The sequence below is a fragment of the Hymenobacter lucidus genome, assembly GCF_020447265.1.
Taxonomy (GTDB): Bacteria; Bacteroidota; Bacteroidia; order Cytophagales; family Hymenobacteraceae; genus Hymenobacter; species Hymenobacter lucidus.
The window spans coordinates 1-57671 of the sequence record NZ_JAJADR010000009.1; the positions used below are offsets into that span (position 1 = coordinate 1).

41 protein-coding genes and 3 tRNA genes (1 of these 44 running past the window's edge) are annotated in these 57671 nt (G+C 59.9%); 31 read left to right on the top strand and 13 right to left on the bottom strand.

Translation table 11 applies throughout. The features are described 5' to 3' along the window. The coding region (locus LGH74_RS21510; RefSeq protein ID WP_226179624.1) for a HAMP domain-containing protein at positions 1 to 1211 on the bottom strand (1211 nt) is incomplete at its 3' end. A gap of 357 nt (positions 1212 to 1568) precedes the next feature. On the opposite strand from LGH74_RS21510, the gene topA reads away from it, so the two are divergent. The 6 genes from topA (at position 1569) to LGH74_RS21540 (ending at position 11332) form a co-directional block, all read left to right on the top strand. Then, positions 1569 to 4052 (top strand): type I DNA topoisomerase, encoded by a 2484-nt coding sequence (topA, locus tag LGH74_RS21515; RefSeq protein ID WP_226179626.1) that lies wholly within the window; start codon positions 1569 to 1571, stop codon positions 4050 to 4052. Positions 4053 to 4169: 117 nt separating this feature from the next. After that, the gene (locus LGH74_RS21520; RefSeq protein ID WP_226179628.1) at positions 4170 to 5018 is read left to right on the top strand and encodes a DUF4846 domain-containing protein; all 849 of its coding nucleotides are present in this window, start codon (positions 4170 to 4172) and stop codon (positions 5016 to 5018) included. 76 nt (positions 5019 to 5094) lie between these two features. Then, positions 5095 to 5793 carry an SIR2 family NAD-dependent protein deacylase gene (locus LGH74_RS21525; protein WP_226179630.1) on the top strand — a complete coding sequence of 233 codons (699 nt, stop codon included), beginning with the start codon at positions 5095 to 5097 and terminating at the stop codon, positions 5791 to 5793. Positions 5794 to 5821: 28 nt separating this feature from the next. Then, on the top strand, positions 5822 to 6373 hold the full coding sequence (locus tag LGH74_RS21530; RefSeq protein ID WP_226179632.1) for a metal-dependent hydrolase: 552 nt from the start codon (positions 5822 to 5824) through the stop codon (positions 6371 to 6373). Positions 6374 to 6437: 64 nt separating this feature from the next. Next, entirely contained in the window at positions 6438 to 10175 is a 3738-nt protein-coding gene (locus LGH74_RS21535; RefSeq protein WP_226179634.1) for a ShlB/FhaC/HecB family protein, read from the top strand. Positions 10176 to 10345: 170 nt separating this feature from the next. Further along, entirely contained in the window at positions 10346 to 11332 is a 987-nt protein-coding gene (locus LGH74_RS21540; RefSeq protein WP_226179636.1) for a Ppx/GppA phosphatase family protein, read from the top strand. Positions 11333 to 11386: 54 nt separating this feature from the next. Here the strand turns inward: LGH74_RS21540 and LGH74_RS21545 are convergent, their stop codons facing one another. From LGH74_RS21545 to LGH74_RS21580, 8 genes are all read right to left on the bottom strand, one after another. Then, positions 11387 to 11776, bottom strand: a complete 390-nt coding sequence (locus LGH74_RS21545) for a hypothetical protein (RefSeq protein WP_226179638.1) — start codon at positions 11774 to 11776, stop codon at positions 11387 to 11389. Positions 11777 to 11803: 27 nt separating this feature from the next. Next, positions 11804 to 14134, bottom strand: a complete 2331-nt coding sequence (ppk1, locus tag LGH74_RS21550; RefSeq protein WP_226179640.1) for a polyphosphate kinase 1 — start codon at positions 14132 to 14134, stop codon at positions 11804 to 11806. 60 nt (positions 14135 to 14194) lie between these two features. Further along, the gene (locus LGH74_RS21555) at positions 14195 to 14572 is read right to left on the bottom strand and encodes a RidA family protein (RefSeq protein WP_226179642.1); all 378 of its coding nucleotides are present in this window, start codon (positions 14570 to 14572) and stop codon (positions 14195 to 14197) included. Between the two features lie 186 nt (positions 14573 to 14758). Continuing rightward, positions 14759 to 16735: a DNA topoisomerase (ATP-hydrolyzing) subunit B gene (gene gyrB, locus LGH74_RS21560; RefSeq protein WP_226179644.1), complete on the bottom strand. Its 1977-nt coding sequence runs from the start codon at positions 16733 to 16735 to the stop codon at positions 14759 to 14761. Positions 16736 to 17003: 268 nt separating this feature from the next. Beyond that, positions 17004 to 18113: a T9SS type A sorting domain-containing protein gene (locus tag LGH74_RS21565; RefSeq protein ID WP_226179646.1), complete on the bottom strand. Its 1110-nt coding sequence runs from the start codon at positions 18111 to 18113 to the stop codon at positions 17004 to 17006. 917 nt (positions 18114 to 19030) lie between these two features. Further along, positions 19031 to 19104, bottom strand: a tRNA-Arg gene (locus LGH74_RS21570). Between the two features lie 114 nt (positions 19105 to 19218). After that, positions 19219 to 19292 (bottom strand) — tRNA-Pro (locus tag LGH74_RS21575). An 87-nt stretch (positions 19293 to 19379) separates the two neighbouring features. Further along, positions 19380 to 19467 (bottom strand) — tRNA-Ser (locus LGH74_RS21580). Positions 19468 to 19726: 259 nt separating this feature from the next. On the opposite strand from LGH74_RS21580, the gene LGH74_RS21585 reads away from it, so the two are divergent. The 14 genes from LGH74_RS21585 (at position 19727) to LGH74_RS25155 (ending at position 38771) form a co-directional block, all read left to right on the top strand. Continuing rightward, positions 19727 to 20638 (top strand): VWA domain-containing protein, encoded by a 912-nt coding sequence (locus LGH74_RS21585; protein ID WP_226179647.1) that lies wholly within the window; start codon positions 19727 to 19729, stop codon positions 20636 to 20638. 20 nt (positions 20639 to 20658) lie between these two features. Next, a complete protein-coding gene (locus tag LGH74_RS21590; protein ID WP_226179649.1) occupies positions 20659 to 21612 on the top strand; it encodes a tetratricopeptide repeat protein in 954 nt (317 codons plus the stop codon). 197 nt (positions 21613 to 21809) lie between these two features. Next, on the top strand, positions 21810 to 22991 hold the full coding sequence (locus tag LGH74_RS21595; protein ID WP_226179651.1) for an acetyl-CoA C-acyltransferase: 1182 nt from the start codon (positions 21810 to 21812) through the stop codon (positions 22989 to 22991). A 174-nt stretch (positions 22992 to 23165) separates the two neighbouring features. Then, on the top strand, positions 23166 to 24593 hold the full coding sequence (locus LGH74_RS21600; RefSeq protein ID WP_226179653.1) for a toxin-antitoxin system YwqK family antitoxin: 1428 nt from the start codon (positions 23166 to 23168) through the stop codon (positions 24591 to 24593). A gap of 578 nt (positions 24594 to 25171) precedes the next feature. Next, positions 25172 to 25567 (top strand): carboxypeptidase regulatory-like domain-containing protein, encoded by a 396-nt coding sequence (locus LGH74_RS21605; RefSeq protein ID WP_226179655.1) that lies wholly within the window; start codon positions 25172 to 25174, stop codon positions 25565 to 25567. A gap of 121 nt (positions 25568 to 25688) precedes the next feature. Beyond that, positions 25689 to 26066: a hypothetical protein gene (locus LGH74_RS21610; RefSeq protein WP_226179657.1), complete on the top strand. Its 378-nt coding sequence runs from the start codon at positions 25689 to 25691 to the stop codon at positions 26064 to 26066. Positions 26067 to 26577: 511 nt separating this feature from the next. Next, on the top strand, positions 26578 to 29037 hold the full coding sequence (locus LGH74_RS21615) for a TonB-dependent receptor (RefSeq protein ID WP_226179659.1): 2460 nt from the start codon (positions 26578 to 26580) through the stop codon (positions 29035 to 29037). Between the two features lie 84 nt (positions 29038 to 29121). Continuing rightward, a complete protein-coding gene (locus tag LGH74_RS21620) occupies positions 29122 to 30603 on the top strand; it encodes a serine hydrolase domain-containing protein (RefSeq protein ID WP_226179661.1) in 1482 nt (493 codons plus the stop codon). Positions 30604 to 30624: 21 nt separating this feature from the next. Next, entirely contained in the window at positions 30625 to 31791 is a 1167-nt protein-coding gene (locus LGH74_RS21625) for an alpha/beta hydrolase family protein (protein WP_226179663.1), read from the top strand. Between the two features lie 132 nt (positions 31792 to 31923). Then, positions 31924 to 32586 (top strand): TIGR02117 family protein, encoded by a 663-nt coding sequence (locus tag LGH74_RS21630; RefSeq protein ID WP_226179665.1) that lies wholly within the window; start codon positions 31924 to 31926, stop codon positions 32584 to 32586. A 143-nt stretch (positions 32587 to 32729) separates the two neighbouring features. Then, positions 32730 to 33098 carry an STAS domain-containing protein gene (locus LGH74_RS21635; protein WP_226179667.1) on the top strand — a complete coding sequence of 123 codons (369 nt, stop codon included), beginning with the start codon at positions 32730 to 32732 and terminating at the stop codon, positions 33096 to 33098. An 88-nt stretch (positions 33099 to 33186) separates the two neighbouring features. Further along, positions 33187 to 34671, top strand: a complete 1485-nt coding sequence (gene hisS / locus LGH74_RS21640) for a histidine--tRNA ligase (protein WP_226179669.1) — start codon at positions 33187 to 33189, stop codon at positions 34669 to 34671. Between the two features lie 301 nt (positions 34672 to 34972). After that, a complete protein-coding gene (hutH, locus tag LGH74_RS21645; RefSeq protein WP_226179671.1) occupies positions 34973 to 36472 on the top strand; it encodes a histidine ammonia-lyase in 1500 nt (499 codons plus the stop codon). A gap of 328 nt (positions 36473 to 36800) precedes the next feature. After that, entirely contained in the window at positions 36801 to 38771 is a 1971-nt protein-coding gene (locus tag LGH74_RS25155; protein WP_226179673.1) for a T9SS type B sorting domain-containing protein, read from the top strand. A 234-nt stretch (positions 38772 to 39005) separates the two neighbouring features. On the opposite strand, the gene LGH74_RS21655 is transcribed toward LGH74_RS25155, so the two are convergent. Further along, a complete protein-coding gene (locus LGH74_RS21655) occupies positions 39006 to 41459 on the bottom strand; it encodes a rhamnogalacturonan lyase family protein (RefSeq protein ID WP_226179675.1) in 2454 nt (817 codons plus the stop codon). A 245-nt stretch (positions 41460 to 41704) separates the two neighbouring features. Here LGH74_RS21655 and LGH74_RS21660 point away from each other — a divergent pair, with 245 nt between their 5' ends. The 4 genes from LGH74_RS21660 to LGH74_RS21675 all read left to right on the top strand — a co-directional run bounded on the left by LGH74_RS21660 (position 41705) and on the right by LGH74_RS21675 (position 46875). Continuing rightward, positions 41705 to 41956 carry a hypothetical protein gene (locus LGH74_RS21660; protein ID WP_226179677.1) on the top strand — a complete coding sequence of 84 codons (252 nt, stop codon included), beginning with the start codon at positions 41705 to 41707 and terminating at the stop codon, positions 41954 to 41956. 395 nt (positions 41957 to 42351) lie between these two features. Continuing rightward, positions 42352 to 42597 carry a hypothetical protein gene (locus LGH74_RS21665; protein WP_226179679.1) on the top strand — a complete coding sequence of 82 codons (246 nt, stop codon included), beginning with the start codon at positions 42352 to 42354 and terminating at the stop codon, positions 42595 to 42597. Between the two features lie 187 nt (positions 42598 to 42784). Next, entirely contained in the window at positions 42785 to 43783 is a 999-nt protein-coding gene (locus LGH74_RS21670; RefSeq protein WP_226179681.1) for a glycoside hydrolase family 43 protein, read from the top strand. Between the two features lie 200 nt (positions 43784 to 43983). Then, entirely contained in the window at positions 43984 to 46875 is a 2892-nt protein-coding gene (locus LGH74_RS21675) for a glycoside hydrolase family 2 protein (protein ID WP_226179683.1), read from the top strand. Positions 46876 to 46970: 95 nt separating this feature from the next. Here LGH74_RS21675 and LGH74_RS21680 read toward each other — a convergent pair whose 3' ends face one another. Next, the gene (locus LGH74_RS21680; protein ID WP_226179685.1) at positions 46971 to 47522 is read right to left on the bottom strand and encodes a hypothetical protein; all 552 of its coding nucleotides are present in this window, start codon (positions 47520 to 47522) and stop codon (positions 46971 to 46973) included. Positions 47523 to 47841: 319 nt separating this feature from the next. Then, positions 47842 to 49032, bottom strand: coding sequence for an L-rhamnose/proton symporter RhaT (gene rhaT, locus LGH74_RS21685; protein WP_226179687.1), 1191 nt, complete (start codon positions 49030 to 49032; stop codon positions 47842 to 47844). A gap of 246 nt (positions 49033 to 49278) precedes the next feature. On the opposite strand from rhaT, the gene LGH74_RS21690 reads away from it, so the two are divergent. From LGH74_RS21690 to LGH74_RS21710, 5 genes are all read left to right on the top strand, one after another. Beyond that, entirely contained in the window at positions 49279 to 51387 is a 2109-nt protein-coding gene (locus LGH74_RS21690) for a bifunctional aldolase/short-chain dehydrogenase (RefSeq protein ID WP_226179689.1), read from the top strand. Between the two features lie 355 nt (positions 51388 to 51742). Further along, complete coding sequence (locus LGH74_RS21695) at positions 51743 to 52753, top strand: GntR family transcriptional regulator (RefSeq protein WP_226179691.1); 1011 nt, start codon at positions 51743 to 51745, stop codon at positions 52751 to 52753. A 135-nt stretch (positions 52754 to 52888) separates the two neighbouring features. Further along, positions 52889 to 53314: an Imm7 family immunity protein gene (locus LGH74_RS21700; RefSeq protein WP_226179693.1), complete on the top strand. Its 426-nt coding sequence runs from the start codon at positions 52889 to 52891 to the stop codon at positions 53312 to 53314. Positions 53315 to 53557: 243 nt separating this feature from the next. After that, complete coding sequence (locus LGH74_RS21705) at positions 53558 to 54838, top strand: sugar isomerase (protein WP_226179695.1); 1281 nt, start codon at positions 53558 to 53560, stop codon at positions 54836 to 54838. Further along, complete coding sequence (locus tag LGH74_RS21710; RefSeq protein ID WP_226179697.1) at positions 54835 to 56175, top strand: FGGY-family carbohydrate kinase; 1341 nt, start codon at positions 54835 to 54837, stop codon at positions 56173 to 56175. The genes LGH74_RS21705 and LGH74_RS21710 overlap by 4 nt, the downstream gene beginning before the upstream one ends. Positions 56176 to 56234: 59 nt before the next feature. On the opposite strand, the gene LGH74_RS21715 is transcribed toward LGH74_RS21710, so the two are convergent. Beyond that, positions 56235 to 56618 (bottom strand): four helix bundle protein, encoded by a 384-nt coding sequence (locus tag LGH74_RS21715; protein ID WP_226179699.1) that lies wholly within the window; start codon positions 56616 to 56618, stop codon positions 56235 to 56237. 63 nt (positions 56619 to 56681) lie between these two features. Here LGH74_RS21715 and LGH74_RS21720 point away from each other — a divergent pair, with 63 nt between their 5' ends. Further along, positions 56682 to 57422 (top strand): (Fe-S)-binding protein, encoded by a 741-nt coding sequence (locus tag LGH74_RS21720; RefSeq protein ID WP_226179701.1) that lies wholly within the window; start codon positions 56682 to 56684, stop codon positions 57420 to 57422. A gap of 93 nt (positions 57423 to 57515) precedes the next feature. Continuing rightward, positions 57516 to 57671: the beginning of a lactate utilization protein B gene (locus LGH74_RS21725; RefSeq protein ID WP_226179703.1), read on the top strand. The gene runs 1212 nt beyond the window's last position; the window shows 156 of its 1368 coding nt (coding positions 1-156); the start codon lies at positions 57516 to 57518; its stop codon lies off the right edge, out of view.

Consider the following 57671-nt stretch of genomic DNA (forward strand, 5'->3'; position numbering starts at 1 on the left):
GCCACGCGGGTTACTTCGCCGGCAAACAGGTTCAGCGAGTCCACCATCTGGTTCAGGTTCTGCTTCAACTGCAGCAGTTCGCCTTTTACGTCTACCGTAATCTTCTGCGACAAGTCGCCTTTTGCTACGGCGGTAGCTACGTTGGCAATGTCCCGTACCTGCAGGGTCAGGTTGGAGGCCATGTAGTTTACGTTGTCGGTCAGGTCTTTCCACACGCCCGAGACGTTTGGAACACTGGCCTGGCCGCCCAGTTTACCTTCGGTGCCTACTTCCTGGGCCACGCGGGTTACCTCGCCGGCAAACAGGTTCAGCGAGTCCACCATCTGGTTCAGGTTCTGCTTGAGCAGCAGCAGCTCGCCTTTCAGGTCAACCGTTACTTTCTGGCTCAGGTCGCCTTTGGCTACGGCGGTAGCTACGTTGGCAATGTCGCGCACCTGAGAGGTCAGGTTGGACGCCATTGTGTTTACGTTGTCGGTCAGCTGCTTCCATACGCCGCCCACGTTGGGTACCGAGGCCTGGCCGCCGAGTTTACCTTCGGTACCTACTTCCTGGGCCACGCGGGTTACTTCGCCGGCAAACAGGTTCAGGTTGTCGATGGTTTTGTTGATGGTTTCGGCCATCACCTTGAAGTCGCCCGACACCGGAATCTGGAAGGTTTCATCCAGGTTTCCTTTCGAAATGTTCTTCAACACTTTGCCTACCTCCAATACCGGCACGGCAATGCTGTCGACGAGGCCGTTGATATTGTTGATCATGTCGCGCCAGAAGCCGGAGGCATTTTCAGCCGAGGCCCGGGCTTTCAGGTTGCCTTCTACCCCGGCTACCTTCGAAATGCGCGACACCTCCCCGCCTACTCCGCCGATCATCTCAACCATCGAGTTGTATGCTTCGGCAATTTCGGCGAAGATGTCATCGTTTTGCTTGGTCAGGCGCACCGACACGTCGCCCTTCTTAAAGGCGTCGAGGGCGTAGAGCACCCGGTTGAGCTGGTCGTTGACGTAGTCGGCTTCCTGACTGTCCTCCGAGCCCCGGCCACTCCCGCGTTTGCGGGTAATGTCGGAGCTGGTCCGGGCACCGGCAGGCCGCAGCATGGGGCTACGGTCATAGGGAGCGGTGGGATTGGGAGAAGAAGTTGCTGAAGACGGCGAATCCTGCTCGGACGCGTTATTTTCCGGCGTATTCGTATTCTTGGTAGTCTTACCTGGAGCCATACAAAGGGTAGGGTTGCGAAGCCTGGAGTAGAGAGGCGATGCTGTAAACCAGAAACCGCTACAAGGCAGTTCCCAGACTCACAAAGGTAGCAAATACGGCTTTTTAAACCACATTCTCGTAGTGGAGGTTAAATCCTTTTGCAAAGTAGCAAGCAGTGAACCAGTTGCCCGGCCGGTTGTGTTGCTCAGGCCCTGCTTTGCGCCCTGCCCGGCCAGTGTCGGTCAGCATAATTGCGGACCACTGCGGTGGCGCATCGGATTATTCCAGCATCTTTGCGGCAAAATTCAACTTTTCCTTTCCTTCGGCCGTTTCCTTAGTCCGAGCCTCTTTTCGTATCCCGCCCTCTCCTAGTTTATATGGTCAAAAATTTAGTCATCGTAGAGTCCCCTGCCAAAGCCAAGACCATTGAAGGGTATCTGGGAAAGGACTTTATTGTCAAGTCCAGCTTCGGCCACGTCCGGGACCTGCCCAAGGACAATAATGCCATTGATATTGCCAACGGCTTCAAGCCGACCTACGTCGTATCGCCCGACAAGCGCGAAATAATTGCCCAGCTGAAGAAGCTGGCCAAGGAAGCCGAAACCGTGTGGCTGGCGAGTGACGATGACCGGGAGGGGGAGGCCATTTCGTGGCACCTGGCCGAAACGCTGAACCTGAATGAATCCAAAACCCGGCGCATCGTGTTCCGGGAGATTACCAAGAATGCCATTCTCAACGCCATTGAGAATCCGCGGGAAATTGACCTCAACCTGGTAAATGCCCAGCAGGCCCGCCGCGTCCTCGACCGTCTCGTGGGCTTCGAGCTGAGCCCGGTGCTCTGGAAAAAGGTGAAAACCGGTCTTTCCGCCGGCCGCGTGCAGTCGGTGGCCGTGCGCTTCGTGGTGGAGCGGGAGCGGGAAATCAACCAGCACAAGTCGTCGTCGGCGTACCGGGTAACGGCCCGCTTTGATGCTGGCCGCGGCACCACGCTGGAGGCCGAACTGCCCACGCGCTTCAAAACCCAGGCCGAAGCGCAGGAATTTCTGGCCCGCTGCATCGGGGCTAGCTACCGCATTGAAAACCTGGAGAAAAAGCCCGGAAAACGCAGCCCTGCGCCGCCGTTTACTACCTCCACCCTGCAGCAGGAAGCCTCGCGCAAGCTCGGCTTCTCGGTAGCCCAGACGATGAGCGTGGCCCAAAAGCTCTACGAAGCCGGCAAGATCAGCTACATGCGGACCGACTCGGTGAACCTGAGCCAGGACGCGCTGGCGGCGGCCAAGGCCGAAATCAGCAGTGCCTACGGCCCCGAATACGCCCACACCCGCCACTTCAAGACCAAATCGGCCTCGGCCCAGGAGGCGCACGAAGCCATCCGGCCCACCGATTTCGCGCTGGTGAAAGCCGGCTCCGACTCCTCCGAGCAACGCCTCTACGATTTGATCCGGAAGCGGGCCATGGCCTCGCAGATGGCCGACGCCACGATTGAGCGTACGGTAGCCACCATCGGCATCAGCACCCAGCCCGGCACGCCGCTCATGGCCACGGGCGAAGTCATTACGTTTGAGGGCTTTCTGAAAGCCTACAGCGAGTCAAAGGATGAGGAAACGCTGGACGAGGACGCCAGCACCGAATCGTCATTTTCGCGCGGTCTGCCCCCGCTGAACCTGCAACAAGAGCTGCCCCTGCAGAGCCTGAAGGCCACCGAGCGGTTTGCTTCCCCGGCCGCCCGCTACACTGAAGCCTCGCTGGTAAAAAAGCTGGAGGAAATGGGCATCGGCCGACCTTCCACCTACGCGCCTACCATCAGCACGATTCAGAAGCGCGGCTACGTGGAAAAAGACACCCGTGAAGGCAAGGAACGCAAATTTCACGTGCTGACGCTGGAAGGCGACGAGGTGAAGACCGAAGCCAAAACTGAAACCTACGGTGCCGATAAAGCCAAGCTGTTTCCCACGGATACGGCCATGGTCGTCAACGATTTCCTGGTGGAGCACTTCCCCATTATCATCGATTACCAGTTCACGGCCAAAGTTGAGGGTGAGTTTGACCTGATTGCCAACGGCCAGGAGCAGTGGGGCAAGATGCTGGCCGATTTCTACGGCACCTTCCACGAAACCATCGAGCGGGGCCAGGACATTGAGCGCAGCACGCTGGGCAGCACCCGGGAAATCGGCATTCACCCCGAAACCGGCCAGAAGCTGACGGCCCGCCTGGGCCGCTACGGCCCCTACGTGCAGATTGAGCCCAAAGAAGGTGCCCCCGAAGGCGAAAAGGCAGTGTATGCCAGCCTGCGCAAAGGCCAGTTTATCGAGAACATCACCCTGGAAGAGGCGCTGGATCTGTTTAAGCTGCCGCGCATCGTGGGCGAGTTTGAGGATAAGTCGATGACGGCGGCGCTGGGTCGTTTCGGCCCGTACATCCGCCACGACAGCAAATTCTACTCCCTGACCAAGGAGCAGGACCCGCACACCATTACGGCCGATGAGGCCGTGGCGCTCATTGAGGCCAAGCGCAAAACTGACGCGGAACGCCTGATTAAGGACTTCCCCGGCCGCGAAGACGTGCAGGTGCTCAACGGCCGCTTTGGTCCCTACATCGTGGTGGGCAAGAAGAACGTGAAGATTCCCAAGGGCGAGGAGCCGGCCGACCTGACGCTGGAGCGCTGCCTGGAGCTGGCCGAAGCCACCCCGGACAAGCCTGCCAAAGGGGGCCGTTTTGCCAAGAAAGCCGCGCCGGCCGCTGAAGATGCCGCCGATAAGCCCGCCAAGAAAAAGCCGGCGGCCAAGAAGCCAGCTGCTAAAAAAGCGGCGGGCACTGCCGCCAAGAAACCGGCGGCCAAGAAGCCTGCTGCCAAAGCGTAGGCGGTTTCAATGCTGCTACCAAAAGCCTCTGCCGACCTCGGTGGAGGCTTTTTTTGGGCCGTGAAATTCCGGGAGCTTCCCTGCGTTGTATAGCCGCACCTCTATTTTCTGACTATCGTGACCAAAGCATTCTGGCTGCTGCTCGGGCTTCCTTTTCTGGCTGGTGGGCAAGTGCTTACCACCGCTCCTATCCCGGCTCCGGTACCCTACGCCTGGCTAACGGCGGGCCAGTACGACGCCCGCCAAACCGTGGCGGCACGGTTTGCGCCCCCGGCCGGCACGGTGCGGGTAGCGGTGGCAGCGGGCTCATTCGGCGCGTGGCTGCGTACCCTGCCGCTGCTGCCGGCCGGCTCGGCGGTGCATTTGTACAACGGCCAGCTGAAAACCCCGCAGAACGTGCACGCGGCCGTGCTTCGCATTGATGTGGGCAGCCGGGATTTGCAGCAGTGCGCCGACGCGGTAATCCGGCTGCGGGGCGAATACCTATTCAGCCAGAACCCCGATAAAGTGCATTTCCACCTCACCAGCGGCCATGACATCTGGTTTTCGGACTGGTACGGCGGCAAGGGCTTTCGGGCTAGCGGCAACGAGGTGGAGCCCACTACCCGGGCCGTGGAGCAGCCCACGCACGCGGTATTTCGCCGCTACCTCGACCAGATTTTCACGTACGCCGGCACGCTTTCTTTAGACCGGGAGCTGCAGCCGGTGCCGCTGGGTGCCGTGCAGCCCGGCGACGTGCTGATTCACGGCGGCTCACCGGGCCACGCCGTTATTGTGCTAGACGTGGCCGAGGAGCCCCGCACCAAGCAGCGGTACGTGCTGCTGGCGCAAAGCTACATGCCGGCCCAGCAGATACACGTGCTCCGCGACGCCAAGCGGGGTGCCTGGTTTGCCGTCAACTCCCGGGAGCCCCACTTCGACACGCCGGAATGGACCTTTGGCAGCAATGAGCTGAAGCGCTTCTGAAAAGCCGGCCGGGGTGGTACTTTGCAGCCGAGAGGCCGGTGCGGGCCGCTTATTGTTCCGATGACTTACTGAACCCATGAAAAAGAAGATTGTAGTGCTGACCGGGGCTGGCATCAGCGCCGAAAGCGGGCTGGCAACGTTCCGGGGCTCCGACGGGCTGTGGGAAGGCCACCGGGTGGAAGATGTAGCCTCACCCGAAGGCTGGGCCCGCAACCCGGAGCTGGTGCTGGAGTTTTACAATCAGCGCCGGGCCGCCGCCCGGGCCGCCCAGCCCAATGCCGGCCACCTGGCCCTGGTTGCTCTGGAGCAGGCCTATGAGGTAGTCATCATCACCCAGAACGTGGACGATTTGCACGAGCGGGCCGGTTCCAGCCGCGTTATTCACCTGCACGGCAAGCTGTTTGAGTCGCGCAGCACGCGCCACGAAAACCTGGTGTACCCGATGACACAGGACCGGATTGAGTTGGGCGACCTGTGCGAGCAAGGCCACCAGCTGCGGCCCAATATCGTGTGGTTTGGCGAAGCCGTGCCCCTGATGGAGCGCGCCATGGAAGAAACCGCCACGGCCGACGTATTTATGGTCGTCGGCACTTCGCTGCAGGTGTATCCGGCGGCCAACCTGGTGCACTACACGCCCACCGGCTGCCCCACCTATATTATTGACCCTAACCAGCCCAATCTGGTGGCACGGCCCCATCTGCATTTCGTACGGGAGCCGGCTACTACCGGCGTGCCGCGGGTGGCGGCTGAGCTGCTGGGCCAGGCCACTGCGTAACTTCCTTTTCCGCCCCACTCCTTCCCTTATGGCTTCTGCTTTTGGCCACGCTCTGCTGGGCGCCACGCTCGGCAAACTACTGCTCCCCTCCCGCTCCCACTGGCCCTACTGGCTGTTAGCCGCCGCCTGCGCCGTGCTGCCCGATGCCGATGTGGTCGGCTTTAAATTCGGGGTAGCCTATGCCAGCTTATGGGGCCACCGGGGCCTCACGCATTCGGTGCTGGCGGCAGTAGTGCTGGCTTCGGTGCTGGTTTTTCTCGTTCGAATTTTTCGTCCTGCTAACCAGCCCGCTGCTGGAAGGCTTTGGCTGCTACTGTTTCTGGCCACCGTATCGCACGGCGTGCTCGATGCCATGACCACCGGCGGACTGGGTGTGGCCTTTCTGAGTCCGTGGGAGCAGCAGCGTTACTTCTTCAGCTTCCGGCCCATCCAGGTTTCGCCCATTGGTGTGAAGCGTTTTGCGGGGGCTGCCGCCTGGCGCGTGCTGCGCAGTGAGGCCGTGTGGGTGGGTATTCCGTGCCTGCTGCTCTGGCTGAGCCAGCGGATTCTGCGGCCGACACAAGCTCAGCGGCAGCCTTGACGCACCCTGGCGGAGTTTATTGCGTAGAGGAGGTAACCACACAATTTCACGCTTCGCCTTCCTCATGCGAAAACCTTACCGTCTGCTCCTTGCAGCGCTGCTTTCTGCCGTATCCGCTCCTCTTGTTGCCCAAAATCAGCCGGCTGCTCATTCCGTTTTTCTGCTTGGCAATACCGCCGGCGACGCCGTGTCGGAAAGCCACTTGCGGGCCCTACGGCAGCAATTGGAACAGCAAACTGGTCCCTTTACCGTAGTTCACCTGGGTGATATTGCCGCCAACAGCGGCCTCAAGAAAGAGCCAGAAGCCCAGACCACGGCCCGCATCGACCAGCTGCTTGATCTGGTAAAAGGCCTGCCAAATGGCCGCATCTACTTCGTGCCCGGCGACAAAGACTGGGACAACTCCGGCGCCGACGGGCTGAAAAAAGTGCGCCGCCTCGAAGAATATATTGAGCAGAAGCTGCCGGGCCAGAATGCCTTTCTACCTACCGGCGGCTGCCCCGGTCCCGAAATCATTGACGTAGCGCCCAACGTACGTCTGGTGGCCATCAACTCGCCCTGGTGGACGCACCCCTACGACCGGCCCGAAGCCCCTGATACGGAGTGCAAAACCATGACCAAGGAGGAATTTCGGGAGCAGCTGCAGGATGTGCTGGATGAAACCAAGGGCAAAAACGTGCTGGTCGTGGGCCACCACCCGGTGGTGAGCAATGGCGTGTACGGCGGCCGGATTCCGCTGGGTCGTCACCTGTTTCCGTTCGATAATGGCGTGCCGCTGCCTGTATTCGGCTCGGTGTACGCCGCTTACCGGCAGAACGTGGGCTCCCCGCGTGATATTGCCAACCCCGCCTACGCCGACCTGCGCAAGAATATGCTCAGCACGCTCAAGGAAAACCCCGGCGTGGTATACGCCGCCGCCCACGACTACAGCCTGCAACTTACCCGCCTCGAAGACAACTACCACTTGATTTCGGGCAGCTTTACCGAAAAAGAGCACGTCGGCTCCGATTCGCGGGCGTTGTACAACAAATCGGAAAAAGGATTTTCCAAGCTCGACTACTACGCCGATGGCACGGTGAAATCGTATTTCTACACCTTTGCCAAAGGCGGCGCTACGGCTCAGGAATCGTTCAACGCGACGCTGTTCCAATCGGCCTGCACCGAACCGCGCCTGCCCAATGTGCCGGTCAATGCCTTTATTCCCGAGTGCCCATCGGCGACCAAAGGCGTAGCGGCTCCTAAGCCCGATGCGCCGTTTCAACCCACGGTGACGTTGGCACCCGGCCCGCAGTACAAGGGCAAGCCCGGCAAGAATTTCTTTCTCGGCCCGCTCTACCGCACTTCCTGGACCCAGCCCGTTACCGTTAAAACCCTGGATCTGGGCACCGAGAAAGGCGGGCTGCGCATCTTCGGCAAAGGCGGCGGCCGCCAGACGACTTCCGTCAAGCTTATTGCCGCCGACAGCTCGGAGTACGTGTTTCGCTCCGTCGATAAGGACGTGACGCGCATTCTGCCACCCGAACTGCGTACCTCCATTGCCGCCGACGTGCTGCGCGACATCACGCCCACGGCCCACCCCTACTCGGCGCTGGTAACGGGCTCGTTGCTCGACCAGACCGATATCCTGCACGCCCGGCCCCGCCTGTTTGTGCTGCCCGACAACAGCCAGCTGGGCCCCTATCGTGAGCAGTATGCCGGCCTGATGGGCACGCTGGAAGACCGCCCCGTAGACCCCAAGCCCAACCTGCCCGGCTTTGGCGGCGCCGAGGAAGTGCGCCGCTCGTTCAGCTTTTTCCGCCAGCTCTACAAAGACCACGACAACCAGGTAGATGCCGTGGCCCTGGGCAAGGCCCGGGCCTTCGACATGCTGGTGGCCGACTTCGGCAAGCACGAGGATAACTGGAAATGGGCGGGCTATAAGCAGGGCAAAAAAACCATCTTCCGCCCCATTCCCCGCGACCGGGACCAGAGCTTCACGCTCTGGAACGGGTTGCTGACCTACATTGCCAACCGTGAATGGGCCGTGCCCAGCATCGAGGATTTCCAGGCGGAGTTTCACGACATGGAAAGCCTGAACTGGCCGGCCCGCCACCTCGACCGGTTTTTGCTTCAGTCGCTCACCCGGGAGCAGTGGCAGCAGATTGCCAAGTACATGCAGGAGAAAATTACCCCGGCGGCCATCGACCAGGCTACCAATGAGCTGCCCAAGGAGGTGCAGCCCATTTCGGGCAACGACCTGAACCGCAAGCTCAAAGCCCGCATCCAGGAACTGCCCAAAGCGCTGGATGAATACTATCTGATGCTGGCCAAGCGCGTGGATGTGGTGGGCTCCAACAAGGCTGAAGTATTCCAGGTAATCCGCCTCGACGACGGCAAGGTACGAGTGCAGATGTTCGACAAAGCCAAGGATTCCGACGAAATCAACGGTGAAGCCCTATTTGACCGCACTTTCGACCCCAAGGAAACCGACGAAGTAGCCCTCTACGGCCTCGATGGCAAGGACATCTTCACCGTAACGGGCTCGGTGCGCAAAAGCGTGCTGGTGCGCGTTATCGGTGGCGACGGCAAAGACCGGATTACCGACGAGTCGCGCGTGGCCGGCCTGCGCACCAAAACTAAGGTGTACGACCTGCCCGATACGGAGCTGAAGCTGAGCAAAGAAAGTGACAACCACACTTCCGAAAAGCTGGGTATCAACCGCTACGACCGGGAAGCTTTCGAATACGACGGCTACAACCCGCGCGCCACGCTCATCTTCAACCAGAGCGACGGGTTCGGGGCCGGGACCGGCTTCGATATTGTGCGCCAGGGCTTCCGCAAGCCCGACTACAAGAACCTGTACGGCTTTGATATTCAAGGATCTACTAACGGCAACTTCCAAGTAGCCGTGAATATGCGCCACCGCCACGCCATCAAGGCTTGGGACATCGGGGCGCGGGCTGAGTATGGCAACTACTTCCAGTTCTACAACTTCTTCGGCCTCGGCAACGACAGCAAAAAGGACGAGGGCCTTTACGACGCCAATTTCTACAAGGCCCGCTACAAAGGCTACGTGGCCAACGTATTTACCGAGCGGGTTTTCCTGCAGCGCAGCGTATTCCGCTTCGGTCCCAGCTACGAGCAGTACCAGTCCGATTTTACCTATAACAGCCTGCTGGGCCAGGGCAATACCCAGCAGCCCCTGCCCACCGACCGCCGGCCTAACACCGCTTTCCAGCGCCTGATTGGCTTGAATGCCTTGCTCGACATCGACCTGCGCGACCGGCAGACCTTTGCCCGGCGCGGCTTCCGGGTGCGGGCCCAGCACGACAGCTACCACCAGCTCAATCGTACTGAGGGCAACTTTGGCCTGACGCAGCTCTTCGGCGAATATTACGCCACGGCCCGCCTGGGTATCCCGGTTACGTTCGTCGTGAAAGGCGGTGGGGCCAAAAACTACGGCGACGACGACGAAATTCCGTTCTATAAGTTTACCAGCCTGGGCCAGCGCGAAAACCTGCGCGGCTACTACCGCAACCGCTTCACCGGCGACGCCAGTGCCTATCTGAACACCGAAGTACGGCTGGCGCTGGGCCGGGTCCGCAACAATTTCCTGCCCTTCTCCTATGGCGTCTTCGGTTTCTACGACCAAGGCCGCGTATACTACAAAGGCGACTCGCCCGAGGGCTGGCACGCCGGTTACGGCGCGGGCTTCTACATTGCCCCCGTCACCGATCAGCTGGCGTTGTCCATTTCCTACCAGACTTCGAAAGAGCAAAGCGCGCTGCTGCAGTTTGGCGTGGGCTTTCGCATCGACCAATAGTTAGTTGTCCAGTAATTCAAAAAGCCCGGTTCCTTTGGAGCCGGGCTTTTTTACGACCTTTTTCCGCTACTTTCTGGCCTTTTGGTGGTCAATAGCCGTAGTACCGGGCTAGTCTGCTTTGGGCAAACCTGTATCTTTGGCCACTTCTTTCACCTCTTCTTTCTCGCTGCATGAACTATCCGCTTCTGAAACTGGCTGCTATTGATATTGGGTCGAATGCTGTTCGGTGTCAGATTTCAGCGGTGTTGCACTACGGCGACCGGTACCGTCTGAAGCGCGTGGAATACGTGCGCTACCCACTGCGCCTGGGCGAAGACGTATTTGCCACCGGCCACATTTCCCCGGCCCGGGAGGAGAAGTTTGTCAAGTTTTTGCACGCCTTGAAGCTGCTGATGGAAGTGCACGACGTGGCCCATTACCTGGTGTGTGCCACCTCGGCTATGCGCACGGCCACTAACGCGCCTGCCATTGTGGCCCGCGTGCAAAAGGAGCTGAATATGCCCATTCAGGTAATCGACGGGCAGGCTGAGGCTTCCTACATCAACCGCGTAATTGAGCACCTGCTCGAAGACAACAAGCATTACCTGCACATCGACGTGGGCGGCGGCAGCACCGAGTTTAATATCTACCACGACCGGCGTAAAGTAGCTTCTCAGTCGTTTGAAGTGGGCTCCATCCGGCGCATGCAGCAGGAAGAAGCCGGCATTTCAACCGACGCTCAGAACGGCACCTGGCAGCGCATGGAAGACTGGGTGAAGGAAAATGCCCGCAAATACCACGTCACCCGCGCCATCGGTACCGGTGGCAACATCAACAAGCTCTACAGCCTGGCCCAGCCCGCCCTCGACAAACCCGTCACGCGCCGCCGTATCGGCACCATCCTTAACAACCTGACCCGCATGACGATGGACGAGCGGGTGAACGTGGCCATGCTCAACCCTGACCGCGCCGACGTTATCGTGCCTGCCGGCCATATCTACCTCTCGGCCATGGAGTGGTCCAACATTAACCAGATGATTGTGCCCGATATCGGCCTGAAGGACGGCATGCTCCAGACGCTATTCGAACAGCATTTCGACGAAATTGACCCGCTCAATAACGGGGCCGACCATCTGCCCTTGGCCACTGTGCCAGGCCGCACCAATGGCATGGAATAACAGCAAAAGGCCCGTAGCACTGAATGTTACGGGCCTTTTTTACTTTATCTACATCTAATGTGGTAAGTGGGGCAACACCTCACTTTTGACCAGAACGAATTGGCTGTTTCCGCTGGCATGTGGTTGGTAGCGCAAGATGTGCCGCTCCGGATGAAACTCCTCCAGCGTGAAAGTGCCATCCGTTTCGATGATGGCTTCTTTACTGCCATCATTATCCACGTCTTCGAAGTACAGTTTCGCATAGTCAGCCCCTACTGCTGGTCCTAGCTTTACTTTGGGGTTGGAGCGTAGCACGGGTGTGAAGGTAACGTATCTGTCAGTTGCGCCCGGCATGTCTTCCAGCCATTCAACTTCTGTATACGGATTGCGAAACTTGGCAGTGCCATAAAAACCAGCGGCAACCACGGCAACGATACTACCCATCCAAAGGCTTCTTTTCAGCATAGCCAGTTACCCAGTATTACCTGTGCCTCACGAATTGGCGAAATCCACCTTGTCGTCAGGCTCACCTTCGACCAGCGCCTGCACCGCCGATACTTCCGCCTCGACCGGCTCACTCACTTCTTCCGGCTCATCATCGGGCGCGTCCACGCAGTCATCGGCCAGGCATTTGGCGGCTTCCTCGGCGGCAGCGGCTTCAGCTTCCTGCTTGTTGCGGCGCACCAGCTGAAACAGCAAGTGCAGCAGGCCTTCGGGCGTAGCCGCCGCCAGACGTTCCTCGTCGCGGCGGTAAAAGTCGCGGTGCACGTTCACGATGGGCTCGTCGGCAGCCGGGCGGTTGCGCACGTAGGCGCCATCTTCGCGCATGAGGTAGGAGTTCTGATTATCCAGCAGGTTGAGCATCAGAATGCTGATGGCCTCGCGCTTGAGCTGGGGGTTCATAATCAGGAACAGCGCCTCAATGCGCCGGTCGAAGGAGCGCACCATAATGTCGGCCGAGCCGGCGTACACTTTCGGATTGCCGGCCTGGTGGAAGTAAAACAGACGTGAGTGTTCCAGTAGGTCGCCCACAATGCTGCGCACTTCGATGTTCTCGCTCAGCCCCGGCCGGCCGGGCCGCAGGCAGCAGATGCCGCGCACCACGAACCGAATCGGCACGCCGGCCTTGGAGGCCTTGTAGAATTCGTCGATGAGTTCCTTGTCTTCCAACGAGTTCATCTTCATTACAATACCGCTGGGCAAACCCTTTTTGGCATTGCGCACCTCCTCCCGGATCAGGTGAATAATCTGCTGGCGCATATCCTTGGGCGCCGTAATTAGGTACTCGTAGTCGTCGGGCTGGGAGTGGCCGGTAATTACGTTGAAGAACTCCGACACGTCGTGGCCATACACGTCGTTGGTCGTGAGCAGGCTCACGTCGGTGTAAATCTTGCTGGTTTGCTCGTTGTAGTTGCCCGAGCCGATGTGCACGTAGCGCGTCACCTTCTCGCCTTCCTTGCGGATGATCATGAGCATCTTGGTGTGCGTCTTGTACTTGCTCACCCCGTAAATCACGAAGCAGCCGGCCTTTTCCAGGCGGGAGCCTTCCCGGATGTTGCGCTCCTCATCAAAGCGAGCCTTCACCTCGAACAGCACCGATACGTGTTTGCCGTTTTCGGCCGCCTTGAGCAGCGCCGCCGTTACGCGCGAATCGTCGGCGAGGCGGTAAATCGTTTGCTTAATGCCCAGCACGTGCGGATCTTCGGCGGCCTGCTCCAGCAGCCGCACCACCGGCTCAATACTGTTATAGGGGTGGTGCAGCAGTACGTCGTGGTGCTTGAGGAACTCGAACAGGTTTTCCTCCGCCCCTTCCGGCAAGCTCAGCGGCACTACCGGCGCGGGCATCCGCGTCGACTTGCCCCGGAAATTCGGGTGCTTCAGAATCTGCAGCACACCCTTCATGTCAATCAGGGAGTTGATGACGAACACGTTGCCGTTGTCGATTTTCCAGCGCTCCTTGAGCACGGCCATCATCACGGGCGAGGCGTCATTCTCGACTTCCAGGCGCACCACGCGGCCTTTCTTGCGGGTTTTGAGGCCCACCTGAATTTCCTTGATGAAGTCCACGTCGATATCGTCCGACTCTTCCAGCGTGAAGTCGCCGTTGCGGGTGATGCGGAACAAATCGGCCGACACGATTTCCACGTTGCGGAACAGCTTGGGCAAGTTGGCCCGCACAATTTCCTCGATAGGCACAAAAATTACCTTGTCCTTGCGCGTCAGCTCAAAGAAGCGCGAGAGGTTCTGGGGAATCTGCACGAAGGTGAGCCGCTCGTGGCCATTGTCCATCACGCTGTCGGGCCCGGTGCGCGTTACTACCCCGAAGATGAGCATCTGGTTCATCATCAGCGGGAAGCCGTGGTAGGAGTCGTACACCATCGGCGTGAGCAGCGGGAAAATGGTGTTTTTGAAGTAGCCGTCGGCTTTCTTCAGCTCCAGCTCCGTCAGCTCGTCCATTTTCAGAATGTTGAAGCCCGCCTTTTCAAACTGCGGCTTCAGCTCATTCTGGTACGTGAGCGACTGGTCGTTGATGAAGCGGTGGGCAAAATCGAGCAGCTTGCGCCGAAACGGCAGCTCCCGCAGCCCCGAGTAGTCGACGCGTTCCTTGCCGTAATCAAGGTAATTATAGAGCGAGCCAACCCGAATCATGAAAAACTCGTCGAGGTTGGACGAGGTAATGGCCATAAACCGCAGCCGGTCAAACAGGGTACGGCTGGTGTCCTTGGCCATATCCAGCACCCGATAGTTGAACCGCAGCCAGCTAAGGTCGCGGCTGATGTACTTGCTTTTGCGAATGAGGTCGGCAGATTTGAATAATTTCATGGCTACGCTGTGATTCGGGCTAAGATACGCAGTACGACTGCGCAAAGGCGGAATTTAAGGTTAGGAAATAATGGCGGTGGCTTCAATCTCAACCAGCAGCCGCGGATCAATCAGGGCCCGCACTTCCAGCATGGAAGAAGCCGGCCGGATATCAGCGAAAAACTCGCCGTGCGCCCGCCCGATTTCCTGCCACTGGCTGATATCGGTGGTAAAAATGCGGGTGCGCACCACATCCTCCAGCGTGGCGCCGGCGGCAGTCAGCGCGTCGGCAATTTTCTCCAGGGCGCGTCTGGTTTGCTCATACGCCGTGGCGCCCGTCACCGAGTCGCCATCCTGGGCCGTAGTGCCGGCCACTTCCACCACGTTGCCCACCCGCACGGCCCGCGAGTAGCCCACTATACTTTCCCAAGGTGCCCCGGAGGCAATATTCTGCCGCATGTGTTTCTTTTCTTGAACGCTGTAGAGACGCGTATTCGCGTCTCATCGTTGAACAATTAAGGCGGTGCAGAAGCAACAGCCGCCGCAATGCGTGAGACGCGCATGCACGCCTTTACACAATCCGTATTTGTTAGGTATGCGCAATAAAAAAGCCCGCTCGGGGCGGGCTTTTCTACAACCAAACGCTTACACGTCCAGTTTGGCGTATTTGGCGTTTTTCTCGATAAAGTCGCGCCGGGGCGGTACTTCGTCGCCCATGAGCATGGCAAACAGGTGGTCGGCCTCCGCCCCCGATTCCACGTCGACGCGCTTCAACGAGCGGGTGTCGGGCTGCATGGTGGTAGTCCAGAGCTGCTCGGCGTTCATTTCGCCCAAGCCTTTATAACGCTGCACGTTCACCGTTTCGGGCTTGCCCCGGCCCAGCTCTTCCTGGGCCGCCGAGCGTTCCTCTTCGGTCCAGCAGTAGCGTTCCTCCTTGCCGCGCTTCACCAGGTACAGCGGCGGCAGGGCAATGTAGATGTAGCCTTTGTCGATCAGCTCCCGCATGTAGCGGAAGAAGAAAGTCAAAATTAGCGTCCGGATGTGAGAGCCGTCGATGTCAGCATCGGTCATGATGATGACCTTATGATAACGCAGCTTGTCCAAGTTCAGCGAGCGGCTGGTGCTGCCGTCATCTTCGTCGGTCTTCTTTTCGAAGCTCACGCCGAGGGCCGTAATCATGTTCCGGATTTCCTCGTTTTCGTAGATGCGGTGCTCTTGAGCCTTCTCCACGTTCAGGATCTTACCCCGCAGCGGCAAAATGGCCTGGAATGCCCGGTTGCGGCCCTGCTTGGCAGTGCCACCGGCCGAGTCACCTTCCACCAGGTACAGTTCGCAGATTTCGGGGTCCGATTCGGAGCAGTCGGCTAGCTTGCCGGGCAACGAGTTAGAGCCCAGCACGGTTTTGCGCTGCACCATTTCGCGGGCCTTACGGGCCGCAATACGCGCCCGGGCGGCCAGAATCACCTTTTCGATGATGATGCGGGCTTCCTTGGGGTTTTCCTCCAGGTACTGGTTCAGAATTTCGCCTACCACCGTATTCACTGCACCGCTCACGTCGGAGTTGCCCAGCTTAGTTTTGGTCTGGCCTTCGAATTGGGGCTCCTGTACCTTCACCGAAATAACGGCCGTGAGACCTTCCCGGAAGTCGTCGCCCTGAATCTCCACCTTGGCCTTTTCCAGCATGCCCGACTTGTCGGCGTACGCCTTCAACGTCCGGGTGAGGGCCGAGCGGAAGCCGGCCACGTGCGTGCCGCCCTCAATAGTGTTGATGTTGTTGACGTAGCTGAAGATGTGCTCCTGGTACGAGTCGTTGTACTGCAGGGCCACTTCCACTGGGGTGCCGCCTTTTTCACTGATAACGTGAATCGGGTTGGGCATGAGCACCTGCCGGCCGCTGTCGAGGTACTGCACAAACTCGCTCAAGCCGCCTTCGGAGAAGAATACTTCGCCTAGAAACGTGTCGTCATCGTTTTTCTCGCGCCGGTCGGTTAGCGTGATGCGGATGCCTTTGTTGAGGTAAGCCAGCTCGCGCAGGCGGTTGGCCACGGTTTCGTACTTGTAAACCGACTCGGTGAAAATTGTGCTGTCGGGCAGAAACTCTACCTGTGTGCCGTGCTCTTCGGTGTCGCCGATTTGCTTTACGGGGTACTGGGGCACCCCGATTTTGTACTCCTGCTGGTAGATGTGGCCGTTGCGGCGCACGGTTACCTTCAGGTCCTGGCTCAGCGCGTTTACGCAGCTTACGCCCACGCCGTGCAGACCGCCGGATACTTTGTAGGAGTCTTTGTCGAACTTGCCGCCGGCGTGCAATACCGTCAGCACCACTTCCAGGGCCGAGCGGCCTTCCTTCTGGTGGAAGTCCACGGGGATGCCGCGGCCGTTGTCACGGACGGTTACGGAGTTATTTTCGTTGATGGTTACTTCAATCTGGTCGCAATGACCGGCCAAGGCCTCGTCGATGGAGTTATCGACTACTTCCCACACCAAGTGGTGGAGTCCTTTGATGCCCGTATCGCCGATATACATGGAGGGGCGCTTGCGTACCGCCTCAAGGCCTTCGAGTACCTGGATACTATCCGCGGAGTACTGGTCGTCGGCTCTTTTCTCTTTCGTTTCGCTCATGTAAGACGCTATTATTTCAGCTTTCTACTAACGTACAAAGATACCGATTTTATCCGGTTTTTGCCAGCTTTTATGCGGTTTTGCCCAGTTCCGACCCCTGCTTTTATCTGCTTGCGACAGCGAAATCTTGCTATCTGTCACTTCAGCCGCCGCGTGTAAATGGCGCCCCAACTTACAGCAGCATGAGAGCCTTATAGATTGTGGTGGCGATAAACAAAAAAGCCCCTTTCCAGAGCTCTGGAAAGGGGCTTTTTCAGGCAGGAAAAATCTATTGGATTACCAGCTTCTGCTGAGCAACACCGTTGTCGGTACGCAGTTCCAGCGTGTACACACCGGCTTTCTCCTTGCTCATATCAACGGTAGCCGTCTGTGAAGCAATGGTAGTAGCATTCAGCTGCTGGTTCAGTACCTGCCGGCCCAGCGCATCAATTACCCGCACGTTGGTGCCAGCCTTGATGCCCGAGTTTAGCTTCAGCGAGAACACGCCCGTGGCACTTGGGTTTGGATACACCGACAAAGCCTTCTGTAGTTCGGGGTTGCGGTTGTTCAAGACCAGGATGTTTGGAGAGGCCTTGTAAACACCACCCGCACCGTCCGCGTCCGTCAACGAACCGGTATAGCCAACCGTGCGGCTTACGAAATCAACAGTAGTGTGATAATTGCCCCGGTCGATATCGATCCAAGTGGCACCGTTGTCGATGGTGTAGGAAGAGCCGATATCGGCAAAGGAGCTAGCCGTAGGCACCGAGGAACCAACACTCACGATGATATTGGTGCCGGGCACGTTGGTCATATCATAGTGGCAGAAGTTACCGGTGTAGGTACGGGTCTGCCAGGTAGCGCCACCGTCGGTGGTAGCAATCAGATCGGTACCACGGAAGGCCAGACCGTTGTTGGCATCCGACATAGCCACTTTGCTGATAAAGCCCTGTAGAGGCGTAATTGCCGAAGCCGTCCAGGTCAGGCCACGGTCCGTGGACTTCAGGATGCGGGCAGGCAGTGGGTTAGAGGCCGAACCACCCAGCAGGTGGGTTGTACCCGCCCAGATAGTATTGCCGATAGCGCAATAAGATCCTACCAGGCCATATTCGTCAGCATCCAAGGGAGTAGGCAGGTTAGCAGCCGGTACCCGCGTCCAGCTTGTGCCACCATTGCTGGTCGTGTAAATCTCGAACGAACCATTGCGAGGGTCGCCTAGGCTCACACCGTTGTTGGCATCGAAGAAGTATACCCAGTTGGCAAACCCAACCGGCGCAACGAACTGGCTGGCAGTGGTCGTTTTGGTCCAAACGTTGCCACCATCAGTTGTTCTGAGAATTTCTCCGCCACCGCTCGTGCCAATACCAAATTGGGCTACGTGGGCGGTAGTAGCACTCAAAGCATGAATGCCAGCAGCCTGGAAGCCAGGCGTACCATTGACTGAGCCGGCAGTCCAAGTGGCACCACCATCCGCAGTTTTAGAGAAATTATTTGTGGTAGCAAGGTTCACATCTTCTTGGTAAAGCTGCCAAGCCACCTGGTCGCTTACTACATGCATCTGGGTGGAGATGTAGTCTGGGGGAGTCTGTGGGTTAACCGTGTTTTGTAGCACCCATTGTGCCTGCGCCGAAAGGCCCAATCCGCACAAGAAAGTTAGAGTGAGTAAGTTTTTTTTCATTGGAAAGAAAAGATTTATGGAAAGGAGTGTAACAATCTAGGTAAGCGCCAGCGGCTTACTTCTTACGAAGATCCCAAAGTCTTCGCTGCCCAAGATAGCGGTTTCACGAAAAAAAGTACAGCCACACGTTTGTTTTGGCAAAAACAGCAGCAAGCTAATCGTTGACAGCAAGGAAATAGTATAACTATTACATGAGATTTGCATAATACAAACTATATATAACTATTTAGAAGAAAGCAATTTATCATCGTGGTTCAAAATTGCCTTTACCGCCACTCCTAATCATAAAATAAAAGCACTGCTCAGCTCCCGTTACCGTTTCTCCAACGCTTAGCCAGCAGGCTGAATCACCGACTAGGCGTTGGAGAATCGGCATTTATTAGCGCACTTATTATACGGAGCGGCGTTACCGTATTTTGCTGCCTGCTCAAGCTTAGCCTTGGTCATGAGAGTCAACCCCCTCTTAAAATGACCAATCATCAACCCCCACCCGGGCAAAGCGTTGGGCTTAGCAGTAGAACTACCAAGGCCGAAAACTCATGTAGGAGCTCGGGTAATAGATAACCCGGTATAAAAATTGAATAGGCTAAACGAAAATGAGCCGTCCAACCCTAAGGTTGAGCGGCTCATTTTTAATGTACCCCGTAAGAGATTCGAACTCCTGACCTACTGCTTAGAAGGCAGCCGCTCTATCCAACTGAGCTAACGAGGCAAATAGCGTTAAAAAGTCCAGCGAAGGTACGTGAGAACTTTCTGCTTACAAAAAAAGGCCTTCTGAAGTGAATCAGAAGGCCTTTTGGCACCAGCAAGCCGGGCTAGAGCAACGTCGGGGTGGCAGGATTCGAACCTGCGGCCTCCTGCTCCCAAAGCAGGCGCGATACCGGGCTACGCTACACCCCGAAACATTCGGAGATGACCTTTACAGGACAACAACCCGATGAAGGGAAACTTCCAGATTCTGGTAAACCAAGGCCTGAAAAACCTGTGTGGAGAGAGGGGGATTCGAACCCCCGGTAACCTTTAGAGCTACGGCAGTTTAGCAAACTACTGGTTTCAGCCACTCACCCATCTCTCCTAGACGAGTCCCTTTTTGCTGTAAGGGTGTGCAAATATACGAGGAGAATGCAGAAACAAACCCTCTCGAAAAAAAATATCTTCATTTCAATTAGCTGCCTGGCATGGCCCACAGGCCTATCTTTGGAACTCACCACGGCGGCAGCCGGCCGTTTCTCCATGAATCCTAACCAGTTGAGTTTCGAACTAACGCTATGAACTGGGCTCATCCTTTTACCTGGGCCGAGCTGTTGGGGGTCATACTTTTTTTTATTTTGTACGTGGGCTACGTGCTGCGGACCCAACGATTGGCTGCCCCGCTGGCTCAACGGGGCTGGCGCACTGGTTGGAAACTGGGGCTGCGGCTGCTGTATTTCCCGCTGCTGATAGTAGCGCTGCTGGGCCCGGCCTACGGCGTTACTCAGCAGCCGGTGCGCACCGCTGGTAAGGATGTGTGGCTGTTGGTCGACCTATCCCGCTCGATGGATGCGCCCGACGTAGCACCTTCGCGGCTGCAAAAGGTAAAGGCCGAGCTCAGCACACTGATCAACCGGTTTCAGGCTGACCGGCTGGGCCTGATCGTATTTGCGGGCGACGCCTTTGTGCAGTGCCCGTTGACTTATGACCAAAGTGCTCTGCAGCTTTTTCTGAATACGCTCCAAACAAACCTGGTACCGGCGGCCGGTACCGATATTACGCCCGCCCTGGAACTGGCCCTGGCCCGCATTGGTGCTACGCCGCAGGCGGCGGGGAGCCTACCCCGAGTTACGGCCCTGGTGCTGGTCAGCGACGGGGAAGATTTTGGTAATAACTTGGAGCCAACCCTGCGCGTGCTCACTCGAACGGGCGTACGTCTATTTAGTATGGCAGTAGGAACGGTGGAGGGCGCTCGGCTGCCGCGGGCTACTGGCGGCGGCTACTTGCGTGACGCGCGGGGCCAGGAAGTAGTAAGCCGGCTGAATCCGGTGAGCCTGCGCCGGCTGGCTGAGCAAACCAATGGACAATACTTTGAGCTAACTGACCGCCGAAACGAGTTTCCGCTACTGGTAAACGCCCTCAACCGCATGGAGGGCCAGGCTGAACAAGTGCGGACCGTGGCCGTGGCCGACAACCGCTACCGCTACCCGCTGGCCCTGGCCCTGATCCTGCTGGTGCTCGATATTCTGCTTACTGTAAAAGTCATCCGGCCGTGAGAATTCTACTCTTCCTTGCATTGCTGACTTTGCCGGGCCTGAACAGCCTGACCCGTATCCGGGACCGGAATCAGGCGCTGGAGCAAGCCCAGGCGGCTTATAGCAGCGGAAATTTTGATCAGGCGGCTGAACTGTACCGGCGCGCCGTGGAAAAGCTCGGGGCAACGGATGAGTCCATCGTGCTCAACCTGGGCCATGCCTACGCCCGAGCCGGACAAGCGGCACAGGCCCGCGTATATTACGGCCGGCTGCTCAGTAGCCGGCAGCCCGCTATGCGCAGCGTAGCCCGGCAGCAGTTGGCAGTGCTGGCCGCCGGCAAAGGAGAATACGCCCAGGCAGTAGGGCTGCTGCGGCAGGCATTGCTGGCCAACCCCAGCAATACCGGGGCGCGGTATAACTACGAAGTGCTGCGCGACTACCTGGCCCGCAACCCTAACGAGCCCCGTATTCCGCCGGCTCCCGAACCGGCCGGCGCCAAAGGCGGCACGACCCAAAGCCCCAGCCGCCGGCCCCAGCCCCGGCCGGGGCAAAACCAGCCGGGCCAGCTCAACGACCCGACCCAGCCCGACGACCCGAGCAATGCCCCCCAGCAACGCCCCGACCAAACCGGGCAGCGCGACCCAAACCAGCCGGCTCCGGGAGCTGGTCAGCAGCCTGCCGAGAACTTTCAGCCCGGCACCGGCCCGCAGCAGCGCGTGGCCCAGGGCAGTCAGTCGGGAGATACGCGCGGGCTGGACACGGGCACCGGTGACGCGGAACGCAACAGCGCCGCCAGTCGCCGGGCCGGCACCGAGCAGGCTTCGCTGAACGAAACCCAGCTCCAGACTCAGCGGGAGCGGCTGCAGCAGATGAACCTGAGCCCGGGGCAGGCCCGGCAGCTGCTGGATGCGCTGCGCACGGCCGAGGAGCAGTACCTGCAGCAAATGCCACACCGGGGCGGACAGAAGCCCGATCCGAAAAAGCCGACCTGGTAGCGGCCCGAACTGTTTGACAAAGCGTGCGCCGGTTGACCTGGGCGAAGCGCTGCGGTGGTTTTGACTGGCGCAATACGCCAGAAACAAAAGCTGCTAGTGGAGCTTGTTCTCAACGCCGGCGCCAGCCTACTGGCTGCAAGCAGCGCAATTTGTACTTTTAGCCCGTCATTCACCCCAAACTCCCACCCTACCCTTTTATGCAAGTCAAAGAAGTTTATATCATTTCGGCCGTGCGTACGCCCATTGGCAGCTTTGGCGGCAGCCTGGCTTCTCTCTCCGCCACCGACCTGGGCGGTATTGCCCTGAAAGGCGCGCTGGAAAAAGCCGGCGTCGACCCCAAGGAAGTAGAGCAGGTTATCATGGGCAATGTCATTTCGGCCAACCTGGGCCAGGCGCCCGCCCGGCAGGCGGCCAAGAAGGCCGGCCTGCCCGACACGGTGGAATGCACGACCGTTAATAAAGTGTGTGCTTCGGGCACCAAGGCCATCATGTTTGCTTCCCAGGCCATTATGCTGGGCCAGGCCGACGTGATTCTGGCCGGGGGCATGGAAAGCATGTCGAACGTGCCGTACTACCTCGATAAAGCCCGCTTCGGGGCCAAGTACGGCCACAGCCAGATGATTGACGGCCTGATGAAGGACGGCCTCTGGGACCCGTACAACGACTACGCCATGGGCAATGCAGCCGAGCACACGGCCAAGGAAATGGGCTTTACCCGCGAGCAGCAGGATGAGTTTGCTATTGAGTCGTACACACGTAGCGCCAAAGCGGCTAAGGAAGGCAAGAAAAAAGACGAAATCGTGCCCGTGACCATCGAAAGCCGCGGCAAAACCACGGTTATCGAAGACGACGAGGAATACCTGAAAGTTGATTTCACGAAAGTAGCCGGCCTGCGCCCCGCCTTCACCAAGGATGGCACTGTAACGGCCGCCAATGCCTCGACGCTGAACGACGGCGCGGCCGCTATTCTGCTCATGAGCAAGGAAAAGGCCGAGGCGCTGGGTTTGAAGCCGATTGGCAAAATCCGGGGCTTCGCCGATGCCGAGCAGGCGCCCGAGTGGTTTACCACCTCCCCTTCCCTGGCCATTCCCAAGGCGCTGAAGCACGCCGGCGTGGCCGCCAGTGAGGTTGACTTCTACGAAATCAACGAGGCTTTCTCGGTGGTATCGTTGGCCAACAACAAACTGCTTAACCTCGAAGGCACCAAGGTAAACGTGTACGGCGGGGCCGTGAGCCTGGGCCACCCGCTGGGGGCCTCAGGTGCGCGCATCGTGACGACGCTGCTGAACGTGCTCAAGAATGAGGGCGGCAAAATCGGGGTTACCGGTATCTGCAACGGCGGTGGTGGCGCGTCCAGCATCGTGGTGGAGCGGATGTAATTCGCCTTACGCCGCACGACTAATTTTCCGGTTGTATTTTTGCAAAAAGCCGCTCTGTCTGGAGCGGCTTTTTCTTTGCTTTTTCGGGGAGGCAAACGAAAGCCGGCTGGCGCAACGTTTGCTGACGCGGGGCGGAATCGACTCACCGGCTCCGCTTTTCTTTTCTCATTGCTGATGACCGTGACTAACTTGTTTTCATTCCGGGGCTGGCTGCTGGCCGCGTGTGTAGTGTTGAGCGCCGAAGCCGCCCAGGCCCAAAAGCTGCGCCGCCTGGTGTCGTACTACGACTCGACTAACACCCAGAAGCGGGAAGTATACAGCGCCCTGGTAGCCGCCGATACCTTGCTGGAAGGCCCCTACAAGCGCTTCTACCGCTCGGGCAAGCTCGAAGCCCAGACCCGCTACGCCGGCGGCAAGCGCGACTCGGCCTACGTCGAGTTTCACCCCAGCGGTAAGCGGCGGCTGGAGGTTACCTACAGCCAAGGCACGCGCCAGGGGCCATTCAAGACGTACTATGAGTCGGGCAAGGTGGCTCAGGAAGGCACCTACGACAACGACCAGCCCACCGGCACGCTGCGCTACTACCACCCCAGCGGCGAGGTGAAGCTGGAAACCACGCTCAACAACGGGCAGCCGGCCGGCGTGGTGCGCGAGCTGTATGCCGATGGCAAGCCCAAGGCCGAAATCAGTTACGAAAACGGGCAGGCCAACGGACCGGTGAAAACTTACTACCCCAACGGCCAGCTCCAGAGCGAGGCCACCTTCAGCCGGGGCCTGCTGGCCGGGCCCTATAAAACCTACTACGACAACGGGCAGGTAGAAACCGAAGTGCTGGCCGACCGCACCGGCCGGGGCTCCTACCGCAGCTACTACCGCTCGGGCAAGCTCCGCACCGAGGGCACCTACGTGGCTTCCAATCTTAGCGGCCGGGCCGTGAAAAACCCCTTGGGCGATGACCTTACCAAGCAGGCCCGCCAGATGACCGGCGGCACGGCCAACCTGGAAGGTCCGGCCAAGGCCTACTACGAAAGCGGTGCCATCAAAAGCCGGATGACCTACCGCAACGGCGTGCTGAACGGGCCGCAGCAGGATTTCTACGAATCGGGCAAGCCGGAGCAGACCATTGAGTACTCCAACCAAGCCCGGGACCGGAAAATCACGCTCTACTACGAGGACGGCATGGCCAAAGGCGAGCAGCTTTACAGGAACGGGCAGCCCAGTGGTACCTGGCGCACGTTTTTCCCCGGCGGCAAGCAGGTCCAGACCCAGGAATCGTATGTGAACGGCAAGCTCGGCGGCGAAAAGCTGACGTATTACGACAACGGCGCGGTACAGAGCAAGCTGCTGTATGAAAACGGCCGGCCCACCGGCATCGGGCGGGAATTCTACAGTTCGGGCAAGCCCAAGTCGGAAACGACGTACGTGAAAGGCATAAAGGCCGGCCCCTACAAGCAACTGCGCGAAGACGGCACCACCGAAATCAGCGGGGCCTTCCGTAACAACCGCGAAACCGGCGTCTGGACCTATTTCGGCCCCGATGGCAAGGCCGTGACCAAAAAAGTAACGTTCCGCAACGGGCAGGAGGTGAAAGCCGGCAAATAAGCCCCGCTCCTGCCCGGTTTTATTCTTATTTGACCTTTCCCATCCCTGCTGCTTCGTACGTTACGAAGTAGCAGGGTTTCTTTTTTTAGGCATAATATTCTATAAATCAAATACTTATTTCTACACCGCGAATGTACCTGCAAAAATAATCCGGGCCTTAGGCAGCCCTTTGCCAGGAGCGCACATCTTATGGATGTGATGCAGGTAATAGTACCGCAGGGTTGCCACAAACTCCTATTTACCCTCCTGTTTCCCCTCTAAATGCAAGGTTTTTCACGCAGATGAAAATAAATTTAAAAACTACCTTGCATCACATAGTACCTTCAATTATCTTTGTCATGTTCTTCCACTCTGCCTAGCGGCGTCGCAGCTGAAAAGCTGGTTACCGGCCACCTGCCAACCGGAGTTGCCCCGCCCTACCGGGGCCCTGACCCACAGCACGTTGCATAGGCAACGACCTGCTGGGCTTGCACCTTCCTTCTCATTGTGTTAGCCGGCTTAATCCTCCGGAACAGAACCGCGGCTGTTTGGACGCGCATTGGCTGGCCTTTGTCCTCATTTTCCTTCTTTCTGCTGTCATGAAAACCTCCATCTTCTTCCGTGCTTTCGCCGCTTTTTTGTTCGTTGCCCTGCTGGTTTCCGGCACCAAAGGCTCTTCTAGCCCCGCTATCCAGTATGGTACCCTAACCGGCATTTTGCGGGATGCCGACACCCACGAGCCCATTCCCGGTACCAACGTAGTGTTACTCAACAGCCGGGGCGCGGCCTTACCCTGCACCGCCAAAACCCGCGCCGACGGCACTTTCCGCCTAGAAAAGGTACCCTTCGGGCAATATACCTTCCACGCCACGGTGCTCGGGTACCAGCCGGCCCAGCCCAAACTGGTTTTCAGCGCCAAACAGGCACACGTAGCTATGGGCACCCTGAGCCTGCAGCCCCTGAACACCCAACTGCTGGCCTTGGCTGCCGAGTAGTATCCGGCCTCCCTTTCTGGTTATTCCTTCGGCTTCTTCCCCCCTGATTTCCCTGTTTTCTTACCCGTGGCGCGTGCCGCGGCTTGCTTCTCTCGTTTTTCCACTCTTGCTTTTCTGAACTATGAAAACTTCCCTGATTTCCCGTCTGAGCCTGTTGGTTGCTGCTTTTGGTTTGTCTATCACTATGGCTAATGCCCAGGTATCGGTGTACACTGAAGATGCGAAGCAGCCCGGTGCCGGCTACTGGAGCATTGAAACCGACGCGGCCCACCGCAACTACAGCATTGTGCGCTTTTACTCGGCCAACCACGAGAAAATCTATGAGGAGCGCATCAATGAGCTGTGCCTGGACCCCAGCCGCGGCACGGCAGCCTGCCGCCGCACGGCCCGCATGCTCAGCAACGCCGTGGTGCAGATGCAGCGCGCCCGGACCAATTCGATTGTGACCAACGGACTAAGCCTGAACTACCGGGCTCAGCGCATCTACGCCTCCCGTTAAGCGGCTTGTTGCTGGCTGCTTCCTTGCCCCTCGCCAACCGTCTGCGAAGCTTGCCAATTGGCTGGCTTCGCAGACGGGCCCCCACCGGGAAGAGGCTTGCCTACTGCTTAAGGGCGAAGAAGATAGGTTGAGCATCTATTGTTACGTCAGTTACCTAATTGCTTTACAGCTGATTACGACCATAATTAACTGAAAGCAATATTTTTTTATCAAGGTACCTTGCGTCACATAGTACCTTCTACTATATTTGTATCAGTAATCAGAATTCCTTTCCGCTTCCCTACCCAACCGGGGCAGTCGAGCACCCACCGCGCCACCTGCGCTTTGCAGCACCTTCTGAGTAGGCCCCACCAAAACGTGGCGGCCCACGGGGTGGCCGGGGTCTGAACATCGTTCGGAAAGGCTTTTCCCCACTTGTCTGAATCCCCTGCGCAAGGGCACCCCAGCGGAACCGCGGCCGCCTGGAACGGCTCCCCTTTGCCCGGTTTTTTCACTCACTACCTCCTTCGTCATGAACTTCTCCTCTACTCTTAGCCGGGCACTGCGGTGCCTGGGGTTGCTCGTTACGCTCTTTCCGCTGGCCTCGCAGGCTCAGCAGGCTCCCGGTGCGGCGGGCTCTGTGGCCGGCACGCTGCTCGACAAAACCACCGGCCAGCCCCTGCCTTTTGCCAACGTAGTATTGCTGCGGGCCCAAGATTCTAGCTTTGTAAACGGCGCTCAAACCACCGAAACCGGCACTTTCGCGCTGGACAAAGTAGCCTTGGGCAACTATCTGCTGCGGGCCACGGTGCTGGGCTACAAGCCCCTACGCCAGCCGGTAGCGCTGACGGCTGCCACGCCCAACATGCAACTGGGCAAGTTGCCGCTGATTTCGACGGCCACGCAGCTGGCCGGCGTAACGGTGCAGGGTGAGCGGGCCGCTGTGGTCGACAACCTGGATAAGAAGGTGATAAATGTAGAAAAGGACCTGAGCAGCGTGGGCGGCACGGCCGTAAACGTGCTCCAGAACGTGCCGTCGGTATCGGTAGACCAGAACGGGACGGTAAGCATGCGCGGCAGCAGCAACATCACGGTGCTCATCGACGGCAAGCCTTCCGGAGCGGCCAACGGCGGCACCGGCACCCGCCTGGAGCAGATTCCGGCCAGCGCCATCGAGAAGGTAGAAGTAGTAACCAACCCCTCGGCCCGCTACGATGCGGCCGGCGCGGGCGGCGTCATCAACATCATACTCAAGAAGCAGCGCAAAGACGGCTGGAACGGCCAGGCGACGGCCAACCTTGGTACCGCCGATAAATACAACACCTCGTTGAGCCTGAACCGCCGCCGGGGCAAAGTGAACATGTTTGGCAGCTACAACGCCCGCGACGACCGGTACCGCAACCAGAACGCGGTGAGTCAGAGCGCGGTAGTAAACGGCCAGACGGTGGTAGTGGAGCAGGACGGCCGGGGCCAGCGCCACAACTCCTCCCACAACGGCCGCATCGGCCTCGACTACACCATCAGCCCCGAGCAAAGCCTGACCATCACGGCCGAGCCCGAAATGAATAAGGGCCTGAACTCCGCCAACCAGAGCGGCAAGCTGAACAACACGCCCCAGCAAAACGCGGTGCGCGTAACCGAAGACGTGAAAACCCTGGACGTATCGGCGGACTACCGCCGCACCTGGGCCGCCCACAAGGGCCGCGAGCTGACTGCCAACCTGGGCTATACCAACCTGTGGGCCAACGTGGTAGTAGGTCAGCAGCTGACGCTCGAAACCGGCCCCGAGCCCGAGTGGAAGCAGGACCTGGGCGTGCGCCTGAAGGCCGTATATGGCCAGACCGACTTTACTCTGCCCTTCGACTCGGTGAGCCGCCTGGATATGGGCCTAAAAGGCCAGTGGCAAACCAACAACGGCGACGACAACGTGCTGCTCCAGAACACGGACCGCCCTACCGAATACATCCGGGATGCTAACCGCTCGGTGGCCTACACCTTCCAGGAATACCTGCAGGCCGGCTACGCTACCTACCAACTGCAGCGCGGCCCCTGGAGCTACCAGGGCGGCGTGCGGGCCGAATACACCCGCACCCAAGGCAACGTAGCCGGCGGTCAGGGCGCTTTCAGCTTGAACTACCTGAACCTGTTTCCCTCGGCCACCATTGTGCGCACCCTGCCCGGCGACCAGCGCCTGCAGCTCAGCTACGCCCGCCGTCTGAACCGGCCCAACTTTATGCAGCTGCTGGCTTTCCCGCTCTACCAGGACCAGCGCAGCTACCGCCTCGGCGACCCCAGCCTGCGGCCCGAATATATCAACGCCTTCGAGCTGGGCCACCAGGTGAGCATGGGCAGCGCCAGCCTGAACACCACGCTGTTTTACCGCCAGACCAACAACGCCATTCAGCGCATCCGGGCCGTGGATGAAGAAGCCACTGCGCAAAATGCCGACGCCGGCGTCATCACGAAAGAGTATTATGAAAACTTTGGCCGGAACGAAAGCTACGGCGCCGAGCTGAGCCTGAACCAGCCCCTGGCCAAGTGGTGGCGCCTGGCGGCCAGCGGCTCGCTGTTTCACAATACCGTCACGTCGCTGATTGCCACCGAAGCCAGCCGCAGCAACTTCACCGGCACGGCCCGCCTGATGAACACCTTCACGCCCACTCCCAAGCTCGACGTGCAGGTGACGGGTACTTACCGCGCCGCCACCATTACGCCCCAGGGCCGCCTGCTGCCCCAGGGTGGCGTAGATGTGGCCCTGCGCCAGAAGCTGTTCTCGGACCGGGCCGCGCTAACCTTGCGGGTGAGCGACATTTTTAACACCCAGCGCCAGCGCATCGAGGCCTTCGGCGAAAACGGCTTCCAGGCCCGCTACCTCAACAAATACGAGACACGCGTGGGCTACGTGGGCTTCAGCTGGTACTTCGGCTCGAACAAGCCCCCGAAGAAAATCGAGTCGGGCCCACAGGGCGGCGGGGGCGGCTTCGGCGGCTAATCTGCCGGGCCCCGCCGCCAGCATACTCAAGAATCTAGCACCGCATTTCCGTCCCAACTCTCTACCACCGTTCTGCTCTTCAACATGAAAACGACCAACTGGATTACCGGCCTCTGCACCACCCTAACGTTATCTGCCGCTACTTTGTCGCCGGCCCAAGCCGCCATCCAGCCCGACAGCCTAGACCTGTTTATGACCGCCAAAATGAAGCAGCTGCGCATTCCGGGGATGCAGCTGGCGGTAGTGCACCACGGCAAAATCGTGAAGCTGGCCCACTACGGGCTGGCCAACCTGCAGGACTCGGTGCCGGTAACGGGCCGAACGCTGTTCCCGATTAACTCCATTACGAAGGCCTTCGTGGGCGTGGCCGTGATGCAGCTCGTGGAAGCAGGAAAGCTGGATTTGGCCGCGCCCGTTTCGAGGTACCTGCCAGGCCTGCCCGCGGCCTGGCAGCCGGTTACCATCCGGCAGCTACTCAGCCACACCTCGGGCATTCCCGATATTATGCCCGCAGACAAGCAGGTGACGGCCGATGAGCAGCAAACGGCCTGGGCGGCGGTGCAAACCCTGCCCATGGAGTTCAAAACCGGGGAGAAATTCAGCTACAACCAAACCAACTACCTGCTGCTCGGCAAAATCATCGACCAGCTCAGCGGCCAGCCGTTTGCGCAGAATATTACCGACAAGCAGCTGCGGGTGGTGGGCATGCCCCACACCGCTTTCGGCGACGCCCACGACGTAGTGCGGGGCAGTGCCCGCGGCTACACCTACTTTCAGGCGGTAGACGGGCAGATGCGGCGCACCCGGGAGCCCCAGAATATGTTCGAGGTGTTTGCGCCCATGCTGCGCACCGCCGCCGGCCTCAACTCCACGGCCGAGGAAATGGCCCGCTGGGTGCTGGCCTTGCAGCAGGGCAAGCTCCTGCAGCCCGCCAGCCTGACCACGATGTGGACGCCGGTTCTGCTCAACAACGGCACCACCCGCGGCTTCAGCAAGCAGCTCAACGGCTACGCCGTGGGCTGGCCCACCGTAGCCCGGCCCGAGCACCGCGCCGTAGCGGCCGTGGGCGGCGGCCGGTCGGCGGTGTTCGTGTATCCCGAGGACGACCTGTCGGTGGTGGTGCTCACCAACCTGACGGGCGCCAACCCCGACCGGTTCGTGGATGAAATAGCCAGCTTCTACGTGCCCGATATGCGCGTGGCCGCCGGTTTTGGCCTGCCGCCGCAGCTGCGGGCCCTGCACACGGAGCTGCGCAAACGCGGCTTTGAGCACACCCAGGAACTGGTGAAGCAGGCGCGGAAGAAGGATTCCACCCTACAGCTGCCCGAAGACGAAGTAAACGCCTGGGGCTACTCGCTGCTCCGCCAGCAGCAGGTGCGCGAGGCTGCCGAGGTGTTCAAGCTAAATGTGAGCCTCTACCCCAACAGCGCCAACACCTACGACAGCCTGGCCGAAACATACCAGGAGCTGGGCAACAACACCCTGGCTGTGCGCAACTACAAGCAGGTGTTGAAGCTGGACCCCAAAAACACGAATGCAGCGGCCCAGCTGGAAAAACTCAAGTAGCCTATTCTCTGCTTACGTAGCATGACACGCTTCTTAACTGCCGCCCTGCTCCTGCTGCTAGCTGGCCCGGCGGCTCACGCCCAAACGTATGACCAGCTGCTGGAAAGTGCCGCTCGTCAGCTAAGTCAGAAAAACTACTGCGAAGCCACCGCCGCTTTCGAGCAGGCTTTTGCCGACAGCACCAAAGCGGGCCCATTCGACCTGTATGCCGGGGCCGGGGCGGCGGCCAACTGCCCCGGCCGGCAGCCGCAGGCCCTGCGCTGGCTGCTGCGCCTCACGCGCCAGCCCAACCTACCCATCACGGCCCGCGACGTAGACAACATGGCCCAGGACGAAAGCATGCGTAGTCTGCACAGCTTTCCAGCCTGGGCCCGCTTTTTGGCCAGTCTGCGGCAAACCGCGGCCCGGCGCGCCACCGAAGCCCAGCGGGCGGCCGGTGCGTGGCAGGCCAGCGCGCTGCGCCAAGCCCTACCGGTGCCCACGCAGCCAGGCCGCTACGCGGCGGCCCAGCCGGGCTTTGCCCTGTATTATGCCCCCGTCGATACGGTGCGGGTGCCCTACTTGGTGTACGTGCCCGCCACCTACCAGCCGGCTCGGCCCACGGCGCTGCTCGTGTATCTGCACGGCGGCATTGGGAGCACCACCCAGTTTCAGGCTGCCGACCCAGGGGTGGCGCAGGAACCCATCTTTGCGGCCGCAGCTGCGCAAAATGCATTGGTGCTTTACCCCTTCGGACGCCGCTCGTTTGGGTGGCTGGAGCAGCGGGCAGCCTTGGAAAACGTGCGCCAGATGGTGGCGCAGGTGCAGCAGCGCTACCACATCGACGGTCACCGCGTGTACCTGGGCGGAATATCGAACGGCGGCACGGCGGCATTTTGGTACGCGTGCCAGTCGCCGGCCGGCTTTGCGGGCTTCTTCGCCCTTTCGGCTCAGCCCAGCAGTACCCTCGGCCCCTTGAATTTCAAACGACTCCGTAAGGGCGCGCCACTGTATTCGCTGCAGGCGGAAGACGACGAGGTAGTTGCGTACCCACAGGCGCAGGCCCTCTACGCGCAACACCGCCGCCAGGCGCGGCAGTGGCATTTCAGCTCACGGCCCACGGGTGGCCACAGCTTTTTGTACGGCCCCGATGGTCTGGCTACGTTGAGTGCCTTGCTGGCCCAGCTCATAGCCAAGCCAACCCGCTGACAGATATATGACACCCACGAATAAGCGTATTGACCAACAACCGGAGCATCTTTACTTCGAAGAACTCCTAATTCACTGGCTGATACGCTTATTTAAGAACATATCTGGCCCGTTTCTACGTTCAGTTGGCTGATGTATCCAGCCCTGGCGTTTCTGCTGCTTTTCTTATCCGGCACCATGCTGCCCGTACACCGCCGCTTCGAGCAGACGCCCGACGGCGTGCCGGTATTTGTGGTGTCCAACGGGTTTCATACCGATATCGTGGTGCCCCTGCGCGAGGCCCGCACCGATATCGACTGGCTACGGCAGTTGCAGCAACCCACACTTACGGCGCGCTTTGGTAGCTACGAGTACGCCGCTTTCGGCTGGGGTAGTGAGCGGTTCTACCTGGAATCGTACGGCGGTAAATTTCCCGGGCCGGCCACCGTGCTCCGCTCCGTGGTGCCGGGTAAAACGCTGATGCACGTCGATTTTTATCAGCACGCCCCGCGCCCGGGCCGGCGGGTAGTGGCCCTGCGCATCTCACCCACCCAGTACCAGCAACTCGCGGGCCTGATTGCGCAGTCCTTCCAGCCCGACAGCGCCGGCGCGGCTGTGCTTCGCAACGCGGCCGGCTATACCCCCGACGATTTTTTCTTCTGGGCTCGGGGCCGCTACCACGCCCTGCGCACCTGCAACGACTGGACCAACGGCACCCTGCGCAAAGCTGGTCTGCGGACCGCCCTTAAGGCTCCGCTGGCCGGCTCTGTGCTGTTTCAGGCCCGCCGCAGCCGCCCGGCCCGGGAAATTCGCTGAATATAGTGCTGTCCATTTTCTTTGCAGCAGCGCATATTTCCTTGCTTAATACCAAGTCATTGGCAGAATACCAGTCGTAAGAGGATGCAGGTAGCCCCGACGCTCGGGCTACGGCCTTATGCTACTCTACTGCTGCCGCTGCTATGCTGGATGTTCATCGTGAGGAATTGCCCAAAAGCTACCTGCTGGTGCTGGCGCCCTCCACTGCCGAGCCCGATGAACTTAAGCTGACCCGGGCGCTGCACCGGGCCAGCCGGAGCGCGAAGAGGGCCATTTGGGTGGATTGCAGCCTGCTCGACCACCTCTCCACGGAAGCCATTGACCTGCTGCTGGCTTATGCCTATATGCTACACTGCCAAGCCCGCCGGCTCGTACTCTGCCACGTGCCCGACAAAGTGCGCCATCATTTCCTGGACCTGGATGAGGAGTCGCAGCCGCTGGTAGTGCCTTCGCTGCTCGATGCCGAGTATATCAGCCGCGACCTGCCGCCCAGCTCAGCCTCGGCGGCCTGAGCACATTTGCTCCACCACTGAAAACCGGCTTGCTGGGGAAGTCAGACGGGGCGTTGTACCTTCGCGCCATTATTGAGCATACTTCCTGATGAGCGCCCAGAAACCCAGCATTCCGAAAGGCACCCGCGACTTTGGCCCGGCCGTGGTGGCCCGCCGCAACTATATCTTCGGCATTATTCGCCGCACCTTCGAGAAATTCGGCTACGCGCCCCTGGAAACCCCGACCCTGGAAAACCTGTCGGTGCTGACCGGCAAATACGGCGACGAGGGCGACCAGCTGCTGTTTAAAGTCCTGAACTCGGGCGACTTCCTCAAGGACGTGACGGCCGACGATTTGCAGAATGAGGATGGCAAAGCTACCCGCCGGGTGCTGCCCAAAGTAGCTGAAAAAGGCCTGCGCTACGACCTCACGGTGCCCTTCGCCCGCTACGTGGTCATGAACCGCGGCACGCTCACCTTCCCCTTCAAGCGCTACCAGATCCAGCCCGTATGGCGCGCCGACCGCCCCCAGCGCGGCCGCTACCGGGAATTTTACCAGTGCGACGCCGACGTAGTAGGCACTGATTCCTTGCTTTGCGAGGCCGAAATCGTGCTGATGATGTGCGAGGTGCTGAACGGCCTGAATAAGGAGGCCAAGTCAGAAAACCAAAAGCTTGACTACACTATTACAATCAACCACCGGGGAGTACTTGGCGGAATGTACGATGCGCTGGGCGAATCTAATGGCACGGAAACAAATCTGTTTACGGCAATTGATAAGTTAGATAAGATAGGCATAGACGGCGTTAAGCAGGAATTGATTGACAAAGGCTTCACCAGCACCGAGGCTGAAAAGGTCTTTAAGTTGTTGTATATGCCTGCCACAGCTATACCCTCGTCTGATCAGAATCAGAATGCTCGGCAGGAGTTTTTATACCGAATTCAGAACCTGAAAAAGTCACTCGTAGTCGATATTTCACCCAGCAACATTCTGGCAGAAACGAGTGAAAGAGCCACCAGAGGTCTACAGGAGCTGGGCCAGGTCGTGGACTTCCTCACCGCCTTTGGCTTCGAGCAGTTCGACCGGCTCAAATTTGACCCGACGCTGGCGCGGGGCCTCTCCTACTATACGGGCTGCATCTTCGAAATCAAGATCAACAACGTGAACATGGGCAGCGTGAGCGGCGGGGGCCGCTACGACAACCTGACCGGCGCTTTCGGGCTGCCGGGCGTGTCGGGCGTGGGCTTTTCGTTCGGCGTAGATCGGCTCTACGACTGCCTGGAGGAGCTGGAGCTGTTTCCGGAAGGCGCCGCCGCTACCACGCGCTGCCTGATTACCAACTTCGACGCCGAAACCATGCCTTTGCTGCTGCCCGTGCTACGTGAGCTGCGGGCGGCGGGCATTCCGAGCGAAATGTACCCGGAAAGCAAGAAGCTGGCCCAGCAGTTTAAGTACGCCGATGCCAAGGGCATTCCCTACGTGCTTATTCAGGGCCCCGAGGAGCGGGCCGCCGGGCAGTTCAAGCTCAAGGAGCTGCGCACCGGGGAGGAAAAAACGCTGACTCTGGACCAGGTGCTGGCTACGCTGGCCTAACTCTGCCAGCAGGCAGCGCGCAACGAAGCCTCGCGCCTGCTACTATCCGGAATGCGTCGCGGAACGTTCCGCGACGCATTCCGCATTTATGGAATGTACCGCTGAAGCTTCAGCAACGGGTTCCGAATTTTGGAACGGCCTGCTGAACGTTCAGCGGGCCGTTCTGCATTTTGGAACGGCCCGCCGAAGCTTCGGTAACGCGTTCCAAAATCCGGGAGAGGCCTTGACAGCCGGGGTGCAGGCGGTTCCAAAAGATTTGAGGAACTTGCGGGTCACCCCAGTTTTCTTTTCACCCACCCGCATGTCCGCCGACGTTTTTTACCTCGACCCCACCACCCACCTCGACCTACCCACCCTGCGCCAGCTGCTGGCAACCAAGCAAACCGTGAAGCTCAGCCCCGCCGCCACCCAGCGTATCGAGGCCTGTTACAACTACTTGCATGGCCGCCTGGCCCAGTCCGACGCGCCGATATACGGCATCAATACGGGCTTCGGGGCCTTGTGCGACACCGGCATTGCGCCCGAGGAGCGGCAGCAGCTGCAAGTAAACCTGATGATGTCGCACGCCTGCGGCACGGGCGAGGAAGTGCCGGCCGAGCTGGTACGCCTCATGCTGCTGCTCAAGGCCCAGAGCCTGAGCTACGGCCACAGCGGCGTGCAGCTGGCCACCGTGCAGCGCCTGCTCGACTTCTACAACCGGGGCATTTTGCCGGTGGTGTATCAGCAGGGCTCGTTGGGGGCCAGCGGTGATTTGGCCCCACTGGCCCACCTGTGTTTGCCCCTGGTAGGCTTGGGCGAGGTTAATTACGAGGGCTACCGCCTGCAGGCCGCCGATGCTCACCACCTTTTCAGCTGGCAGCCCATTACGCTGGAAGCCAAGGAAGGCCTGGCCCTGCTCAACGGCACGCAGTTTATGCTGGCCTACGGAGTGCATTGCCTACTGCGGGCCGAGCGCCTCACCCAAGCCGCCGACGTTATCGGGGCCTTATCGCTGGAAGCTTTCGATGGCCGGCCCGAGCCGTTTGATGCGCGCCTGCACACCATTCGGCCCCACGCCGGACAGCTGAAAGTAGCCGAGCGGATTCGGGGCTTTTTGGCCGGCAGCGAGTTGCAGCAGCAGCCCAAAACCGCCGTCCAGGACCCCTACTCCTTCCGCTGCCAGCCCCAGGTGCACGGGGCCTCCCGCGACGCGCTGGCCTACGTGGCCGGGGTGTTCGAAACCGAGTGCAACGCCGTTACCGACAATCCCAACATCTTCCCCGACGACGACCTGATTCTGAGCGGGGGCAACTTCCACGGCCAGCCCCTGGCTCTGGCCCTCGACTTTATGGCCATTGCCGTGGCCGAGCTGGGCAGCATTTCGGAGCGCCGCACCTACCAGCTCATTGGCGGGCAGCGCGGGTTGCCGCCGTTCTTGGTGGCCGAGCCCGGCCTGAACTCGGGCTTTATGATTCCGCAGTACACCGCCGCCGGCATCGTGAGCCAGAACAAGCAGCTCTGCACGCCCGCCTCGGTAGATAGTATCGTGAGCAGCAACGGGCAGGAAGACCATGTGAGCATGGGTGCCAACGCCGCCACCAAGGCCCGCCGCGTAGTCGACAACGTGGAGCAGATTCTGGGCATCGAGCTCATGAATGCCTGCCAGGCCCTGGCTTTCCGCCGCCCCACCCGCACTTCGCCGGTGCTGGAGCAGGTAGTGGAGGCCTTCCGCGAAAAGGTAAAGTTCGTGAGCCGGGACCGGGTCCTCTACCCCGATCTGCACGCCGCCGCCGCCTTCGTGCAGGGCTACGAATGGCCGTAAGGCAGACAGGAAGCGTGAGGGAGCGTTGTTTGTTCTGTCATCCTGAACATTCTGCGCGTAAAGCAGAAACGAAGTGGAGTGAAGGACCTTCCTCACCTGAGTGACAAGCCCGATTAAAAGTACCAAAGCCCTTTACCACGCAAGTAGTAAAGGGCTTTATGGTAAAAGGGTGGGACGTACTGCGCAGAGAACGGATTGCCACGGCTGCGCCTCGCAAGGACAGACTGGGCAAGACCTCCAATCTGACCCTGATGCGGGATACCCGGCCGGAGTTTCTATTTTTAGCGCACTGAAAACGCAAATGCGGATGCCGTACGTTATGAATGTTGTGAACCGTCTCCGCTTCCTCACCTTACTTCTGCTGCTGCTCACCGGCAGCGGCCGGCTGCGCGCCCAGTGCCTCGACCAGCTGCCGGCCAACTGCGCCGAGCCTTTCGAAGCCTTCGACCTGCAAACCGGCCTGCCGGTGCAAAACTTCTGCGTGGGCCGCACCGTGCGCATCACCATTACCTGCCCCGGCCGCGCCGGCGTCGACCGAAACGCGCTGTACTACCAGTTTGTGCCGGGGGCGGCCACTACGGCACCCTGCACGGGCTACAGCAGCCGCACCAATACCTTCACGCCCACCCAGCCCGGCAAGATTACGGTGGCCGAAAATGCCCAGGCGGGGGCTGGCGCCGGCACCATCTTTCTGCGCGTATTCGACGTGTATGCCACCAGCAAGCCCATCTTTCAGGTGGAAGCCTGCGCCCCGGGCTTCGTGCGCGTCAACGTGACGGATCAGGCCTACGACGCCTACACCATCCGCATCAACGACGGCGCGACGGAGCCGGTCAATAAAGGAGCCGGCCCCCAGACGTATGCCGTGGCCGGCACGACGGGCAAAATCAAGGTAACCGGCTTCTATGCCGTGGGAGGCCTGTGCGTGGGCGCCGATAGCACCACATATACTACACTGAGCGCGGCGCCTAGCCCGGTTATTCGCCGCCTGGCGCTGGTGGGCACGCAGGCTCAGTTTCAGTTCGATGCCCTGCCCACCGGCTACCGCTACGTGCTTCAGCAGGCCGATGCGGCCAGTACCGGCGGGTTCCGGGACCTGCCCCAGGCGGTTTTTACCAGCACCACGGCTACGCTGGCCGGCGTAGCGGACGGAGCCTGCTATCGACTCCGCATCCAGGATATCTGCGCTACGGCCTCGTTGCCGGTGTCGGCCACCGCCTGCGCTCTTTTCCTGACCGGCAGCTCAGCCAACGGCCAAAACACGCTGTCATTTGCCGGCAATGCCAACAGCTACATTGTGAAGCGCGATGGTCAGACCCTGGCGACGTTGCCGGCCGGCAGCACCAGCTACACCGATGCCGCCGTGACGTGCGGAGTGCGCTACTGCTACCAGCTCGAAGCCAACAGCGGCCCCGCCGTGGCCCGTACCACGCTTATTTCCAACGAAACCTGCCTGACTACAACGCCCAGCCCGGTGCTGCCCGTACCGCAGTTGCTGGCCAGCTTCACGGCCACCAACCAGGTGCAGCTCACGGCCACGGTGCCGGGTCTGCCTACCGGCGGGCGGGTGCGCTACCTGCGCAGCACCGGCCCGGGCACACCCACCGAGCTGCGCCTCACCGCCCGCCGCACCATGCGCGACTCTACCCTGGTTATCGACCCGACTGCTACGCCCTGCTATCAGGCACAGTTCGTGGACGACTGCGGCAACAGCTCGGCGCTGAGTGCGGCCTTCTGCCCGGTTATTCTGCAGGCCAAAGCCACCGACATAGACGGCAACCGAGTACAGCTTGATTGGAGCGCACTGCGCGGCCCCGACCCGGCCGGTAGCGTGCAATACACCGTGCAGCTTGTGGATGCCAGTGGCACGGTACTGAGCCAGCCCTCGGCCAGCCTGGCCGCCAACACTTTTCTGGACTTAGCGCCGCCCACCGACCGACAGCTACTGCGCTACCGCATTGCGGCCACCAGTCCCAGCATGGCCCAGCCCAGCTACTCCAACGTGGCCCTCGTAGCCCGCACCATGCGGGCCGTGCTGCCCACGGCCTTCACGCCCAACGGCGACGGTCTGAACGACGCGCTGGAAGTGAAAGGCCGGTTTCTGCCCGCCACGTTTACCTTCACGGTAGTTGACCGCAATGGCCAGCAGGTGTTCCGGGGTACTGACCGCACGCAGGTCTGGAACGGGCGGGTGGGCAATGAGCTGCCGGTACCGGGTGCCTACGTGTGGCGTTTCGAGGCCACCGACGAAACCGGTCAGCGCGTGGTGCAGCACGGCACCATCACGATTCTGCGGTGAGGGTTTGTTGGTTGATTATCGATTTTTAGTTATTTGTTGCCTCTCATCCTGAGCACCTTCCTTATATACCTCACTACAGCTTGTACCAACACAAAAGCCCTTTCCCGCACGAGCAGGAAAGGGCTTTTTACATTGAATCAGGCGTGTTACTTAGGCGAGGAAGGTCCTTCACTCTGCTTCGTCTCTGCTTTACGCGCAGAATATTCAGGATAACAGGCAATTAACAATCAACAACTACTTCTCAATCATCAGCTTCTGGGCCTGGACTCGGCCGCTGAGCAGCAGGCGACAGGTGTAGAGGCCGGCGGGCAGGGCCTGGCGGTTCAGGGTGAGTTGGTAGAGACGGCCGGCGGTGGCCAGTTCGTCGTAGAGCGTGGCCACTACCTGGCCCAGGGCATTGAACACCTGCACCCGGGCCGGTGCAGCCTGCGGGCTGCGGAAGCTGATGGTGGTGCGCTCGGCAAACGGGTTAGGATAGGCCTCAAACGTCGGCCCGCTGGCATCGTGGGCCGCACCCAGGGCCAGGGCCACGCTGCCCACCCCAAACGACCAGACGTTGCTGGCCACCGTGGCGCCTTCCTGGCTGTCGTCCCCGTCGTAGAGGGCATCGACGCGCCAATAGTACGTTTTCGATTCCAGGATATTGGGCAGCGTGAAGCTGGTTTGCGTCAGGCCGGTGGCTACGGGCTCCAGGGTTTCGGGCGAGGTGCCCACGAATACATTATACCGGTCGGCGGCCCCACTCCAGCGCAGCGCCACGCCGGTGGCCGGTACGGCCCCGGCCCCGGGTGCCGGGGCCACGTTGGCAGCGCCGCTGCCCAGGCGCACGTTGGTACCCCCCACCAGAATCAGGCTGGGCCTGGGCGGCGGGGCCATGTCGCCGCCGAGGTAATAGCTGGGGTGGGGCGGCTGGTTGTAGGCCGAGTTCTGCAACGCCACCTGGGTGCGGTACTGCGCGTCGTGCATCAGCGTGGGCAGGCGGTAGGTAGTCGGGATGGTGGTGGTGAGGATGATCAGGCTCTGGTTGTCGATGGTGCGGCTGATGACTTCCTCGCGCCAGTCGCCGAGCACGTCGGCCGAAACGCCGGGGTTGCGCTTAGTGGTGTTGTTGTAGGCCATGTTAAAGGGCGCGTCGTAAATCGAGGCCAGGCGTGTCACCGAATTCGTGGCCGGGTTCCACTTGTCGATTTTGTCGCCGTCGAGCAACTCGCGCTGCAAGTCGCCGTCCCACCACAGGCCGAAGTTGATGCTGGGCCGGGAAGTGCTGAGCTGCTGGCCGGTGCAGCTGTAGACGCCGCCCGTGGAGCCCCACATTTCGGCGCCCTTGTAGCGCGGGTCAATGTCGGCGGCCATGGCCCGGCCTACGTCGCCGGTGGTGGGCACCCCGAAGATGAGCTGGCCGGTGCGGGCGTCGCGCAGCTGCAGGCCGTTGGTACCGTACTTGGCTGGCTCTTCCTGGCACTGCCACACTTCCTGGCCGGGCCGGTCGGGGTTCAGGTCGCCCATGTGCAGGGCGTCGCCGTGGCCGGCCCCGCTGCTGAACAGGCCCTGGCCGTTGTCGTCGATGGTGCTGGCCCCGTTGCAAATTTCGTCTTTGCCGTCGCCGTCCACGTCGCCCACTGTGAGCTGGTGGTTGCCCTGCCCGGCGTAGGCCGAGTTGCCGCTGGTGTTGGAGTCAAACGTCCAGCGCGGGGTGAGCTGCCCATTGCGCCAGTCCCAGGCCACGCGCACCAGGCGGGTGTAGTAGCCCCGGCCCATCACCAGACTGGGCCGCTGCCCGTCGAGGTAGGCAATGGCCGACACGAACCGGTCGACGCGGTTGCCGTAACTGTCGCCCCAGCTGCTGACCGTGCCCCGGGCCGGCAAGTAGTTGGTAGTGACCATAGCCGCACCGGTTTGCCCGTTGAAGACGGTCAGGAACTCGGGGCCCGACAGCACGTAGCCCGAGGAGTTGCGGTAGTCGGCCGTGGCCGAGCCGATAATGGCCCCCTGCCCGTCCCGGGTGCCGTCGGCAGTTTTGACGGCCACTTCGGCCTTCCCGTCGCTGTTGAGGTCGTACACCATGAGTTGGGTGTAGTGGGCCCCGGCCCGGATGTTGCGGCCCAAATCGATGCGCCACAGGCGGGTGCCGCTCAGCTTGTAGGCGTCCAGGTACACGTTGCCGGTGTAGCCGCTCTGGGAGTTGTCCTTGGCGTTGCTGGGGTCCCATTTCACCACGATTTCGTACTCCCCGTCACCGTCGAGGTCGGCCACCGAGCAGTCGTTGGCCGAGTAGGTGTAGGCCACGTTGTCGGGAGTGGTGCCGCCGGCCGGAATCTGGAGCGGAATGGAGCGAAACTGCTGGCTGAGCGTGGGCGCGGTGGCCGAGCCGGCCTGCTCCACCCCGTTCAGCACCGGCCGCACGCTGTAGCTAGCATTGGCAGCGGTGGTATTGTCGACGAAGTTGGTAGAGTTGGTAATGGGTGTGGCGTTGGCCTTGGTGCTGCCCCGGTACACGTTGAAGCTGATGCCGGCGGGGTCGGTGCCGAATAAGCGCCAGCCCACGTACACCTGGCTGGGACTGGTGCGCACGGCCACCACGCCGCGGTTGAGCTTTTCCAGGTACTTCTGGGCCTGGGCTGGTAGCACGCCGAGCAGCCCGGCCAGGGCAAGCAGCAGGGTTCTGGGCGGTAGTAAGCTTTTCATCATAGCGGGAGTTTTGGTAAGGTGGAAAAGAGCGGCAAAGCGGCCGGTAAGCCGGGCGCGGGTTGAAAGTGCTGAATAACAAGCCCGCGGGTGTCCTGTACTATCCTGCTCTATCATAATTAGGCGAAGAGTGGCGCGGGCCCGGCGGCGGGCCATGACAGTACAGGGAAGCTGCCGGACGCCTCACTCCTACTTTTAGCGGCTCCCCACCCACGGCCGGTTTTGCGCCGGCGCCCTTTGCGCTACCCATGGTTTCCTCCGCCTTTTCCTTTATCGGCCTGCTGGCGGCCGGGCTGCTGCTGGCCGGTGGCGCCACGGCCCAGCCCGCACTGCCCGCTGGGTATAAGTTCGATTTCGGCAGCGGCCCGGCCGCCCCGGGCTACGTGGCCGTGGCCGCCAACGCGGCCTACTCCCCGCGCGGGGCTACGGCTTCGACTTCGGCACTACGGTTTCGGCCGTGGACCGGGGCGGCAGGGACGCGCTACGGGGCGACTTCGTGAGCAGCCGGCAGCCGTTTTACTTCTCGGTGAAGCTGCCCGAGGGCAACTATACCGTGACCGTGACGCTGGGCGACGCCCAGCGACTACCTCTTCATCGAGTTTGGCCACAATGACCAGAAAGACAAGGGCGAAAACGACGGGGCCTGGAAATCCTACACCGAGCGGCTGCGGCTGTTTGTGCGCGAAACCCGGCAGAAAGGCGGTATTCCGGTGCTTCTGACTTCTACCAGCCGCCGCTCGTTCGGGCCTGATGGCAGGGTGGAAAACAGCTTGGGCGACTTCCCCGCCGCCGCCCGCCAGGTGGCCCAGCAGGAGAAGGTGGCCCTGATTGACCTCAACGCCATGACCCAGACGCTCTACGAAGCTATGGGCCCCGAGGAGTCAAAAAAGGCTTTGTGCACTACCCGGCCAACACCTACCCCGACCAGCGCCAGCCCCTGGCCGGCAATACCCATTTCAAACCCTACGGCGCCTACGAAGTTGCCCGCTGCGTGGTCGAGGGTATCAAAGCCAACCAGTTGGAACTGGCAAAATGGCTGCGCGACACACCCGCCTTCAACCCGGCCCAACCCGATCCGCTGAGCGCCTGGCAGTGGCCCGACAGCCCCCGTAGTGCCGTGGTTAAGCCCGACGGAAATTAGCGCGGGTACCCAGCCTTCGGGTTCTACCCGACGCGGAGGCGCTTGTGTATTTTTCGCAAGTCCGAATGCAAAAAGTATACGCTGATGTAGGGTATTGGTATTCTGCTATCAAAATACCCTACACTCTCTCTGGTCACAGCTACCACATGAAATATCATGGCACGCGAGATTCCTCGCTGGACTCGCCATGACGTACCATTTTGCTTATATTAATAAAGACCCCAACTACGTGATGTTACCGCTATTGAAAAGCATCTTGCCCCGCGTGCTGCTTGCTACCGGCCTTCTGGTATTCCAAACTACTGGGGCCCTAGCCCAGCAGCCGCTGGCATTTGCCTACTTCAAAGGCAATAGCCGCGACGGTCTGCACCTGGCCTACAGCCGCGACGGCTACACCTGGCAGGCGCTGAAAAACGACAGCTCATTTCTGAAGCCCGCCGTGGCCCACGACCGCCTCATGCGCGACCCGTGCATCCTGCGCGGCCCCGATGGCCGGTTTCACATGGTCTGGACGGTGAGCTGGAACGATAAGGGCATCGGCTACGCCTCCTCGCCCGACCTGGTGCACTGGTCGGAGCAGCAGTTTGTGCCCGTGATGCAGCACGAAGCGGGGGCACGCAACTGCTGGGCCCCGGAAATAAACTACGACGCGCGACGGAAGCAGTACGTCATCTATTGGGCTACCACCATCACCGGCCGCTTTCCCGAAACCCAGGCCCGGGCCGAAAGCAGCTACAACCACCGCATCTACTACACCACCACCCAGGATTTCAAAACCTACGCCCCCGCCCGGCTGCTCTACGAGCCCGGCTTCAACGTCATCGACGCTAGCATTCAGCAGGACGGCAAGCGTTACGTGCTGTTTCTCAAGGACGAAACCGTGGAGCCCAAGCCGCAGAAAAACCTGCGCGTCGCCTACAGCAAGCACCTTACCGGCCCTTACGGCCAGCCCTCGCCCCCCATCACCGGCGACTACTGGGCCGAGGGCCCCACCGCCGTGCGCCTGGGTACCGACTGGCTGGTGTATTTCGACCAGTACCGCCTGCACCGCTACGGGGCCGTTCGTTCCCGGGACCTGAAAACCTGGACCGACGTCTCGGACCAGATCCGGCTGCCCGCCGGCCTGCGCCACGGTACCATTCTGCCGATAAGTGAGCAGGAATTGCAGCTGCTGTTGCGGGAATAAGTGGTTGTTGATTGTTGGGTTATTTCACCGCCGTTGAACCTGTCTAATCAATAATCAACATCTAACAATCAGTCATTAACTCCCAACAATCACCTTGCAAAAGACAGGATACTACAGGATACCCGGCAACTGGTGGGGTTGTAGGTTAGCGGCTGGTAGTCGGGCTGCTACTCCCCGAACCCTTCCCATCCTTTCCTGCCATGCGCCTTTCCTGTTTTCTGCTCGCGCTTACCCGCCCGCTGCTGGCCGCCGCGCTGCTGGCCGCCTTGCCCGCCACCGCCCAAACTGCGCCGCAGAAGCAGGTACAGTACCTCTCGGGCAAAGACAATAAGCCGACCGTGCAGTGGGACTTCTACTGCACCGGGGGCCGAAAAAGCGGGTTCTGGACCAAAATTGCGGTACCCTCGTGCTGGGAGCAGCAAGGTTTTGGCTCGTACAACTACGGCCGCGACTACAAAACCTACGGCAAGAATTTTCGCTTCGCCGACGAGCAGGGCCAGTATAAGCACCCGTTTACGGTACCCGCCGGCTGGCAAGGCAAACAGGTCTTTATCGTCTTCGAAGGCTCGATGACGGACACGGAAGTACGCATCAATGGGCAGAGCGCCGGGCCCATTCACCAGGGCGCGTTCTACGAGTTCAAGTACGACATTACCGACAAGCTCAAGCCCGCCGGCCAAAGCAACCTGCTGGAAGTGACGGTGAGCAAGATGTCGGCCGAGCAGTCCGTCAACAACGCCGAGCGCCTGGCCGACTATTGGGTGTTCGGGGGCATTTTCCGGCCGGTGTACATTGAGGCTTACCCCCGGCAGTTCATCACCCACACTGCTATTGATGCCCGGGCCAACGGCTCGTTCGGTATGCGCGCCTTCGTGCGGAATGTGCCGGCGGGAACTCAGGTGCAGGCCGAGCTGCTGGATGCGGCGGGTAAGGTCATCGGCACAGCCCGCGCGGCCGTGAGCCCGCAGGATACCGCCGTGACGCTGCGCACCACGGTGAGCCAACCCCGGCTCTGGACCTCGGAAACGCCCCATTTGTACCGGGTGCGCACCAGCCTGAAGCAGGGCGCCACCACGCTCTACCAGACCACCAACACGTTCGGGTTTCGCACCATCGAGGTGCGGCGCGGGCAGGGCATTTACGTCAACGGTACTCAGGTGAAGATGAAGGGCATCAACCGCCACAGCTGGTGGCCCGAAACCGGCCGCACCCTCAACGACTCCATTCAGCTCGCCGACGTGCGCCTGCTCAAGGAAATGAACATGAATGCCGTGCGCATGGCGCACTACCCGCCCGACGCGAAGTTTCTGGACCTCTGCGACTCGCTGGGCCTCTACGTGCTCGACGAGCTAGCCGGCTGGCAGAAAGCCTATAGCACCAAGGCCGGCGAAAAGCTGGTCAGGGAAATGGTAATTCGCGACGCCAACCACCCCAGCATTATCTTTTGGAGTAACGGCAACGAAGGCGGCACCAACAAGGAGCTGGACGACGACTACGGCCAGTACGACTTCTCCCGCCGGCCCGTCATTCACGCCCACCACCGCCCCGGCAACCAGCACGGCGGCATCGACTGCAACCACTACGAGAGCTACTATAGCACCCAGAAAATACTGGCTGATTCGCTCATTTACATGCCCACTGAATTTCTGCACTGCCAGGACGACGGCGGCGGGGCCGTGGGCCTCAACGACTTCTGGGAGCTGCATTGGAAGTCCCAACGCTCGGGCGGCGGCTTCCTCTGGGCCCTCGTAGATGAAGGCATTGTGCGCACCGACCAGCGCAATATCATCGATGTGAACGGAGTGAATGCGCCCGACGGCGTGGTGGGCCCCCACCGCGAAAAGGAAGGCAGCTTCTACGCCATCCGCGAAATTTTCTCGCCCATTAAGATTGGCCTCCAGGAGTTGCCCGCCAAATTCAACGGCACGGTAGAAGTCGAAAACCGCTACCACTTCAACAACCTCAGCCAGTGCTTTTTCCAGTGGGAGTTGCTAAACTTCCGCAAGCCTACCGACCCGTTTGCCGGCTCGGTTTCGGGCAAGAAAAGCCGGATTAAAAGCCCCGACGTGAAGCCCTTGGCCAAAGGCAAACTGAAGCTGGAGCTGCCCAAAGACTGGCAGAGCTACGACGCGCTGGTGCTTGCCGCCTTCGACCCGCAGAAAAACCTGGTGTACAAGTGGACCTGGAAAACCGGCGGCAACGCCAAAATCCTCGACGACGTGGTAGCCTTGAAGGCGGCCGAAAAAAGCTTGGTGGAAGTAACCGACGCCGACTCTTTGCTCACGCTGAAAGCCAGCAACATCAGTGTCACTTTCAACAAAACCACCGGCAGGATTACCGGCGTGAAGGGCAACAGCGGCGACAAGCTTTCCTTCGCCAATGGCCCGGTGCTGGTGAGCGGCACGGCCACCTTCACCGGCCTCTCGCACCACCCGGAAACCGATGGCGAAGTGGTAGACGTGACCTACAGCGGGGCTATGAAGGCCGTGCGCTACCAGATGCACGGCTCAGGCTGGCTGAGCATGACCTACGAGTACACGCTGCCGGCCGGCGACTACGCCTTCAGTGGCCTGAGCTTCACCTACCCCGAAAACTACGTGCTGGGCGCCAAGTGGCTGGGCAAGGGCCCCTACCGCGTCTGGAAAAACCGCCTGCAGGGTGTGGCCGACAACGTCTGGGAAAACGCCTACAACAACACCCAGACCGGGGCTGCCCCCTGGATTTACCCTGAATTCAAGGGCTACTTCGCCGACATTGCCTGGCTGGAAATGAACACCGTGGAAGGCAAGTTCCTGGTGGCCTCGCCCGATAAGGGCCTTTACGTGCGCCTGTTCGACTTCTACGGCCTCTCCGGCGTGAAGCCCTCCCCCGGTTTGCCGGCCGGCAACCTTTCCTTTCTGGACGCCATTCCGCCCCTGGGCACCAAGCTGGCTCTGAACATCGACGCCAACACCAAAAATCTGGGCCCGCAGAGCGAACTGAACCACCTCAGCGGCAGCACCAAACGCACACTGTACTTCTATTTCGGCCTGCAGCAACCCAACACCAAGCCCCAGCCCTACACCGCCCCGGTGAAAGACGACCTGTTTTAGGCCGGGCAAAGCCCGCTACGGCAGTCGTAACACGTTGTTTACCAACAAAAAAAGCCGACCTGAATACGTCGGCTTTTCTGGGGGCAGTGGATTTCCTATTTCACTTTCATATCGGTAAAGCTGCCTGCCAGGGTAATATCACACGTAGCGGTGCTAAAGTCCGACAGCGGGTCGCGCTGCCCGGGAGCTACCACTTCGTAGGTGCCACTGAGGAGCTGGCGCTTGGCATCGTAGGCGGTAATAGTCACGTTGCCGGTCAGCTCGGGGGTAAAGTCGCTGAGGCGGAAAATACTGGTGCCGCCGGCATCGGTGTACAGGTACGATACAAAAACCGGGTCGGTGGGCCGTTTCTGGCATTTCAGCGCGTATACGCCCTTCCAATCGGTTTTCAGCGCGGCCCGGTCTACTTCCAGATGCACGGCATCGGTGGCCACCTTGAAGTCGAGGCCCAGTACGGCGGGGTACAGTTGGGCCTCGCCTTTAATGTCGCGGCTCGGCCAGGAGACGATACTGCTCTCCCGGGTAGCCGGGTAGTAGTAGCCGTGGCCTATCCGATACTCCGGGGTAGGATCGGCCGGGGCGGGCGTTTCTTCGGTTTTGTCGGAGCAAGCCGACAGCAGACCAGCCGGAACTAAAAGTGCTGTCAATAAAAGGGAACGGGTAAAGAATGGCATAAGCTAGGATAAGTTGGAAACGGCCGGCCAAGCGCCGGGCCGCAGCGGGCATTTCAAGGACTATACCAAAGGTAGCCGCTTAAAAAAAGTGCGGTTCGTTTTCTAAGCAGCGCTTGTCGGGCAGCGTGCCGGCATTTCCCAGAAAATCAGAGTCTAGCATTCAATTTCCCGACTAAAAAAAACCCGACCAAGGCCGGGCTTTTTTTAGTTGGATGTCGTTGCCATCAATATCCCACTCGCAGCACACCCGAGCAACAGGTGTTTGGGCTACCCCAGTTGGGCGAGTCTTCTACTACTGCTCGTTCTGCGTTACGCGAGCGGGCAAGGCGGCGCCCCGGGTTTCTCCGGCGGCCGTAGCAGCTACCGACACAGCCGACGTAGCCTTCTGCGGCGTTTTGGCTTCCTGGGCGGCCGGGGCTTCCGAACCCAGATAGTTGCCGTAGCCCACTATTACGGTGCTCAGCACCACGGCCAGGATGCCCAACGACACGGTGCGCATGGTGAGGCGGTTGGCCCCGCGCCACTCATGCAGATACAGGCCCCACATCGAGCTGAAGGCAATAATAAAGGCCATGTGCAGCGTCCAGCCCGAGAAGCGGTAGTCGCCCATCTGCGAGTCGCCCATGCCGTAGAAGAAGAACTGCAGGTACCACGTGAAGCCCGCCATAGCGCAGAACAGCACGTTGCGCAGGGCCGGGAAAGTCGGGTTGAGGTAGTCGGTATAGGTCTTGTTCTTGATGTTGAGGTAGATGCACCACACGGCGTTGGTGGTAAGGCCACCGAGCAGCACTACCACCAGAATGGCGTTGTTCATGTAGAGCGGGTCGGTGCCGCTGGCTTTGGCAATGTCGGCAATGGGCTGCCCGGCCGTGAGGCCAAACGACATGCAGGCACTCATCACGCCCGAAAAAACGGCTACCCCGACGCCTTTGCGCAAGTCGAACTCGGCCACGCCTTCCTTTTTCTGGTCGGCCGTGAGGTGCTTTTCCTTCATCACGCCAGCTAGTCCGCAGATCAGAATACCTAGCACGCATACCACCAGGCCTATCAGAATGACTTGGCCCGAAGAAGTGCTAAGCAGTTCACCGAAAGCCTTGGTATCGACTAATCCGCCGAACATGTCCTGCCAGATGGGCGGCACCAGAGTACCAAACACGGCGCACAGCCCCAACGTAACCGCCATGCCCAGCGAGAGGCCCAAATAGCGCATGGCCAGCCCGAAGGTGAGGCCGCCGAAGCCCCAGAGCACGCCCCACATGTAGGTCCAGAGTAGGGTTTCGGAATCGGCCTGGGCCAGCACGCCAAACAGGTTTTTCACCGTGAGGGAGCCCATAAGTAGCGGCGCGAAAACCCAGCTCACAATGCCGCCCACGAGCCAGTAGCTTTCCCACGACCAGCCTTTTACTTTCTTGTAGGGCAAATAGAAGCTGCCCGAGGCGAAGCCGCCCAATGCGTGTAGGATTACTCCCCAAATAACTGCCATGATGGTAAATGTGGTGGGTTCAGACCAAATCTGCGCTTCTTTCCGGGCCCAACTATCCTGTGCTCTCCTGCCGGCATAAAGGAAGGCTTCACTCCTTTAGTAAGCGCCGAAAAGCGCGGGGCAAGTAACAATTATTTTACCGCCGAGCAGGAGAGTGCAGGAGGTTTGCCCGAAGGCGGCCCGCGTAATTTGTTGAAAAGCAATTCTTACCTGTTTTCTGCATACCCCACAAACAGAAGCGCCATCATGGAAAAAACGCTGACCTTTCAACACGTTAGTTACCTCTGGGACGAAGCCAGGGCGCTGGAACTAAGCGGCGACGAAGTAGCCCTGTTTCTGTACCGCTCCAACCTGCTCGGCGCCGACCTGCGCCTGACCAACTACGCCGGCGGCAACACTTCCGTTAAAATCACTGAAACCGACCCCGTCACGGGCCAGCAAGCCCCCGTTATGTGGGTGAAAGGCTCGGGCGGCGACATTGGCACGCTCACCAAGGCCGGCTGCGCCAACCTGTACGTGGAGAAGCTGCACGCGCTGAAAAACCGCTACCGCGGCCTGCAGCACGAAGATGAAATGGTGGGCCTGTTTGAGTATTGCCTTTTCGACCCCAAGTGCGCCACGCCCAGCATTGATACGCCCCTGCACGGCCTGCTGCCCTTCAAGCACATCGACCACCTCCACCCCGATGCCCTCATTGCCATTGCCGCCAGCAAAGACGGCGAGCAGATCATGAAGGAAATCTGGGGCGACTCCATGGCTTGGCTGCCCTGGCAGAAGCCGGGCTTCGACCTGGGCCTGCAGCTGGAAAAAGTAGTAGCCGAAAACCCCGGCCTGCGCGGCGTTATCCTGGGTGGCCACGGCCTCTTTACCTGGGGCAACACCAGCTACGAATCGTATATCAACACGCTGGAAGTCATTGAAATGGCCGCCGCCTACCTGGAGGCCAACTACGGCAAGCGCAAGCCGGTATTCGGCGGCGTAAAGCTCGAAAACGGCCCCGACGCGGCCACCCGGCAGCAGCAGGCCGCCGCGGTAATGCCCATTCTGCGCGGGCTGGCCTCCGGGCAGCGCCGCATGGTGGGCCACTACACCGACGACGCCCGGGTGCTGGAATTCGTGAACTCGCACGACCTGGCCCGCCTAGCCCAGAAAGGCACCTCCTGCCCCGACCACTTCCTGCGCACCAAAATCCGCCCGCTGGTACTCGACGAAGCCGTGATGCGCCAGCCACTGGCCGCCGTGAAAGAGTATCTGGAAGAGCAGTTCGCGGCCTACCGCCAGGACTACGCCGCCTACTACGAGCGCAGCAAGCACGACAACTCCCCGGCTATGCGCGACCCAAATCCGGTGGTAATTCTGTGGCCTGGCGTGGGTATGTTCTCCTTCGCCAAAGACAAGCAGACCGCCCGCGTAGCCGCCGAGTTCTACACCAACGCCATCAACGTAATGAAAGGCGCCGAGGCGGTGAGTGAATACACCGGCCTGGCCGAGCAGGAGGCCTTCAACATCGAATACTGGCTGTTGGAAGAAGCCAAGCTCCAGCGCATGCCCAAGCCCAAGTCGTTGTCGGGCCAGATTGCCTACGTAACGGGCGGCACGGGCGGTATCGGACTGGCTATCTGCGAGCTGCTGCTGCAAAACGGCGCCGTAGTAGTAGCCACCGACCGCGACCGGCTGGAAGAAACCCAGGCCGATCTGCGCAAGCGCTACGGCAAAGACAACGCCCTGACGGCGGCTATCGACGTAACCAACGCCCAAGCCATTGCCGACTCCTTTACGGCCACCGTGCTGCAATTCGGCGGCGTGGATATCGTGGTGAACTGCGCGGGCCTGAGCATCAGCAAGCCCCTGAGCGAAACCACCCAGGCCGACTGGGACATTCTCAACGACGTGCTCGTGAAAGGCCAGTTTCTGGTGACGCAGCAGGCCGTGGAGATTCTGCGCAAGCAGCACCTGGGCGGCGACGTGGTAAACATTGCCAGCAAAAACGGCCTCGTGGCTGGCCCCAACAACGTGGCCTACGGCACGGCCAAAGCGGCACAATTGCACATGTCGCGCCTCTTGGCCGCCGAGCTGGGCCCCGACAAGATCCGCGTCAATACTGTGAACCCCGATGCCGTGCTGCGCGGCTCCAAAATCTGGGAGGGCGACTGGGCCGCGGGCCGGGCCAAGGCTTACGGCGTGAGCGTGGAAGAACTGCCGGCCCACTATGCCAAGCGCACGTTGCTGGGCGAGGAAGTGCTGGCCGAAGATATTGCCAAGGCGGTGCTGGTATTCGTGGATGGCAGCCTGAGCAAGAGCACCGGCAACGTGCTCAACGTGGACGGCGGCGTGGCCATGGCCTTCGTGCGCTAGGCGCGGCCCAATGCGCTAACCGGTAGTAAAAACCTGGCCGGCCAATTTTCGGATTGGTTTGCCAGGTTTTTTTACACCCTTTTCAAATGCGGGTAATTCGCTAAATTCAGCCTGATCAATGCCCTGATTTACAAGCTCCCGGCCGGCAGCAGCTCGTTCGATTCCTTCTCCCTGCGGTTCTCTCCAGCCGTTATATCGTCGGGTTCTGCTTTGTCAATCCGCTCTTTAAAGGTTATCATGACCTGCCTTTTCCCACCCTCCTTTCTTTGCCACCATGCTAGTCAATCCGGAATACCGGAACCGCCATGCTACCCCGGGCACAAGAGAAACCCTTCGTGATTCCGCGCCCTCCGGCATGTATACGCTCCAGCTGAAACCCCAAGACAAAACGCCCAAGTACAAGCAGATTGTGCAGTCGGTCATAATGGATATTGAGCGCGGCATTCTGCGCAACGGCGACCAGCTCCCTTCCATTTCGGAGCTGAGCGTGGAGCACTACCTGGCCCGCGACACAGTGGAAAAAGCCTACCGCGAATTGCGCGAGCGGGGCTTTATTACCTCGGTGCAGGGCAAGGGCTACTACGTGCAGGCCAACGACACGGCCAAGCTCAAAATCCTGCTGGTGTTCAACAAGCTGAGCTCCTACAAGAAAATCATCTACTACGCCTTCCTCGAAGCCCTCGGCGACCAAGCCACCGTCGATTTGCAGATTCACCACTACAACGTGAACCTGTTCCAGGAAATCATCGAGAAGAACCTGGGCAAGTACAACTACTACGTGGTGATGCCCCACTTCACGCTGGATACACCCAAAGCCACCTACCAAGCCATTCTGAACACGATTCCGAGTCAGGAGCTGGTGCTGCTCGACAAGGATATTCCCGAGCTAAAGCATGACTGCCTGCGCGTGTTCCAGGACTTTGACAAGGACATTTTCAACGCCCTCGAAGCCGCCTCCGACCTGCTGGCCAAGTACTCGCGCCTGGTGCTCATTCTGCCCTCCGACGCCAACCACCCCGAGGAATTGCCCTGGGGCTTCCGCTCCTTCTGCCTCACGCACGACAAGGCCTTTACCGTGGTCGAAAATGCCATGCACGAGGTGCTGGAAGCCGGCACGGCCTACGTCGTCATTCGCGAAACTGACCTGGTGGAGCTGGTCAAGAAAATCCGGCAGACCAGCTACCTGCTGGGCCGCGAAGTCGGCATCATCTCCTTCAACGAAACCCCGCTGAAGGAGCTGCTAAACATGACCGTCATCACCACTGACTTCGAGGCCATGGGCAAAACCGCCGCCACGCTGCTGCTGGAAAAGCACCGCGGCAAAGTCCGCAACCCGTTCTACACCATTCGGCGCGGCTCGTTGTAACAGAAAAATCGTCTGTCATCCTGAGGCGTACGCGAAGGACCTTCTTCGCCTACTCCACTGCCGGTAGTAACAACGCTCAAAGCCCTTTACCACAAACTCGGTAAGGGGCTTTGAGCATTTAATCATCCCTAAGACATGGTCGAAATACACGGCTGGATTACTTTACGCTACAGCGACTATCATTCTGAGAAAGCACCCCAACGGGAATTCGTAGCCAGGTTTAAGCAGTACTTAGAGCAGACCGACATCTGGCCTGGATTTGCCCACCTGTGTCAACTCACGGTTTACAATGGCATGGAATGCTTTACCATTACTGCCCACCATAACCACCCCAGCGAGCCTTTTTACCCGCTAGAAATCTTCTCCTGGGTAGCCCAGGAATCGACGGGCAGCTACGGGCTGTTGCATTTCCATGACGACGAAGATTCAGCTTTACATAATGAGTTTCAGGTGTACATCCTGAAACGCGGGAAGCTCAGCAAGGCCGCCGACTCGTTATTGTCACCTTATTTCGAAGAAGTTGAGCGGGAATATGACGCAGATGACCCGCCCTTGGATTAAGCCGACGACCTAATTGATGTTTGTGGTGGCCAATTAGAATAAAGCTTTGGGCGTTGAATGCCCTTGGTAGGTCAGATGAGGAAGGTCCTTCGCTTTGCTCAGGATGACAGCCGGCTACCCAAAATAAACCCGCGCAAGCAGGAGAGTTCAGAACAGTTTGGGCAAGACCGGTGCGCTACTTTGCTTTCGTTACAAGTATGGTTCTGCCAGCCATCCTATTCCCGGCCTCCAAATCCGCCCCGTATGCTTTCCGCCCAACGCCTCCACGACCTCAACCAGCCTTTGCTGGCCGAGCACGAGCTACAGTTTTCCTACCTCTCCGACCTGCTCAGTCGCCGCCACCAGGATGCGCAGGAAGTAGTGCGGGAGCTGGTCAAATTCCAGGTGGCCATTCCGAGCTGGGCCCTGGGCACCGGCGGCACCCGCTTCGGCCGTTTCCCGCTGGGCGGGGAGCCGCGCAACCTGGAGGAAAAGCTCGGCGACGTAGGCCTGTTGCACCAGCTCAACGGCTCGTCGAACTCCATTTCCCTGCACATTCCCTGGGATATTCCCCAGGACATTCCCGGCCTGGAGCAGCTGCAGCAAGAGTACGGCCTGGTTATCGACTCGGTGAACTCCAACACGTTCCAGGACCAGCCTGAGCAGCCGTTTTCCTACAAGTTCGGCTCGCTCTGCCACACCGAGCAGCCCGTGCGCCAGCAGGCCATCCAGCACAACATCGACTGCATCAACTACGGCCGGCAGCTGGGGGCCAAAACCCTGACCGTGTGGCTGGCCGACGGCTCCAACTTTCCCGGTCAGCAGCACCTGCGCCGCGCCTATCTGCGCACCCAGGAGTCGTTGGCCGCCATCTACGAGGCCATGCCCTCCGATTGGCAGATGCTCATCGAGTACAAGCCCTACGAGCCCCACTTCTACTCAATGGTCATTCCCGACTGGGGCACCTCCTACTCCTTGTGCCAGTCGCTGGGCAAAAATGCCAATGTGCTGGTGGATTTGGGCCACCACCTGCCCAACACCAACATCGAGCAGATTGTGGGCCGCTTGCAGCAGTTCGGCCGCCTCGGCGGCTTCCACTTCAACGGCTCCATGTACGGCGACGACGACCTCACGACCGGCAGCAGCAAGCCCTTCCAGCTGTTCCTGATTTTTAACGAGCTGGTAGACGCCGCCCGCGACGCAGCCGTAACAAACCCGCTGGTGGCCTACATGATTGACGCCAGCCACAACACCAAAGACCCGCTGGAAGACCTCCTGCAATCCGTCGAAAACATCCTCGGAGCCTACGCCAAGGCCCTGCTCGTGGACCGCGAAGCGTTGGCCGAAGCCCAGGAAAGCAACGACGTGGTGCGGGCCGAGGAAATCCTGCGCGACGCCTTTTTGCTCGACGTGCGCCCCCTCGTGGCCGAAGCCTACCGCCAGAGCGGCGGGGCCCTGAAGCCCGTGCACGCCTACCGCGCCGCCGGGGTGCGGGAGCAGCTTATTCAGCAGCGGGGCAAACGTAGCGTATCGACCGGGTTATGAAAAAGGGCATGAAGAAGTCGATTTACGCCGTTTTTGACATCGGCAAGACCAACAAGAAGCTCATCCTTTTTGATGAGCAGCAGCAGATTATCGACGAGCAGCTCCACGTCTGCACCGACGTGCTCGACGACGACGGCTTCAGCTGCGACCATCTGCCCCGCCTCACCGAATGGGTGCTCAAGCACTGGCAGGACTTGCGCCAGAGCCCGCACTATACCGTCAAGGGCGTCAATTTTACCGCCTACGGGGCCAGCTTCGTCCACCTTGGCGCCGACGGCCAACCCATGGCCCCGCTCTACAACTACCTCAAGCCCATTCCCGAGGAAATACAGCAGCAGTTTTACGCCGAGCTGGGCCAGTCGCCCGACGAATTCGCGGCCGAAACCTGCTCGCCCCAGCTGGGCATGCTAAATTCGGGGCTGCAGCTTTACTGGCTCAAATATGCCAAGCCCGAGCTCTATGCCCGGATTCACACCTCGCTGCACCTGCCCAACTACCTCTCCTACCTGCTCACGGGCGAGAAGTTCAGCGACTACACCTCCGTGGGCTGCCACACGGCCCTCTGGGATTACCAGCGCCGCCAGTACCACGACTGGGTGCGCCGCGAGGGCATCGACGAAAAGCTCGCGCCCCTCACCAAAGACTCCATTGCCAGCGTCGTGGATGGTATTATGGTGGGCGTGGGCCTGCACGACAGTACCTCGGCCGTAATGCCCTACCTGGCCGAAAACGACGAGCCGTTTGTGCTCATTTCCACCGGCACCTGGTCCGTCACCATCAACCCCTTCAACAGCCAGCCCCTCACCCCCGAGCTGCTGCGCCGCGACTGCCTCAGCTTTATGACGCCCCGGGGCGAGGCTACCCGCGCCTCCCGCGTGTTTCTGGGCCGGGAGCACGACCATCAGGTAGAGCGCATTGCTACGTATTTCCACGTCAAGCCCGATTTCTACCGCTCTATCGTACTGGCCCGCCCCTACGACGAAACCTCCACCCTCTTCACACCCGCCTGCATGGCCGGCACCGGCCCCTTCCCCGACCAGCCCGCCGCCGACTGGGACCTTTCCGGCTTCCGCAGCGCCTCCGATGCCTACCAGCACCTGATGCACGGCCTGATCAACATCCTGCTCGAATCCATCCACCTCGTCTGGCAGGGCGAGAAAACCATCTTCGTCGACGGCGGCTTTGCCCGCAACCCGCTCTTCATGCAAACCCTGAGCTGGAACTTCCCCAAAGCCGAAATCCGCACCCTGGAAGTGCCCCAGGCCACCGCCCTGGGCGCCCTGGTCCACCTGGAACAAGGCGAAGCCTGGAAGAAAACCCAGCTCCTCTTCACCTGATGATTGTTGATTGTTGGGAGTTGATTGTTGCCGTTTAACGATAACAATCAACTCCCACCCTACTCCTTCAAACTGGTATTGGTGTATTTGATGAGCGTGTTGATGCTTTTAGGTAGCAGTTGGAGCTGAGTAAAGATGTGCGTGTATTGCTCAATGGTTAACAACTGACGGATTTTCGCTTTTTCATTCCAGTCCAGTGCTTCCATTAGAGAACCTCTGGCTATCCGGTAGAATTTGATTTTATCCTTCTTCCCGTAACGTCCAAATCCTTCTGCCAGGTTAGCCGAAACACTATCGACAGCTCTGACAAACTGCGCGCCGACTGTATTCTGCGCCAAATAATTCCAACACACTACAGCATCCCAAACGCAATTGCTCAACGCAAAGCTAATCCGGTACGCTTCTACATCTCCCAACCGAAAGTGGCGTGTGGCGTCTTCCATATATCAATAAACTCAATAATCCAGAACAATAACAATCAACTCCCAACAACCAACAACCAACCAATGCGCGTCGCCCTTTTCATTCCCTGCTACGTCGACCAGTTCTACCCGCAGGTGGGCATAGCATCCTTACAACTGCTGCAAAAGCTGGGCGTCACGGCCCACTTCCCCGCCCAGCAAACCTGCTGTGGCCAGCCCCTGGCCAACAGCGGCTGCGAGCGGGATGCGCTGCCCATCTACCGCCACTTTGTCGATACCTTCCAGCGCTACGACTACGTGGTGGCCCCCTCCGGCAGCTGCGTTTACCACGTCCGCAAGCACTTCGATAAGCTGGAGCAAACCCCTGAAGTAGAGAAAGTACGCGCCAGCACCTACGACCTCATCGACTTTATCACCGGGGTACTCGGCGTAACGGAGCTGCCCGGCCACTTCCCCCACAAAGTGGGCCTGCACCTGAGCTGCCACGGCCAGCGTGGCCTGCACCAGGCCAACGAATCCGAAATAACCCCCATCCGCGACGGCCAATTGCGCCGCCTGCTCTCCTCGCTCGACGGTATCGAGCTCACCGAGCTAGACCGCAACGACGAGTGCTGCGGCTTCGGCGGCACCTTCTGCGTCTCGGAAGCCGCCATTTCCGCCCGCATGGGCCAGGACCGCGTCCAGGACCACCTGCGCAACGGCACCACCGTCCTCACCGGTGGCGACATGTCGTGCCTGATGCACCTACAGGGCATCGTGCGTCGCCAACAGCTCCCCCTGCAGGTGCTGCACGCGGTGGAGATTCTTAATGGGGTTAGTTGTTAGTTGCTCGTTGTCAGTTGTTAGGCCCAACGACCCCAAACAACGAACGACCAAACCCTGACTAACAACTGATAACGAACAACCAGCAACTAAAACATGAGCCACTCCCTTCGCGCCGCCACCTTCGTAGCCGATGCTGAGCGCACCACCTGGCACGACGAAACGCTGTGGTTTGTGCGCCAGAAGCGCGACAAAGCGGTGTATGCCGTGCCCGAGTTTCAGGAGCTGCGGGAGCTGGCCTCCCAGATCAAA

Coding starts and splice junctions, on each gene's coding strand:
- topA (WP_226179626.1), top strand. CDS start 1,569: ATGGTCAAAAATTTAGTCATCGTAGAGTCCCCTGCCAAAGCCAAGACC.
- LGH74_RS21525 (WP_226179630.1), top strand. CDS start 5,095: ATGAAAAAGAAGATTGTAGTGCTGACCGGGGCTGGCATCAGCGCCGAA.
- LGH74_RS21530 (WP_226179632.1), top strand. CDS start 5,822: ATGGCTTCTGCTTTTGGCCACGCTCTGCTGGGCGCCACGCTCGGCAAA.
- LGH74_RS21535 (WP_226179634.1), top strand. CDS start 6,438: ATGCGAAAACCTTACCGTCTGCTCCTTGCAGCGCTGCTTTCTGCCGTA.
- LGH74_RS21540 (WP_226179636.1), top strand. CDS start 10,346: ATGAACTATCCGCTTCTGAAACTGGCTGCTATTGATATTGGGTCGAAT.
- LGH74_RS21545 (WP_226179638.1), bottom strand. CDS start 11,776: ATGCTGAAAAGAAGCCTTTGGATGGGTAGTATCGTTGCCGTGGTTGCC.
- ppk1 (WP_226179640.1), bottom strand. CDS start 14,134: ATGAAATTATTCAAATCTGCCGACCTCATTCGCAAAAGCAAGTACATC.
- LGH74_RS21555 (WP_226179642.1), bottom strand. CDS start 14,572: ATGCGGCAGAATATTGCCTCCGGGGCACCTTGGGAAAGTATAGTGGGC.
- gyrB (WP_226179644.1), bottom strand. CDS start 16,735: ATGAGCGAAACGAAAGAGAAAAGAGCCGACGACCAGTACTCCGCGGAT.
- LGH74_RS21595 (WP_226179651.1), top strand. CDS start 21,810: ATGCAAGTCAAAGAAGTTTATATCATTTCGGCCGTGCGTACGCCCATT.
- LGH74_RS21600 (WP_226179653.1), top strand. CDS start 23,166: ATGACCGTGACTAACTTGTTTTCATTCCGGGGCTGGCTGCTGGCCGCG.
- LGH74_RS21605 (WP_226179655.1), top strand. CDS start 25,172: ATGAAAACCTCCATCTTCTTCCGTGCTTTCGCCGCTTTTTTGTTCGTT.
- LGH74_RS21610 (WP_226179657.1), top strand. CDS start 25,689: ATGAAAACTTCCCTGATTTCCCGTCTGAGCCTGTTGGTTGCTGCTTTT.
- LGH74_RS21615 (WP_226179659.1), top strand. CDS start 26,578: ATGAACTTCTCCTCTACTCTTAGCCGGGCACTGCGGTGCCTGGGGTTG.
- LGH74_RS21620 (WP_226179661.1), top strand. CDS start 29,122: ATGAAAACGACCAACTGGATTACCGGCCTCTGCACCACCCTAACGTTA.
- LGH74_RS21625 (WP_226179663.1), top strand. CDS start 30,625: ATGACACGCTTCTTAACTGCCGCCCTGCTCCTGCTGCTAGCTGGCCCG.
- LGH74_RS21630 (WP_226179665.1), top strand. CDS start 31,924: ATGTATCCAGCCCTGGCGTTTCTGCTGCTTTTCTTATCCGGCACCATG.
- LGH74_RS21635 (WP_226179667.1), top strand. CDS start 32,730: ATGCTGGATGTTCATCGTGAGGAATTGCCCAAAAGCTACCTGCTGGTG.
- hisS (WP_226179669.1), top strand. CDS start 33,187: ATGAGCGCCCAGAAACCCAGCATTCCGAAAGGCACCCGCGACTTTGGC.
- hutH (WP_226179671.1), top strand. CDS start 34,973: ATGTCCGCCGACGTTTTTTACCTCGACCCCACCACCCACCTCGACCTA.
- LGH74_RS21655 (WP_226179675.1), bottom strand. CDS start 41,459: ATGATGAAAAGCTTACTACCGCCCAGAACCCTGCTGCTTGCCCTGGCC.
- LGH74_RS21660 (WP_226179677.1), top strand. CDS start 41,705: ATGGTTTCCTCCGCCTTTTCCTTTATCGGCCTGCTGGCGGCCGGGCTG.
- LGH74_RS21670 (WP_226179681.1), top strand. CDS start 42,785: ATGACGTACCATTTTGCTTATATTAATAAAGACCCCAACTACGTGATG.
- LGH74_RS21675 (WP_226179683.1), top strand. CDS start 43,984: ATGCGCCTTTCCTGTTTTCTGCTCGCGCTTACCCGCCCGCTGCTGGCC.
- rhaT (WP_226179687.1), bottom strand. CDS start 49,032: ATGGCAGTTATTTGGGGAGTAATCCTACACGCATTGGGCGGCTTCGCC.
- LGH74_RS21690 (WP_226179689.1), top strand. CDS start 49,279: ATGGAAAAAACGCTGACCTTTCAACACGTTAGTTACCTCTGGGACGAA.
- LGH74_RS21695 (WP_226179691.1), top strand. CDS start 51,743: ATGTATACGCTCCAGCTGAAACCCCAAGACAAAACGCCCAAGTACAAG.
- LGH74_RS21700 (WP_226179693.1), top strand. CDS start 52,889: ATGGTCGAAATACACGGCTGGATTACTTTACGCTACAGCGACTATCAT.
- LGH74_RS21705 (WP_226179695.1), top strand. CDS start 53,558: ATGCTTTCCGCCCAACGCCTCCACGACCTCAACCAGCCTTTGCTGGCC.
- LGH74_RS21710 (WP_226179697.1), top strand. CDS start 54,835: ATGAAAAAGGGCATGAAGAAGTCGATTTACGCCGTTTTTGACATCGGC.
- LGH74_RS21715 (WP_226179699.1), bottom strand. CDS start 56,618: ATGGAAGACGCCACACGCCACTTTCGGTTGGGAGATGTAGAAGCGTAC.
- LGH74_RS21720 (WP_226179701.1), top strand. CDS start 56,682: ATGCGCGTCGCCCTTTTCATTCCCTGCTACGTCGACCAGTTCTACCCG.